Genomic DNA, 55,831 nt, shown 5'->3' with positions numbered 1-55,831 from the left:
TCCCCTTCGTCTAGTGGCCTAGGACACCGCCCTTTCACGGCGGTAACAGGGGTTCGAGTCCCCTAGGGGACGCCATTGCGGGAATAGCTCAGTTGGTAGAGCACGACCTTGCCAAGGTCGGGGTCGCGAGTTCGAGTCTCGTTTCCCGCTCCATATTCACAAAAACGCCGCTCAGTGATGAGCGGCGTTTTTGTTTGTGCGTTTTTTGTGTTTGCTGAGCTCTGTTACAACTTTCCTACGGTGAATCCGTGATTTGCGGAAGCGTCTGACAGCCAGCCATCGATCAATTCTGAGATAACGTCCGCCCCGTCAGCCCTGATGGTTGAATCGGGGTGATCGATTTCGAGGATCTCACCTTAATGTCACAAACGATCAGACCTCCCTGCCATCTGCACGAGATTCGAGCAACCGCATGGCTGTCGCTTCCGTTGGTCATAGGGCACCTGTGCGCAGGGCTGATTGCTTTCGTGGACAACCTCATCGCGGGCAATCACGGCACCGATACCTTGGCTGCCGTCACGCTCGGCACGGCGTTGTTGTGGCTGCCGATGCTGGTGCCGATCGGAACATTGATTGCGCTGACCGCTTCAGTCGCCCTTTTGCACGGCGCGAATCGAACAGGCGAGATCGCGCCGATCTTTCGTCAGGCGCTGTGGCTCGCGGTGTTCATGGGAGTGCTCATGTTCGGTTTTCTCAGCCTTGCGCCGTTTCTGCTCGCGCCTGCCGGGATTGCGCCGGAGATCATTCCCGGCGCGCAGGCCTTTCTGGAGGCGGTGCGTTGGGGAAGTCCGGCACTGACCCTGTTTTTCTGCATGCGCTATCTGTGCGAAGGGATGCACTGGATGCGTCCGACCATGGTCTTCGGTTTTGGCGGGCTCCTGCTGCTGGCGCCTTTGGGTTACGTGCTGACCAATGGCAAGCTGGGTTTTACCGAGCTGGGTGCACAGGGGCTGGGCATTGCTTCGGCAGTGATGATGTGGCTGCAAGCGCTGCTGTTCGCTGTGTACCTCTGGCGCGGCAAGTGTCTGGCGCATTTGCAGTTGTTCGCCCGCTTCGATCCGCCGCGTCTTGCCGGCATCGTTGATTTGTTGAGGGTTGGAATGCCGATCGGCATCGCGATTTTGACCCAGGGCAGTCTGTTCATTGTCACCTCGCTGCTGATTGGCCGCCTCGGTTCGACTTTTCTGGCTGCCCATCAGATCGCGGTGAATATGGCGCAATTGTGTTTCATGATCCCGGTTGCCGTGGCTGAAGCCACGACCGTTCGGGTCGGTCATGCGCTAGGGCGAGGTGATTCCAAAGGAGTCCGGCAGGCCGCCGGGGCAGGCTGCGTTATCGTCCTGGTCGTGCAAAGCCTTTCGGTAATGGTCATGCTGCTGGGCAATGAAACGATAGCGGGTTGGTACAGCGCAGATGTGGCGGTCACCGCACTCGCCTCGACGCTTTTGCTGTACGCCGCGGCTCTACAGTTTCCCGATGGTTTGCAGATGCTGTCCGCCGGTGCCTTGCGTGGTTTGCAAGACACTCGCGTGCCCATGTGGCTGGCGATTTTCTGTTACTGGGGTGTCGGCTTGCCGCTGGGTTGCCTGATGGCGTTCGGGTTGGGCTGGGGTCCGCAAGGTATCTGGTTGGGGCTGATCACGGCATTGACGTTGGCAATGCTGCTGATGGGGAGGCGGTTTTTCCTGCGCAGTCGAATGGACATGGCGGTCGCCGACTGAATTGAAAAGGCCCGTCGGTGGGAACCGGCGGGCCTTTTGTTCATTGTGGCATCGACGTACGGATCACAGTTTCGGCAGCTGCCCGATGCGTCCCATCATTTCGGTGACGATCTGCAGGTCCAGCAGGAACTGGTCAACGGTCTTGAACTCGCCATCGGTGTGACCGGTGTACTTGACCTCCGGTCGTGCCAGGCCGAATTGCACACCGTTCGGCAGTTCATGCACCGAGGTGGCGCCGGCCGAGGTGCCGAATTCGTGTTTCATGCCCAGATTCTCGGTGGCCACGGCCAGCAACGCCTTGACCCACTCGCCTTCAGGGTTGCGGTACATCGGTTCGGCGATCGAATAGTCGAAGTTCACCGCGACATGGTTTTTCTTGCTCCAGGCTGCCAGTTTGTCGGCGATTTCTGTCTTGAGCACTTCCGGCGACTTGCCCTTCGGCACGCGCAGGTTGACCGCGAGTTTGAAGGTTTTGTCGTCCATGCCGACGTAGGTCAGCGACGTGGTCAGCGGGCCCATGAAGTCATCGGCGAAACCGACGCCCAGTTTGCTGCCCTTGTAATCCAGACCCCAGTTGTCGGCGGCGTAGTGCGCAGCGTCGGTGATGTGGTTGTGCTTGAAGGCGATCTTGCCGTCCACGCTGTGAATGAAGTCGAGCATGCGGGCGACCGGGTTGACGCCGGACTCTGGTTCGGACGAATGCGCGGAAACACCGGTGACGGTGAGTTTGACGTCTTTGCCATCGACCTTGGCGGTCACTTCGAAATCGCCGCCATTGCGCTTGGCGTATTCAGCACCGGCCTTTTGCAGGCTGGCGGCAAGGTCGGCGGGTTTGTCGGTCACCAGCGTGACGACCGAAACCGATGGAATCTGGTTGGTCGCCAGGCCGCCGGTCATCGAGGTGATTTCCGCGCCTTTGCCCTCAGCCTTGCGCTTGGCGAACTTGGCCATGACCGTGCCGTAACCTTTCTCGGCAATCACCACCGGATAGCCGCCGTCCAGTGCCAGGTTGTACTCCGGCGTCGGGTTGCGTTCGAAGTAGTAAGGAATCGCGTCGCCGGTGGTTTCTTCGGTGGTGTCCACCAGCAGTTTGAAATTGCGCGCCAGCGGCAGCTTTTCTTCCTTGATGACTTTCATGGCATACAGCGTCACCACTATTCCGTTCTTGTCGTCCTCGGTGCCACGGCCGTACATGCGGTCGCCGATCAGCGTGACCTTGAACGGGTCGAGTTTGGTGCCGTCCTTCAGCACCCAGTTCTCCGGTGTTACCGGTACCACGTCGGCGTGAGCATGAATGCCGACGACGTCCTTGCCGCTGCCGTCGAGGGAGATTTCGTAAACGCGGTTGTCGATGTTGCGGTAGTTCAGGCCGAAAGACTCAGCCAGATCCTTGATCTTGGCGGCGATCTTGATGAATTCGGGGTTGTCGTGCTGATCGACACCGTCCTTGCGGAAGGTCGGGATTTCCACCAGTTCGCGCAGGGTGTCCAGGGCTGCTTTGCCGTACTTCACGCGGGTGTAGATACCGAGCAGGCGATGGATTTCGTTCTGTTGTTCGGCAGTCAGCGTCTTGTTGTCGATGAAGGCGCTGATGGCCGGACGCAGATCGTCAGTCTTGCTCAGGTCGTTCTTGGCCAGATCACCGAGAAACGCTCTGAAGTCGCTGACCTTTGCCTCATTGAAGGTCTTGAGGATGGTCGCGCTCTGCTGCTCGGTCAGGTTGGCGTGGGCTGGCAGTGTGACGGACGAAAGGCTGGCCAGAATCAAAGTCGACGCGGCCAGTTGCTTGAGTGAAAAGTCCATTGCTAAGGGCATTCCTTTGCAGGCAGTGAGTAGGAAGTGTCTGATCGAAGCGTCAGACGGTTTCGCAAACTAACACCACCAGCGAGTGATAGGGGAGCCCCCGAAGTGGGACGCGTCGCACAGAAATGCAAAAGCGGCGCAGAATCGAAAAAGCCCGCCCAATCTGTCTGGGTCGGGCCTCTCCGATCAGCATGTTTACATCGACAACACCAGACGCCCGGCAAACAGGATCAGAATCACCCCCATGCTGCGCTCGAACCAGTGGCCCATGCGCATGAACAGCACGCGCACTTTGCTGCTGGAAAAGAACAGCGCGACGATCACGAACCACAACGCATTCACCCCGCACATCCATAACCCGTACAGCGCCTGGATTTGCAGCGGTGTGCTGGCGCTGATGATCGTGGTGAAGATCGCCAGGAAAAACAGCGTGGCCTTGGGGTTGGTGGCGTTGGTCAGGAAGCCGGTGGTAAATGCCTTGAACAGCGATTGCTCAACCAGTGGTTCGTCGCTGGTCTTTTCGCCTTCCAGTGTCGTCTTGGGTTTGCTGCGGATCAGGCTGACGCCCAGGTAAAGGATGTAAGCACCGCCGACCACTTTGGCGACGGTCAGCAGCCAGGGCGTGGTGTGCATCAAGGCGCCGACGCCCAGCAGGGTGTACAGCACGTGCACGGAAATTCCCGCGCCGATGCCCAGTGCCGTGCAGATGCCGACCAAGCGGCCGAAACGCACACTCTGGCGGATGGTCACGGCGAAGTCCGGTCCGGGAGCGACCACGGCCAGAAAGTGGATGGTGGCCAGCGCCAGAAACTCGCCCAGGTAATTCGATGTCATTTCAGCTCCAGAAAGTCAGGGGTGAAGCATTGCCGCGATAACCGACAAAAAACGAAAGGCTCAAGCGCGGATCGGCCACACCCGGCGTTACCGAGTGCATGCGACGCGAATTGAACATGATGAAATCCCCCGGCTCCGGGCGTACTTCGAGTGCGGGCGGGCCGAGCAGTGCCGGGTCGATGCCGTAGCTGTCGCCGCGCATTTCGTCGAAGCGGTCCGGCGAGATGTCGTCTTCCCACATCTGCAACGCGCCGCCCTCGGTCGGCATGTTGAGGTAGACGTTGCAGGCGAACTGCGCCTCGAGACTGCGAGCCTGAAAACTCTCCGGAGCATCCTTGGCGAAGATGTCGTGATGGGCGAGGAAGCACACGCCCGGTTTCACCACCCGGGACAGGCCGACATACATCTTGCGACCGTAGAGGTTTTCCAGATGGGCGCCCGCCGGCCAGGATTCGTCGAGCATGCAGCGCAGGGTGTCGACCGGGGACGAGTAGGGCGCGCACCGGTTGCGCAGTTCGGCAATGTTGCTGGTGGCGCGCTCGAAGTAGTCTTCGATCAGCAGCGGCTGGTTTTCCGCCTCGTAGAACGCCATGCCGATGCGGCCGATGCTGGGGGCGTTGATGTAGCCCTCGAAGCCGGGGGCGAGAATCTTGTCGCCAATCTGGATCGCCTGCGCCTGGGGCAGAAAGCCCTTGACGCGGATGGCGAGGACTTCTTCGTTGGCCAGTTTTTTTATGCACGTCTCATCGAGACGCTCGACGTCAAGCATCATGGTTTCAGGTCCATCTATCGAATAGTCAACGGAACCGGCGAACGCGGTTCCCCCGGCGTCGGACGCTGCATCTGGCAGCGCCCGAAATCCTCAATCCACGCTGTAGTGGACGGACAACGTGCCTTTCTTCTGCGAAAGGGACGCGATCGTGACTGTGCCCAGATCCTTCAGGCTGCGTACATGGGTGCCACCGCAGCCATAGGCTGGCAGTTCACCGAAACCGATTTCCCGCGCGCCTTCGCGCAGGGACGTCAGGCGTGGCAGATCGTGTTCGATCCATTGCCCGATGCCGTATTGAACGATTTTTGCATCGACTTCCTGGGCCGAATCTCCGGGTTTGAACTGCACCCGGCCTTCGTCTGGCCAGTGGTGGGCCTTGATCGGCATCCAACCCATGGCCTGGACAAAGTGGCCGATCAAATGCCCGGCAGAGTGCATGCGGGTGTTGAAGCGGCGGCGTTCTTCGTCGACGCGAATCTGGGTCATGCCCAACGGCACCGACTGATCGACGAAATGAATGATCCGGTCTGGTTCCTGAACGACCCGCATAACCTGGCTGTCGCCAATCCAGCCGGTATCACAGGGTTGGCCACCGCCCTGAGGATGAAAAAGCGTGGCGCGCAACACAACGGCGAATTCGTTCTCGTGGGGCGTGCAGTCGAGGACTTCCACATTGGCCTTGAGGTCATCACTATGGAAAAAGAGGCGAAGCGTCATATTCCATGCCCTTATTAAAGTTTCTTTTTTAATTATATGAATCGTGCAATAACGTGATAATCCGTTCAAACATCAAAGGACTGTTGCGCTGTGAGCATAAATCTCCCGCTGCCGCTGCTCGGTGAAATGGCGATTTTCGTCAAGGTTGTCGAGACCGGCAGCTTCTCCGAAGCCGCTCGACAATTGGGCTCATCACCGTCGGCAGTCAGCCGCAGCATTTCCCGGCTGGAGAAGGCGCTGGCCACGCGTCTGCTGCAACGAACCACACGCAAACTGCGCTTGAGCGATGGCGGGGAAGAGGTGTTCAAGCGCTGCCAGGAAATGGTCAGCGCGGCGAAGTCGGTGATGGAGATCAGCGGCCAGTTCACCCACGAAGCCGAGGGGCTGGTGCGGGTCAGCGTGCCGAAAGCGGTGGGGCGTTTCGTGATCCATCCGCACATGCCGGAGTTTCTGCGGCGCTATCCGAAGGTCGATGTTGAGCTGTTGCTGGAAGATCGCCAGGTGGATCTGATCGACGATCATGTCGACCTGGCCATTCGCATCACGGATCGTCCACCGGCCGGATTGGTGGGACGACAACTGCTGACCATCGACCATTTGCTCTGCGCGACACCGCAATACCTGGCCGAACACGGGACGCCGACCCATCCCCACGACTTGCTCAACCACAGTTGCATCTATCTGGGCGAAACCCCGAGTGATGCGCGCTGGAAATTCAAGAAAGGCACCAAAGCCGTCACCGTCGGCGTGCGCGGGCGGTATGCCGCCAATCACACCGGCGTGCGCCTGGGCGCCGTGTTGCAGCACATCGGCATTGGCAGCCTGCCGTATTTCACCGCGCGTTATGCCCTGGAGCAGGGGCTGATCGTGCAGGTCCTGCCGGACTGGACGTTCCTGGCGTCTTACCACGGCGGGTTGTGGTTGCTGCACTCGCCGACGCGCTATCTGCCGCCGAAGCTGCGGGTGTTCATCGACTATCTGGTGGAGTGTCTGGAGAAAGAGCCGACCCTGAGCAAGCCGGGAAAGTCTGGCGGTTCAAAACCGTTGGCCGAGTACGAATTGCCCGAGAGTGAGGGGTTGCTTTGACCCGATAAAAAAGGCCCGCATGGATCACCATGCGGGCCTTTTTTAACGGGCGAAAATCAGTGCTTGCTGTCCTGGGCGGACATTGCCAGCAGCTGTTTTTCCTGGTTCCAGTCGAACGGTTCGTCGTTCTGTTCGGCTTCGTAGCGGCGTTCTTCCAGCGCCTGATACATGTCGATTTCTTCGTCGGACAGGTAGTGCAGGCAGTCGCCGGCGAAGAACCACAGCAGATCCCGCGGGATCAGGTGGGCAATTTGCGGGTAACGGGTAATCACTTGAGTCAGGATGTCCTGGCCCAGGTATTGGCTTTCGATCGGCTCGATCGGCAGTGACGCCAGCAGTTCGTCGAAACGCTCCAGGAACAGGGCATGGCTTTCTTCGGGAACCTGATCGGCCTCACCTACGGCGACCAGGATACTGCGCAGGTGGTCGAGCAAAACCAGATGATCGGCAACGACGTTGGACACGAGATAAGTCCTCAAGAGCAAAACGGGCGCGGGAGTATAAAGCCCCTGCGCCCGTTTTTCACTGATTGAAGGGATCAGCGGATTTTGCCGTCCGCCGGTTTCAGTTGCTCCTTGTCGAAATCATCGACATCGATCACCTTGCGCCGCGCCACTTCGGCATCTCGCAGGGTCAGGGCCTCCACGGCCTGCAACACCCCTGCCTCCAGCGCCGCATCGATGGCGTGTTCGCCGGCGACCGGTTTGACCTGACCGCTCTTGAGCGAAGTGTGCAGTTTTTTGTGCAGCGGTTGCGCAGCGTTCAGTTGATCGCAGGCGTGCTGCAGCGCGCCGACCGCATCGTCTGCCGATTGCGGGCGATAGCAGCCGGCAAGCAGTTCTTCCAGCGCCGGATCGCCCTTGGCGCGGCCGATGACGGCGGCCACTTCGGCACCAAGTCTGTCCGACGGGCCTTTGTGACGGCGACCGAACGGGAACACGATCGCTCGCAGCAGGCAGCCGAAGACCCGGTTCGGGAAGTTGGTCAGCAGTTCATCCAGCGCTTTTTCCGACTGGCCGAGGCTTTCTTCCATGGCCCATCGGAACAGCGGTTCCATGTACGCCGGGGAATCGAGGTCGTGATAACGCTTGAGCGCCGCCGACGCCAGATACAGGTTGCTCAGCACATCACCCAGACGTGCTGACAGACGCTCGCGGCGTTTCAGCTCGCCACCCAGCAGCATCATGCTCAGGTCGGCGAGCATGGCAAACGCGGCAGCCTGACGGTTGAGGGCGCGGAAATAACCCTGGCTGAGCTTGTCTCCCGGCGCATGTTCGAAATGGCCGAAACCGAGGTTCAGCACCAGCGTGCTGGCGGCGTTGCTCACGGCAAATCCGATGTGCTTGAGCAGCAGGCCATCGAATTCCTTGAGTGCCTGATCCTTGTCCTCGCGACCGGCGAGGGCCATTTCCTTGAGCACGAACGGATGGCAGCGGATCGCGCCCTGGCCGAAGATCATCAGGTTGCGCGAAAGAATGTTTGCGCCTTCCACGGTGATGAAGATCGGCGCGCCGTTCCAGCTGCGGCCCAGGTAGTTGTTCGGGCCCATGATGATCGCCTTGCCGCCGTGCACATCCATCGCGTGACTGATGCACTCGCGACCGCGTTCGGTGAGGTGATACTTGAGAATCGCCGACAGCACCGAAGGTTTTTCGCCCAGATCCACCGCATTGGCGGTCAGCATCCGCGCGGCGTCCATCATCCAGGCGTTGCCGCCGATGCGTGCCATGGCTTCCTGAATGCCTTCGAACGCTGACAGCGGCACGTTGAACTGCTCGCGAATCTGCGCGTACTGCCCGGTCACCAGACTGGTGAACTTGGCCGCGCCGGTGCCCACTGCCGGCAGCGAGATCGAACGCCCGACCGACAGGCAGTTCATCAGCATCATCCAGCCTTTGCCGAGCATGTCCTGGCCGCCGATGAGGAAGTCCAGCGGGATGAATACGTCCTTGCCGGAGTTCGGGCCGTTCATGAACGCAGCGCCCAGTGGCAGGTGGCGGCGACCGATTTCCACGCCGGGAGTGTCGGTCGGGATCAGCGCGAGGCTGATGCCGAGGTCTTCCTTGTCACCGAGCAGGTGATCCGGGTCATAGGCCTTGAAGGCCAGTCCGAGCAGGGTCGCGACCGGGCCGAGGGTGATGTAGCGTTTTTCCCAGTTCAGGCGCAGGCCGAGGGTTTCCTGACCTTCCCATTCGCCTTTGCAGATGATCCCGGTGTCGGGCATGGCGCCAGCATCGGAGCCGGCAAGCGGGCCGGTCAAGGCGAAGCACGGAATGTCGTCGCCCCGGGCCAGCCGTGGCAGGTAATGATTGCGTTGTTCGTCGGTGCCGTAATGCAGCAGCAGTTCGGCCGGGCCGAGGGAGTTCGGTACCATCACGGTGGAGGCCAGGTCGCCGCTGCGGGTCGCCAGTTTCATCGCCACCTGGGAGTGGGCGTAAGCGGAGAAACCCTTGCCGCCGAATTCCTTGGGAATGATCAGGGCGAAGAAACCGTGTTCCTTGATGTGGGTCCAGGCTTCGGGCGGCAGGTCCATCGACTGGCCGATCTGCCAGTCGGTGACCATGGCGCAGAGCTCTTCGGTCGGGCCGTCGATGAACGCCTGTTCCTCTTCGCTCAGTTGCACCTTGGGATAGGACAGCAGCTTGTCCCAATCCGGACGGCCGCTGAACAGTTCGCCGTCCCACCACACCGTGCCGGCGTCGATCGCGTCGCGTTCGGTCTGCGACATCGGTGGCAGGGTTTTCTGGAACCAGCTGAACAGCGGCGCGGTGAAGTGTTTGCGGCGCAGGTCAGGCAACAACAGCGGGGCGGCCACCAGCGCCAGCACCACCCAGAAAATCAGCAGCAACCAGCCCGGTGCGTGGCTGAAAATCCCCATCGCCAACAGGTAAGCGGCAACGATACCCAGTGCCGGCAGCGGGGCGATGCGCCGGTGGGCCAGATACGCCACGCCGACGATCAGAACCAGTATCCACAACAACAGCATATTTAATCCTCCGTGAACCAGGGCGAACCGACCCACCAGAGCTTAGACGGCATCTGCAAAACGGGGCGGTCAGAGCAAGGTGATTGAAATCGTGGGAAACCCCGGATGTCTTTTGTAGGTTCGGTGGGCAACACGCGTGGGAAATCGTTCGCCGCTTCCGCGTCTTTGCGTGCATGTTTGGCCGAAACGTCGTTATCTCTGTGCTGAACCTCTCGCTAGACTCGGGGCTCAACCAGGAGAATGTCGTCATGCACGAGTATCTGAGCCCCGGCCGCTTCATCGATAGTGACCACCCCTCGGTGGTGGAGTTCGCCGAGCAGCACCGTGGTGCCAGCCGCGATCCGCTCGCGCAGGCGATCAGTCTTTATTACGCTGTGCGCGAGGCGGTGCGTTACAACATGTATACCTTTAGCCGCGACCCGCAGACCTTGCGCGGCAGCTATGCGCTGGCGGCGGGTGAGAGTTATTGCGTGCCCAAGGCCACGTTGCTCGCCGGTTGCGCGCGCCATTGCGGGATCCCCGCACGCATCGGTCTGGCGGATGTGAAAAATCATCTGTCGACGCCGCGTCTGCTTGAACTGCTGAGAAGCGAAGTGTTCGCCATGCATGGTTATACCGAGCTGTTTCTCAATGATCGCTGGGTGAAAGCCACACCCGCGTTCAACCAGAAGCTCTGCGAAATGTTCAATGTTGCGCCGCTGGAATTCGACGGCATGAACGACAGCGTTTTCCACCCGTACAACAGCGATGGTGCGCTGCTGATGGAGTACCTGGTCGATCACGGCCAGTTCGCCGATGTACCGGAATCTTTTTTCTTCGACCATCTGCAGAAATGTTATCCGCACCTGTTCAACGATCAGCAGACGCCACTGGCCGGTGACATGCGCGGTGATGTCGGCCGCCTCTGATCCGGCGTATGCTGCCTGCCCATTTACTGGAAAAGAGGCGGTCATGCTGAAGATCTGGGGTCGCAAGAATTCGTCGAATGTCAGAAAGCCGTTGTGGGCTGCCGAAGAGCTCGGGCTGGCCTACGAGGCCATCGATGCCGGTGGCGCGTTTGGTGTGGTCGACACGCCGGAGTACCGGGCGATGAACCCGAACGGGCGGGTGCCGGTAATTCAGGACGACGGTTTTGTGTTGTGGGAATCGAATGCCATCGTGCGTTACCTGCTGGCAAAACATGCGGCCGATACCTCGTGGTATCCGGCGGATCCGCAGACCCGCGCCACCGCTGACAAATGGATGGACTGGACGACTTCCAGTTTTGCAGGACCGTTTCGCACAGTGTTCTGGGGTGTCCTGCGTACCCCGGCAGACAAGCAGGACTGGCCGGCAATCCACGCGGCGATCAAGGAATGTGACGGCTTGCTGGCGATGGCCGATCAGGCACTGAAGCACCAGCCGTATCTGTCCGGCAATGAAATCGGCATGGGCGATATCCCGCTCGGCAGTTTCATTTATGCCTGGTTCGAGATGCCGATCGAGCGCGCGCCACAGCCGAATCTTGAAGCCTGGTACGCGCGGTTGAAGCAGCGTCCGGCGTATCAGAAAGCTGTCATGACCGCGTTGACTTAATACCTACTATCGACACACTTGACTGTACTTGTGCGGCGACGGCAAGCACCATTGCGCTCGAGCGCTGCGGTTGTCTTCCTCGCCGCCGGCCGTTTATCAGTCCTTTTTTCTTCACTGGGTGCGTAAATCCGATATGAGTTCCGCTCTGTCCATCCGGCAGCTAACCAAAACCTACGGCAACGGGTTCCAGGCCTTGAGTGGTATCGATCTGGACGTCGCCGAAGGTGACTTCTTCGCCTTGCTCGGCCCCAACGGCGCCGGCAAATCCACGACCATCGGCATTCTCTCGACCTTGGTCAACAAGACCAGCGGCACGGTGAATATCTTTGGCCACGACCTGGACAAGAACCCGGCGGCGCTCAAGCGCTCCATCGGCGTGGTACCCCAGGAATTCAACTTCAACCAGTTCGAAAAGACGTTCGACATCGTCGTGACCCAGGCCGGTTACTACGGCATTCCGGCGAAGATCGCCAAGGAGCGCGCCGAGCAGTACCTGACCCAGCTCGGCCTGTGGGACAAGCGCGATGTGCCGTCGCGTTCGCTGTCCGGCGGCATGAAGCGTCGCTTGATGATCGCCCGAGCGCTGGTGCATGAGCCGCGTCTGCTGATCCTCGACGAACCGACGGCCGGCGTCGACATCGAACTGCGTCGCTCGATGTGGACGTTCCTCACCGAACTGAACCAGAAAGGCATCACCATCATCCTCACCACCCACTACCTGGAAGAGGCTGAGCAGTTGTGCCGCAACATCGGCATCATCGACCACGGCACCATCGTCGAGAACACCAGCATGCGCCAGTTGCTCGGCCAGTTGCATGTGGAAACCTTCCTGCTGGACCTGAAGAACGGCCTGAGCGCCGCACCGCAACTGGCGGGCTATCCGGCTCGCCTGCTGGACGGCCATACCCTGGAAGTCCAGGTCGACAAGTCCATGGGCATCACCGCGTTGTTCGGCCAACTGGCCCTGCAGAACATCGAAGTGCTGAGCCTGCGCAATAAAACCAATCGCCTCGAGGAGCTGTTCGTGTCCCTGGTGGAGAAAAATCTGTCGAAGGTGGCGGTATGAGTTCCGAGCTGCGCCCCAACCTCGTTGCCCTCAACACCATCGTGTACCGCGAAGTCAGACGCTTCACCCGGATCTGGCCGCAGACCCTGCTGCCACCGGCGATCACCATGGTCCTGTACTTCGTGATCTTCGGTAACCTGATCGGTCGACAGATCGGCGACATGGGTGGCTTCACCTACATGGAGTACATCGTGCCGGGTCTGATCATGATGTCGGTGATCACCAACTCCTACGGCAACGTGGTGTCGAGCTTCTTCGGCAGCAAGTTCCAGCGCTCCATCGAAGAACTGATGGTGTCGCCGGTTTCGCCGCACACCATTCTGATCGGTTACACGATCGGTGGCGTCTTGCGAGGCCTGATGGTGGGTGTGATCGTGACGATTCTGTCGTTGTTCTTCACCCATTTGCAGGTACACCATCTCGGTGTGACGGTGCTGGTGGTGGTGCTGACGGCGACGATCTTCTCGCTGCTGGGCTTCATCAACGCCGTGTTCGCACGTAACTTCGATGACATCTCGATCATCCCGACCTTCGTGCTGACCCCGCTGACTTACCTCGGTGGCGTGTTCTATTCGATCACCTTGCTGCCGCCGTTCTGGCAGACCGTGTCGCTGGCCAACCCGGTGCTGCACATGGTCAACGCCTTCCGTTACGGCATCCTCGGTGTGTCGGATATCCGTATCGGCATCGCGATCACCTTCATGCTGGTGGCGACCGTGGTGTTGTATATCGGTTGTTCGCGGTTGCTGGTAAGCGGGCGCGGCATGCGCACCTGATCCCTGCAATGCTGCAATGAAAAACGGCCTCCCACAGTGGAGGCCGTTTTGCATTCACGCCTGACGTCTTTTCTTGCGCCGCGCCCATTGCCGGGCCACCCACCAGCGCCAGTACATCATCACCAGACAATAGGCGAGGGCGCCCAGTGCCAGCCCGACCACCACCGAACCCAGCAGGAACGGTTGCCACAAGGTCGAGAGCTCACCGCTGATCCATTCCCAGGTCAATTCATCGGGGAGGGTGCGGGCGGGCACATCCATCAGCCAGGCCCCGGCCTGGTAGGTGCAGAAGAACACCGCCGGCATGGTGATCGGATTGGTCAGCCAGACCAGACTGACGGCAATCGGCATATTGCCGCGCACCATGATCGCGAGGACGGCGGCCACCAGCATTTGCGCGGGAATCGGCAGGAACGCGGCGAACAGGCCAACGGCCATGGCGCGGGCCACCGAGTGCCGGTTGAGGTGCCAGAGGTTCGGGTCATGCAGCAACGTGCCGAGAAAGCGTAAGGATTTATGTTCCCTGATGCTCGTCGGGTCGGGCATGTAACGTTTGAATAAGCGCCGGGGCATAAGGCTTCTCGGTCGGTTAAGGCGGCAAGTATGTCTGGATTCTACGAACCGCCCATTCAGACTTTGTGACAATTGATAACGACGCACGTGCCCCGCAACCGCTATGCCTGAGGGGGGACTCTCAAGGACGGGCTTATGCGCACAGGGATGATGGCGCTGGCGGTCGGTCTGCTGGCTCCGGTTTTTTTACCGGCCTTGCCGCCGGTCGGGTTATTGCTGGTGTTGCCGTGGGTGGCGCTGATGCTGCTGCCGTTTCGCAGCTATCCACTGGCGTTTTTACTGCTTGGATTCACATGGGCGGGTTTCAGCGCGCAGCTGGCGTTGAATGATCGACTGCCTTCCCGGCTGGATGGCGAAACGCGCTGGGTGGAAGGGCGGGTCGTCGGCTTGCCGCAGAATGCCGAGGGCGTCGTGCGCTTCGAACTGGCCGATGCGCGCTCGCGTCACGAGAAACTGCCATCGCTGATGCGTCTGGCGTGGTACGCCGGGCCTGAGGTCAAAAGTGGCGAACGGTGGCGACTGGCGGTCAAGCTCAAGCGCCCCGGTGGTCTGCTCAATCCGGATGCGTTCGATTACGAAGCCTGGCTGCTGGCGCAACGCATCGGCGCTACCGGGACGGTGAAGGATGGCGAGCGCCTGGCGCCGGCTCATTGGGCTTGGCGCGACAGCATCCGTCAGCGCCTGCTGGCGGTGGATGCTCAGGGACGCAACGGAGCCCTGGCCGCGTTGGTGCTCGGCGATGGCTCGGGACTCAGTCGCGAAGACTGGCAGATCTTGCAGGACACCGGCACTGTGCACCTGCTGGTGATTTCCGGTCAACACATCGGGCTGTTGGCGGCGTTGATGTATGCGCTGGTCGCCGGGCTGGCGCGGGTCGGGATCTGGCCGTTGCGTTGGCCCTGGCTGCCCTGGGCGTGCGGTCTGGCGTTCGCGGCGGCGCTGGGTTACGGCCTGCTGGCCGGATTCGACGTGCCAGTGCGGCGGGCCTGCGTGATGGTTGCGCTGGTGTTGTTGTGGCGTTTGCGTTTTCGCCACCTCGGTGCGTGGTGGCCGTTGCTGCTGGCCTTCAACGGCGTGTTGTTAATGGATCCGCTGGCCAGTCTGCGTCCGGGGTTGTGGCTGTCCTTTATCGCGGTCGCCGTGCTGATCTTTACCTTCGGCGGCCGTCTGGGGCCGTGGCGCTGGTGGCAGACCTGGACGCGCGCGCAGTGGCTGATCGCGATCGGCTTGTGCCCGGTGCTGGTGGCGCTGAGCCTGCCGATCAGTCTCAGTGGGCCACTGGCCAATCTGCTGGCGGTGCCGTGGGTCAGTTTCGCGGTACTGCCGCCGGCGTTGCTGGGGACATTGCTGCTGCCGATCCCCTATGTCGGCGAAGGGCTGCTGTGGCTGGCCGGTGGACTGATCGATGGATTGTTCCGGGCACTGGCCCTGATTGCCGGGCGTTGGCCAGCGTGGGTGCCGACGACGATGGAGTGGTGGGTCTGGGCGCTGGGAGGTCTTGGTGCTTTGTTGTTATTGCTCCCCCGAGGCGTTCCCTTGCGTCCCTTGGGCTGGCCGTTGCTGCTGGTGCTGGCATTTCCGCCCCGGGAACGTCTGGCCGAAGGCGTGGCCGATGTCTGGCAACTGGATGTCGGCCAGGGGTTGGCGATTCTGATCCGCACCCGGCATCACACCTTGCTGTACGACAGCGGCCCGCGTTTCGGCGATTTCGACCTCGGTGAGCGAGTGGTGCTGCCGGCGTTACGCAAGCTGGGCGTGGAACACCTCGATCTGATGCTGCTCAGCCATGCCGATGCCGATCACGCGGGTGGCGCACTCGCCGTGGCAAAAGGATTGCCGGTCCGCCGGGTCATCAGCGGCGATCCGCCGGGGCTGCCCGAAGCGCTGAACGCTGAGGCCTGTGAAAGTGGCCGGCAATGGCAGTGGGACGGCGTTGCCTTTCATCTATGGCAATGGGCCGACGCCCATGACAGCAACCAACGTTCCTGTGTGTTGCAGATCGAAGCCAACGGCGAGCGGTTGCTGCTGACCGGTGACATCGACAGCGCCGCCGAACGGGACCTGCTCAACAGCGCGCTGGCAGTTCAAACCCAATGGCTGCAAGCCCCCCATCACGGCAGCCGCAGTTCCTCATCGATGGCCTTGCTCAAGGCTTTGCAGCCTCAGGCCGTGCTGATTTCCCGAGGGCAGGGCAATTCGTTCGGCCATCCGCACCCGACGGTCATTGCCCGCTACCGCAAACAGGGCATACACATCCATGACAGCGCCGAGCAGGGCGCCATTCATCTGCAACTGGGGCGGTTTCAGCCGGCCCGGTCGATGCGTCAACAACGCCGCTTCTGGCGCGCCCCGCCGTTGCCGGGGGCGGAGTACCGTTGAGCACGGTCGTCGGGGCGACGGGTCTTTATCGCGAACCGGTATGGTAAAGTGGCGCACTTTTTCGAGGGGGCTGTCACTGTGTGGGAATTGGTCAAATCCGGCGGCTGGATGATGTTGCCGATCATTCTGAGTTCCATCGCCGCCATGGCGATCGTCGCCGAGCGCCTGTGGACCCTGCGCGCCAGTCGCGTCACCCCTGAGCATCTGCTGGGTCAGGTCTGGGTCTGGATCAAGGACAAGCAGCTCAACAAGGAAAAACTCAAGGAATTGCGCGCCAACTCGCCGCTGGGGGAAATCCTCGCCGCGGGCCTGGCCAACTCCAAGCATGGTCGCGAGATCATGAAGGAGTGCATCGAAGAGGCCGCCGCCCGGGTCATCCACGAGCTGGAACGGTACGTCAACGCGCTGGGCACCATCGCCGCCATGTCGCCGTTGCTCGGTCTGCTGGGTACGGTGCTGGGCATGATCGACATCTTCAGCGCCTTCACCGGCTCCGGCATGACCACCAACGCTTCGGTGCTGGCCGGCGGTATTTCCAAGGCATTGATCACCACTGCTGCGGGCCTGATGGTCGGTATTCCGGCGGTGTTCTTCCACCGTTTCCTGCAACGCCGCATCGATGAACTGGTGGTGGGCATGGAGCAGGAAGCGATCAAACTGGTGGAAGTGGTGCAGGGCGACCGTGACGTCGATCTGGCCGGGGAAAAAGCGTGAAATTCCGTCGCAAACCCCGGGAAACCATCGACATCAACCTCGCGTCGCTGATTGACGTGGTGTTCATCCTGTTGCTGTTTTTCGTCGTGACCACCACCTTCACCCGCGAAACCCAGCTGCGCGTCGATCTGCCGGAAGCGGTCAGCGGCTCGCCGGCCGAGGACCAGCAGGTCAAGCAACTGGACGTGGCCATCAGCGCCGAAGGCGTGTTCTCGGTGAACAACAAGATTCTGCCGAAGAACGACCTGGCGACCCTGATGGAAGCCATGCAGAAAGAAGCCAACGGCGACACCAATATGCCGTTGTCGATCAGTGCTGACGGCAAGACTCAGCATCAATCCGTGATCACCGCCATGGACGCGGCCGGCAAGCTCGGTTTCAGCCATCTGCGCATGACCACGGTCGAGGCGGCGCCCAAATCCTGATGGCCATGTCCGATCGTCTGCTCGCCGCGTGGTATCAGGGGCACCCGGCCCTGACGCTGTTGCGGCCGCTGGAGTGGCTGTACCGCCGCGTCGTGGCCGGCAAGCGTCAGCGTTTTCTCGACGGCGAGGGTGATATCTATCAGTCGCCGGTGCCGGTGATCGTGGTTGGCAACATCACCGTCGGTGGCACCGGCAAGACGCCGATGATCCTGTGGCTGATCGAGCACTGCCGACGCCACGGGCTGCGGGTCGGGGTGGTCAGCCGTGGCTATGGCGCCAAACCGGCGCAATTGCCGTGGCGGGTCGAAGCTGACCAGACTGCCGACATCGCCGGCGACGAACCTTTACTGATCGTGCAGCGCACCGGCGTACCGCTGATGATCGACCCCGATCGCAGCGCCGCCGTCAGAGCCCTGCTGGACAGCGAGCCGCTGGACCTGATCCTGTCCGATGACGGCATGCAGCATTACCGCCTCGCGCGGGATCTGGAACTGGTGCTGATCGACGCCGCCCGTGGCCTTGGCAACCAGCGTTGCCTGCCTGCTGGCCCCCTGCGCGAACCGGCCGAGCGCCTGCAAAGCGTTGACGGTGTGCTGTTCAACGGCGCCCTTGAGGATCGCGACGGCGGTTTCGCTTTCCGCCTCAAACCGTCGGCGCTGGTCAATCTGCGCAGCGGCGAACGCCGGCCGCTCGATCATTTTTCGCCCGGTCAGGCCGTGCACGCGGTGGCCGGGATCGGCAACCCGCAACGTTTCTTCAATACCCTCGAAGCGCTAGACTGGCGACCTGTGCCCCACGCGTTTGCCGACCACGCCGAATACAGCGTGCAGGCCTTGAGTTTCACGCCGTCATTGCCAGTGGTGATGACTGAGAAGGACGCGGTGAAGTGCCGCGACTTCGCCGCCGATGACTGGTGGTACCTGGCGGTCGATGCCGTGCCGTCGCCGGCCTTCGTGGCCTGGTTTGACACGCAGTTGATGCGCCTGTTGCCGGATCGTCTTTTGCCTTAATCCGTTTTTATCCAGGGAATGTTCATGGACACCAAATTGCTCGACATCCTCGCCTGCCCGATCTGCAAAGGCCCGCTCAAGCTCAGCGCCGACAAGACCGAACTGATCAGCAAGGGCGCCGGCCTGGCGTACCCGATCCGCGACGGCATCCCGGTCATGCTGGAAAGCGAAGCCCGCACCCTGACCACCGACGAGCGTCTGGATAAATGACCACCGCCTTCACCGTTGTCATCCCGTCGCGCTACGCCTCGACCCGTCTGCCGGGCAAGCCGCTGCTGGACATCGCCGGCAAGCCGATGATCCAGCACGTCTGGGAACAGGCGAGCAAAAGCAGCGCCAGCCGTGTGGTCGTGGCGACCGACGATGCGCGCATTGTCGAGGCCTGCAAGGCCTTCGGCGCCGAAGTGGTGCTGACCCGTGAAGATCACAACTCCGGCACTGACCGTCTGGCCGAAGTGGCTGCGAAGCTGGGTCTGGAGCCGGATGCCATCGTGGTCAACGTGCAGGGTGACGAGCCGCTGATCCCGCCGAGCGTGATCGATCAGGTCGCCGCCAACCTCGCGGCCCACACCGAAGCGCGCATGGCCACCTTGGCCGAGCCCATCGAAGACGTGGAAACCCTGTTCAACCCGAACGTGGTCAAGGTTGTCAGCGACCTCAACGGTCTGGCGCTGACCTTCAGTCGCGCGACCCTGCCATGGGCCCGCGATGCGTTCGCCAAGAGCCGCGATGTGCTGCCGGAAGGCGTGCCGTATCGTCGTCACATCGGCATTTATGCCTACCGCGCAGGCTTCCTTCAGGACTTCGTGAGCTGGGGGCCGTGCTGGCTGGAAAACACCGAATCCCTCGAGCAGCTGCGTGCCCTGTGGCACGGCGTGCGGATTCACGTGGCTGACGCGTTGATCGCGCCGCCGACCGGAGTCGACACCGCCGAAGACCTCGAGCGCGTCCGTCGCCTGCTGGAGGCCTGATGCGCGTTCTGTTTGTGTGCCTGGGCAACATCTGCCGTTCTCCCACCGCCGAAGGTGTGTTGCGCCACAAGTTGCGTGAAGCGGGGCTGGCGGATCAGGTCGAAGTGGCCTCCGCCGGCACCGGCGACTGGCACGTCGGCAATCCGCCGGACAAGCGCAGTCAGGCTGCGGCCAAATTGCGCGGTTATGACCTGTCGGCGCAACGCGCCCAGCAGGTCAGCCGCGCCGATTTCGCCAGCTACGACCTGATCCTCGCCATGGACAACAGCAACCTGCGCAACCTCAAGGCCTTGCAACCGTCCACCGGCAAGGCCGAACTGGATCTGTTCCTGCGCCGCTATGCAGGCGTGGTCGACGAGGTGCCGGATCCGTATAACGACGGCGATCAGGGCTTCGAGCAGGTGCTGGATCTGATCGAGCGTGCCTGCGATCAGCTGTTGATTGAAGTGAAGGGGCGGTTATGAGTTTGCAGGTACAGCCGCAGGTTTCCCTGAAACCCTTCAACACCTTCGGCGTCGACGTTCGCGCGCAGCTGTTTGCCGAAGCCCACAGTGACGCCGATGTGCGCGAAGCCCTGGCTTACGCGACTTCCCACGACGTGCCGTTGCTGGTGATCGGTGGCGGCAGCAATCTGTTGCTCACGGCGGACATCCCGGCGCTGGTGCTGCGCATGGCCACCCGTGGCATTCGCGTCCTTAGCGACGACGGCAATCGTGTGGTGATCGAAGCCGAAGCCGGCGAGCCGTGGCACCCGTTCGTGCAGCACACGCTGGCGCAGGGTTTTTCCGGGCTGGAGAATCTCAGTCTGATCCCCGGCACTGTCGGCGCGGCGCCGATGCAGAACATCGGAGCCTACGGGGTTGAGATCAAGGATGTGTTCGCCGGCCTGACGGCGCTGGATCGCCAGACCGGCGAGCTGCGCGACTTCAGCCTGGAAGAATGCAACTTCGCCTACCGCGACAGCGTGTTCAAGCAGCAGCCGGGTCGTTGGCTGATCCTGCGAGTGCGCTTCGCACTGGATCGAGTCGCGCATCTGCACCTTGAATACGGCCCGGTGCGGCAGCGCCTGACCGAACAGGGCATCGAGCAGCCGACGCCGACGGATGTCAGCCGCGCCATTTGCAGCATCCGCAGTGAAAAACTGCCGGATCCGGCGGTGCTCGGCAATGCCGGCAGTTTCTTCAAGAACCCGCTGGTGTCGGCGGACGTGGTCGCACAGATCAAGGCGCAACACCCGGATCTTGTGGCGTACGCGCAACCGGACGGGCAGATGAAGCTGGCGGCCGGCTGGTTGATCGAGCGCGCCGGCTGGAAAGGTTTCCGTGAGGCCGATGCCGGCGTGCATAAATTGCAGGCGCTGGTGCTGGTCAACTACGGCGCGGCGACCGGGCTGCAATTGCTCGATCTGGCCCAGCGCATCCAGAAAGACATTTCAGAACGTTTCAATGTCGAGCTGGAAATGGAGCCCAATCGCTATTGAGGCTACGCTTTCAAGGCTGAACCCAAAGCCCTGCACTATTTAAAAAGTGCAGGGCTTTTTTGTTAATCGCGGGTTAACGTAGCCAGCTAACGATACCAGTCATTTGCTCCACCAAAGGCCCGGTGCAGACGTTCCCGTCGGCACAAGAGAGCCTGATTAGCCTGAGCCGATCTGCGCGAACCACCACCGTCCCTGCGGTGGCAGATGGCTCGACCCCATAACCTCCATGAATATGCGGGCGTGCCCATGATTACCCTGAAACTCAACGGTCAAGACCATCCACTCGATGTCACCGAGGACATGCCGCTGTTGTGGGCGATCCGTGACGTCGCCGGTTACAACGGCACCAAATTCGGCTGCGGCATGGGCCTCTGCGGTGCGTGCACCATTCATATCGACGGCGCGCCGGCGCGCAGTTGCATCACCCCGATCGGTTCGGTGGTCGGGCAGAACGTGACCACCATCGACAACCTGCATGCCGACCCGGTCGGTCAGATCGTCCAGCAAGCCTGGCTCGACACGGCTGTGGCCCAATGCGGTTACTGCCAGGGTGGGCAGATCATGTCCGCCACCGCGTTGCTCAAGACCAACCCGAACCCGAGCGATGAGCAGATCGAAGAGGCGATGGTCGGCAACATCTGCCGCTGCGGCACCTACAACCGGATCAAGACCGCGATCCGTCAGGCATCCACTCACCTGAAGGAGGCCAAGGCATGAGCCGTCTACCGAACGATTTCGCCCTGAGCAACCTGAGTCGCCGGGGCTTCCTCAAGGGCGTCGGCGCCACCGGCGCGCTGGTGCTGGCGGCGAGCTGGGGCTGGCAGGATGCGCTGGCCGAAGACAAGCCGAAGCAGTTCGGCGCCGACGGCATGCCCAACGGCTGGATCGACGATCCGAAGGTCTACGTCAGTATTGCCGCTGACGGCACGGTGACCGTGGTCTGCAACCGTTCGGAAATGGGCCAGGGCGTGCGCACCAGCCTGACCATGGTGGTCGCCGATGAACTGGAAGCCGACTGGGCGCACGTCAAGGTTCAGCAGGCGCCGGGTGATGAAGTGCGCTTCGGCAACCAGGACACCGACGGCTCGCGCAGCATGCGTCACTGGTACGAACCGATGCGCCGTTGCGGCGCCGCCGCGCGGACCATGCTGGAGCAGGCCGCTGCTGCGCAGTGGAAGGTGCCGGTCGGCGAATGCCGCGCGCAACTGCATAAAGTCATTCACACACCGTCCGGGCGCGAGCTGGGTTACGGTGAGCTGGCCGCTGCGGCCAGTGCGTTGATGGCGCCGGCCCGTGACAGCCTGCGGCTCAAGCAGCCGTCGGAATTCCGCTACATCGGCAAGGAAGGCACCAAGGCCATCGACGGTGCCGACATCGTCAATGGTCGCGCGGTGTACGGCGCCGACGTGCATTTCGACGGCATGCTGTTCGCGGTCATTGCGCGTCCGGCGGTTTACGGCGGCAAGGTTAAATCAGTGGACGACAGCGCCGCGCTGAAAGTGCCGGGCGTACTCAAAGTCATCCAGATCGAACCCCGGCCATTGCCTTCGGAATTCCAGCCGTTGGGTGGCGTGGCCGTGGTGGCCAGCAACACCTGGGCGGCATTGAAGGGCCGCGAAGCGCTGAAAATCGAGTGGGACGATGGCCCGAACGCCACTTATGACTCGGTCGCCTATCGCAAGGAGATCGAAGCCGCTTCGCTGAAACCGGGCAAAGTCGTGCGCAATACCGGCGATATCGACAAGGCCATCGGCAGTGCAGCCAGCGCGCTGGAAGCCTCTTATTACTTGCCGCATCTGGCCCAGGCACCGATGGAGCCGATGGTCGCCATCGCCCGTTACAAGGATGGCACCTGCGAGGCGTGGGCACCGAGCCAGGCGCCGCAGGTTACCCGCGAGCGGATCGCCGAACGCCTGGGACTGCCGTTCGATAATGTGACCTTCAATGTCACGCTGTTGGGCGGTGGTTTCGGCCGCAAGTCCAAACCGGACTTCGTCGTTGAAGCTGCCGTTCTCGCCAAGGAATTTCCTGGCAAGGCAGTGCGCGTGCAGTGGACCCGGGAAGACGACATCCACAACTCGTATTTCCACACCGTGTCCGCCGAATACCTCAAGGCCGGCGTGGGCAAGGACGGCTTGCCGTCCGCCTGGTTGCACCGCACGGTGGCGCCGAGCATCACGGCGCTGTTTGCGCCGGGCATGAATCACGAAGCTGCGTTCGAGCTGGGCATGGGCTTTACCAACATGGCCTACGCGATTCCCAACGTGCGCCTGGAAAACCCTGAAGCCACGGTGCATACGCGGGTGGGCTGGTATCGCTCGGTGTCGAACATTCCCCATGGTTTTGCGATCCAGAGCTTCGTCGACGAACTGGCGCACAAGGCCAAGGAAGATCCGCTCAAGTACCAGATCAAGTTGCTCGGCCCTGATCGACAGATCGACCCGCGTACGCTCAGTGAAGAATGGAACTATGGCGAATCCCCCGAGCGTTATCCGATCGACACCGGGCGCATGCGCACCGTGCTGGAAACGGCAGCCAAGGCGGCGGGGTGGGGGCGTCAATTGCCCAAGGGCCGTGGTCTCGGATTGGCCGTGCATTACAGCTTCGTCACCTACGTGGCGGCGGTGATCGAAGTCGAGGTCAAGGACGACGGTACGCTGATCGTGCACAAGGCCGATATCGCTGTGGATTGCGGCCCGCAGATCAATCCCGAGCGGATCCGTTCGCAGTTCGAAGGCGCCTGTGTGATGGGCCTGGGCAACGCCGTGTGGGGTGAAATCAGCTTCAAGGACGGCAAGGTGCAGCAAGACAACTTCCATATGTATGAAGTGGCGCGCATGTCGCTGGCGCCGAAGGAAGTCGCGGTGCATCTGGTGACGCCGCCGGGCGAGGTGCCGCTGGGCGGTGTCGGTGAGCCTGGCGTGCCGCCGATTGCGCCGGCACTGTGCAACGCGATCTTCGCCGCCACCGGTCAGCGCATCCGTAACCTGCCGGTGCGTTACCAGTTGCAGGGCTGGCAAAAGGCGCAAGCGTGATGGACAGCGCCGATCTCAATGTCCTGCGCAGCGTGCTCGAATGGCGCCGCGCCGGGCAGCGGGTAGTGTTGTTTTCGGTGGTGCAGACCTGGGGCACCGCACCCCGGGCGCCCGGCGCGATGCTGGCGTTGCGCGAAGATGGCGTGGTGATCGGTTCGGTGTCCGGCGGTTGCGTCGAGGACGATCTGATCGCCCGGCTGCACGATGGGCGGATTTCCGCCAACGGGCCGCCGGTGCAGTTGATCACCTACGGCGTAACGCAGGAAGAAGCCGCGCGCTTCGGCCTGCCTTGCGGAGGCACCCTGCGCCTGACCGAGGAACGGGTCGGCGATCCGGCGTGGGTCGCCGAGTTGCTGGATCGCTGCGAGGCCCATGAAATCGTCGCGCGTGAGCTGAACATCGGCACTGGCGAGGTGGTGTTGCGACCCGCCAGCAAGACTGACACCTTGAGTTTCGACGGCCAGACCCTGCGTGCCATTTGCGGCCCGCGCTGGCGCCTGCTGTTGATCGGCGCCGGGCAGTTGTCGCGGTATGTGGCCGAGATGGCGCGGCTGCTGGATTTCGAAGTGCTGATCTGTGATCCGCGTACCGAGTTCGTCTATGGCTGGGAAGAGCAGCATGGTCGGTTTGTCCCCGGCATGCCCGACGAGGCGGTGCTGAATATCCAGACCGATGAGCGCACGGCGATTGTCGCGCTGACTCACGATCCACGGCTGGATGACATGGCGCTGCTCACGGCGCTCGATTCCAAAGCGTTCTATGTCGGTGCGCTCGGCTCGCGGGTCAACAGCATCAAGCGTCGGGAAAATCTCGCTGAGCTAGGCTTGTCAGAAGCGGCTATCGCCCGTTTGCACGGGCCGATCGGTTTGCATATCGGCAGCCATTCCCCGGCGGAAATCGCCTTGTCGCTGTTGGCGGAAATCGTCGCGATCAAGAATGGTGTCGAGCTCAAGCAGAAGAAAACAGTGGAGAGTGTATGAGCCGATCCATCGGAGTGATTGTGCTGGCGGCGGGCGAGGGCAGTCGCTTTCGCGAAGTGGCGGGTGCCGACAAGGACAAGTTGCTGGCCGATTGCACCGGGCGTGATGGCGCGGTGCGTTCGGTGATCGAGCAGGTGTTGGTCAACTTGCCGGCGAGTCTCGATCAGCGAGTGCTGGTGACGACCGAGGCGCGGCCGCAGGCGATGCGCATGGCGCAGGCTTACGGGTGTGACATTGTCTCGATCGAGACCACGGGAATGGGCGACAGCATCGCGGCCGGTGTCGCGGCTTGCCCGGATGTCGATGGCTGGCTGATTGTGCTTGGGGATATGCCGTTCATCCTGCCGTCGAGTATTGAGCGGGTCGTGGCGGCGATTGCCGAGGATGCGGTCAGCGTGCCGACGTTGAACGGTGACTATGGGCATCCGGTCGGGTTTGGTCGCTCGTTCGCAACCGGGCTGATGGCTTTGTCGGGTGACCGGGGCGCGCGACCGTTGTTTGCCCAAGCTCGGGTGATTGAAGTCGCGGTGGATGATCCGGGTGTGTCGTGGGATATCGACGTGCCGGATGCGCTGGTTTTCCCGCCATCCTGATGAAACCTTGAGGCATAAAAAAGCCCCGTCTGGATCACCAGGCGGGGCTTTTTATTGGCGTTTGTCTCGTCCTGAATAAGGTTTACACCTGTTTCAGGACTAGACAGTTTGGAATCAGACGAGGGGTTTAGGCTCGTGTTCTTTTTCCTGGGCCTCTTCGTGTTGCTCGACCGCTTCCTGAACGGAGCGTGGTGCTTCGGCAATCACGGCTTCAACGGCAACTTCTTCAGCGACCGGGGCAGGAGTTGCTTCGACCACTTCGGCAACCACTGGCTCGGCAGCGACTGGAGCCGCAGCGGCAGCCAGTTCGGCTTCCTTCTGCAGACGCTCTTCTTCACGCTTGCGGCGACGCACTTCACGCGGGTCGTTCGGTGCGCGGCCACTTGGGGTCAGGGCGCTGACCGGAGCAGCTTCAACCACTGGCGCTGGTGCTTCGGCTACTACTGGCGCTTCAACCACAGGGGCCTCAACAACCGGTGCCGGTTCAGCAACAACTACTGGCTCGGCAGCCTTGGCTTCTTCAACAACAGGCGCTTCAACCACTGGCGCTGGAGTTTCAGCGACAGCCGGCTCGGCGACCCAGTTGAATGCGGTCTGTTCTTCACGAACTTCACGCACGGTTTCGCTCACGGTTTCAGCGACGGTTTCGACAACCGACTCTTCAACAACGACTGGTGCTTCGAAGGTCACTGCTGGTTCGGCAGCCGCTTCAACCTGAGGCTGAGCTTCGCGAACCGGAGCCACTTCGACTTCAGGAGCAGCAACTGCTTCTACCGGAGTGGTTGCTTCAACAACCGGTGCTTCAACCGGAGCAGTTTCCAGAGTGGCAGCGGTAGCGCGTTCAGCTTGCTCGTGGGCCTGAGCTTCGGCTGGGGCGCTGATCACGGTGCTGGCAACAGCAGCGGTCACAGCCAGACCAGCGGCCAGATCGGCAGTGCTTGGCGCTTGAGCGTTTTCGCCGGACTCGGATTCTTCCGAACCTTCAATCACGTTGCCGTTGGCATCACGCTGACGCTCGCGACGGTTGCTGCGACGACGCTGACCACGGGAGCGGCGGCGTGGACGATCGCCTTCGGCGTTCTCCGAACCGTCTTCCGGCAGTTGCTCTTCGTTGGTGGTGATTTCTTCTTCAGCGACGGCAGCAGCGGCCTGTTCGGCGCGCGGTTGACGCTCTTCACGCGGAGGACGTGGCGCACGTTCTTCACGCGGCTGACGGGCCGGACGCTCTTCAGCGGTGGCGGCAGCAGCAACGGCCGGGGCGGCATCCAGAGGCTCGCGCAGTTCACGTACGCGTTCTTCACGCTCGCCACGTGGCTTGCGGTCTTCACGCGGAGCACGTGGTGCACGTTCTTCACGAGGAGCGCGCGGTGCGCGTTCTTCGCGGGCTACCGGTGCTTCGTCACGGGATTCGCGTGGCTCGCGGACCTCACGTGGTTCGCGCGGCTGACGCTCTTCACGCGGCTCGCGTGGGGCGCGCTCTTCACGCGGTGCACGTTCTTCGCGCGGTTTGCGTTCTTCATCGCGGCGACCGTTACGGTTGCGGCTCTGCTGACGACCGTTGCGACGCTCTTCGTTGCGGGCCGGACGCTCGGTGGCAGGTTTTTCAACCACAACCGGAGCAACTGGCTCTTCCTTGGTGGCGAACAGGCTGACCAGCGACTTCACCAGGCCTTTGAACAGGCTTGGCTCTGGCGCGGCAACCGGAGCAGGTGCCGGGGCTGGCGCGGCGACTTCGGTCGGCACCGGAGCGTTGGCGCGGGCCGGAGCAGTCTTGACCGCGGCTTCCTGGCGAACCAGGGTGCGGGTCGCGGCGGCTGGCTGGACGTCTTCGACATCGGCAGCAGCGGCAGCGATTTCGTAGCTGGACTGGTTGGTCGCGGCTTCCGGGCTGTCATCACGCAGACGCTGAACTTCGAAATGCGGGGTTTCGAGGTGATCGTTCGGCAGGATGACGATGCGGGCGCGAGTGCGCAGTTCGATCTTGGTGATCGAGTTGCGTTTTTCGTTGAGCAGGAACGCGGCCACCGGGATCGGCACTTGAGCGCGAACTTCGGCGGTGCGGTCTTTCAGGGCTTCTTCTTCGATCAGGCGCAGGATCGCCAAGGACAGCGATTCGACGTCACGAATGATGCCGGTGCCGCTGCAGCGCGGGCAGACGATGCCGCTGCTTTCGCCCAGCGAAGGACGCAGGCGCTGACGGGACATTTCCAGCAGGCCGAAGCGCGAGATGCGACCGATCTGCACGCGAGCGCGGTCGGCTTCCAGGCATTCGCGGACTTTCTCTTCCACGGCGCGCTGGTTCTTGGCAGGGGTCATGTCGATGAAGTCGATGACGATCAGGCCGCCGATGTCGCGCAGGCGCAACTGACGGGCGATTTCTTCGGCTGCTTCAAGGTTGGTCTGCAGGGCGGTTTCTTCGATGTCGCTGCCTTTGGTGGCGCGCGCCGAGTTGATGTCGATGGACACCAGGGCTTCGGTCGGATCGATGACGATGGAGCCGCCGGACGGCAGTTCGACGACGCGCTGGAAGGCGGTCTCGATCTGGCTTTCGATCTGGAAACGGTTGAACAGCGGAACGCTGTCTTCGTACAGCTTGATCTTGCTGGCGTACTGCGGCATCACCTGGCGGATGAAGGTCAGGGCTTCGTCCTGGGCTTCAACGCTGTCGATCAGCACTTCGCCGATGTCCTGGCGCAGGTAATCGCGGATGGCGCGGATGATCACGTTGCTTTCCTGGTAGATCAGGAACGGCGCGGAACGATCCAGCGAGGCTTCTTTGATGGCGGTCCAGAGTTGCAGCAGGTAATCGAGGTCCCACTGCATTTCTTCGCTGCTGCGGCCAAGGCCGGCAGTGCGCACGATCAGACCCATGTCGGCCGGAGCGACCAGACCGTTCAGCGCTTCACGCAGTTCGTTGCGCTCTTCGCCTTCGATGCGACGGGAGATGCCGCCGGCACGCGGGTTGTTCGGCATCAGAACGAGGTAACGACCGGCCAGGCTGATGAAGGTGGTCAGGGCTGCGCCCTTGTTGCCACGTTCTTCTTTTTCGACCTGAACGATGACTTCCTGGCCTTCGCTCAGGACGTCCTTGATGTTGACGCGGCCTTCAGGGGCTTTCTTGAAGTATTCGCGGGAGATTTCTTTGAGGGGCAGGAAGCCGTGGCGCTCGGAGCCGAAATCGACAAAGGCAGCCTCAAGGCTTGGTTCGATGCGAGTGATGCGGCCTTTATAGATGTTGGCCTTTTTCTGCTCGCGTGCACCGGATTCGATGTCCAGGTCGTAGAGGCGCTGGCCATCTACCAGTGCAACACGCAACTCTTCGGGTTGAGTTGCGTTAATCAGCATTCTTTTCATGTAGTACCGTCGGTTTCCGGGCTGCCGGAAACGGCGTTCGGCACACACGACTTCTCACGGTCGGTGTCAGGTGCGTCGGGAGTGGTTGGCCATTCCCGTGTCCAGCGATGTCCGGCCAATTGGGCCGTTATCGCGACGTACGCGTCCTGCTTGCTGTGGCTACTTAAGCACTCAGTCAGGAGGAGGAATCAACCGGTGGCTGTGGACGAGATGAAGCGTCTTGAGAAAGCCTGTTGCTACACAGTCCAGCGGTTGTGCATCTCCACCCTACACGTATCCCTGATAATTCGGGTGCTGCCGCGCGCAGAATCCGCAGCGGGTTGGCATTTACCGTGAGCTCCGAAAGGGGAGGTCACGCATCATGGCTAATTCAGGCGGTGTTTCCGGAGTCTTCGCTCGGGGTCATCCGCGGCTGACTGCACTTTGTGAACTGGCCGTGAATATGGCTCGCGTGGCGAGTCAAAACTCTGCTTTGCGGCGTGATTCAGGCCTCATGTCACCTGCGCTTGTTACAGCTGCAAACTCCACCGTTACGTAGCAAAAGCCCCGTAGGACGGCCTCGCGTCCTGGTGAATTGCGTTGGTCAGGGCCGGTTTTTGACCGTGGTTCCGCTGTCCAGGCCGCTTTTGGCGGCGTTCGCGACTATAGCAGCAATGATTAAGTGCTTCAATTCCATAAAAAATTGTTATCATCGGCGCCATGACGACTACTGCCCCTTCGACTCCAGGCGTTCAACTGCTTGAGGTCTCGCCGGAATATGCCGGCCAACGAATCGACAATTTCCTCCTCGCCCGGCTCAAAGGCGTGCCCAAGACCTTGATTTACCGCATTTTGCGCAAAGGCGAAGTGCGTGTGAACAAAGGTCGGATCAAGCCCGAATACAAGCTGCAGGCCGGCGACATCGTGCGCGTGCCACCCGTGCGCGTGCCTGAGCGTGACGAACCGGTGCCTTTGGCCCAAGGCCTGTTGCAGCGCCTGGAAGCCTCGATTGTCTACGAAGACAAGGCCCTGATCGTGATCAACAAGCCCGCCGGCATTGCGGTTCACGGTGGCAGCGGCCTGAATTACGGCGTTATCGAAGCCTTTCGTCAGTTGCGCCCCGATGCCAAGGAGCTCGAGCTGGTTCACCGTCTCGATCGCGACACCTCCGGCCTGCTGATGATCGCCAAGAAGCGCAGCATGTTGCGCCACTTGCATGCCGCGTTGCGCGGTGACGGTGTCGATAAACGCTACATGGCGCTGGTTCGCGGCAACTGGGCAACCTCGATCAAGCAGGTCCGTGCGGCGCTCGGCAAGAGCAATCTGCGCTCCGGTGAGCGGATGGTCGAGGTTGACGAGGAGGAGGGCAAGGAGTCTGTGACCGTGTTCAAGGTCCTGCGTCGCTTTGGCGATTTTGCCACTCTGATCGAAGCCAAACCGATCACCGGTCGTACGCACCAGATCCGCGTCCACACGTTGCACGCCGGGCATTGCATTGCGGGTGACACCAAATACGGCGATGACGATTTCAGTAAGGAAATCCGTGATCTGGGCGGCAAGCGCCTGTTCCTTCACGCCTACATGCTGACCGTGCCGCTGCCCGATGGCGGTGAACTCAAGTTGCAGGCACCGGTCGATGAGATGTGGGCCAAGACTGTGGAGCGATTGAGTGCGCCCATCTGATTACAAACTGCTGATTTTCGATTGGGACGGCACGCTCGCCGATTCCATTCATCGGATTGTCGAGGCGATGCACTCGGCATCCGGACGTTCAGGTTTTGAGTTGCGTGATGATTTTGCCGTCAAAGGCATCATCGGGCTGGGCTTGCCCGAGGCGATCCGCACCTTGTATCCGGAAATCAGCGATGCCGAAATGACCTTGTTCCGCGAGTATTACGCGGATCACTACATCGCTGCAGAAGCGGTGCCTTCGCCGTTGTTCGAAGGTGTAGTCGAGTCGATGGCGTCTTTTCGCGAGCAGGGCTATCACCTGGCTGTCGCGACCGGCAAGAATCGTCGCGGGCTGGATCGGGTGCTCAGGGCCAATGGTTGGGAAGATTATTTCGATATCACCCGCGCTGCCGATGAAACTGCAAGCAAGCCGCACCCTCTGATGCTGGAGCAGATCCTTGCGCATTGCGGTGTGCGTGCCGAACAGGCGCTGATGGTTGGTGACTCGTCCTTCGATCTGCTGATGGCGCGCAATGCGGGGATGGATTCGGTGGCGGTCAGTTATGGCGCGCAATCGATCGAATCACTGCAGCAGTTCGAGCCGCGACTGTCGATCGACCATTTTTCCGAATTGCACGCCTGGCTGGGGAAGCAGGCTTAATACGTTTTTGCTGGGGTGGATGGCATGACCGACGAATGGAAAGCACCGGCCAAGGCAACTGCCGACGACGGTGATGCGAAAAGCTGGAAGCTGCTGGAAAAGACCCTGCTGGCTGGCGTGCAGGAACAGCGTCGTTCGCGGCGCTGGGGCATCTTCTTCAAGTTGCTGACCTTTGTTTATCTGTTTGTTGCGCTGATCCTGTTCACGCCGTTGATGGATATGGAGAAAAGCGCAACTCGTGGCCCGAACTACACCGCGCTGATCGACGTCACCGGCATGATTGCCGACAAAGAACCGGCCAGTGCCGACAACATTGTCGGTAGTCTGCGGGCGGCGTTCGAAGACAAGAAGGTCAAAGGCGTAATCCTGCGCATCAACAGTCCGGGCGGCAGTCCGGTGCAGTCGGGTTACGTGTATGACGAAATCAAGCGCCTGCGCGGCCTGCATCCCGATACCAAGCTGTACGCGGTGATTTCCGATCTGGGCGCTTCCGGTGCCTATTACATCGCCAGCGCGGCGGATCAGATCTATGCCGACAAGGCCAGTCTCGTGGGTTCCATTGGTGTGACGGCGGCCGGTTACGGGTTTGTCGGCACCATGGAAAAGCTCGGTGTCGAGCGTCGCACTTACACCTCCGGCGAGCACAAGTCGTTCCTTGATCCGTTCCAGCCGCAGAAGCCGGAAGAAACCGCGTTCTGGCAGAGTGTGCTGGATACCACGCACAAGCAGTTCATCAACAGCGTCAAGCAGGGGCGTGGCGATCGCCTGAAAGACAAGGAGCATCCGGAGCTGTTCTCCGGGCTGGTCTGGTCTGGCGAGCAGGCGCTGCCACTGGGTTTGATCGATGGTCTGGGCAATGCCAGTTCGGTGGCGCGTGACGTGATTGGCGAAAAGGAACTGGTGGACTTCACCGTTCAGGAATCGCCGTTCGACCGCTTCTCGAAGAAGCTCGGTGCCAGCGTTGCCGAGAAACTGGCAATGTGGATGGGTTTCAACGGCCCGTCGTTGCGCTGATCGAATGCTGCAAGAAAAACCGGCCTGAGGGCCGGTTTTTTTGTGGGTCAGGGAATCTGTACGCCTTCCGTCAACAGCATGTCGATCAGGCGAATCAGTGGCAGGCCGATCAGGCTGGTGGCGTCGGGGCCTTCGGTGGATTGGAACAGGCTTACACCCAAGCCTTCGGCCTTGAAGCTGCCGGCGCAGTCGTAGGGTTGCTCGGCGTGCAGGTAGCGCTCGACGCGGGCCTGATCCAGTACGCGCATGTGCACGGTGAAAGGTACGCAATCGACCTGGCAGTGGCCTGTCTGGCTGTTGAACAGGGCCAGGCCGGTGAGGAAGGTCACGCTGGCGCCGCTGGCGGCCATCAGTTGTTCGCGGGCGTTTTCGAAGGTGTGCGGCTTGCCGATGATGCGCTCGCCGAGTACCGCAACCTGGTCGGAACCGATGATCAGGTGAGCAGGGTGGCTGTCGGCCAGGGCGCGGGCTTTCTGTTCGGCGAGGCGTTTGACCAGCTCGATTGCCGACTCGTTCGGGCGATGGCTTTCATCGATATCCGGCGAGCTGCAGACGAACGGCAGGCGCAGGCGGCTGAGCAATTCCCGACGATAGGTCGAGCTTGAAGCGAGTAATAAAGGCAGCATTCGCATCTCCAGAGGCAGGCGACAGATTCTAGCGGAGGCGCGCAAGTGACGGACAGGGCACAATTTCCTTTGACATGGGTGGGTGCATCCCTATAATGCTGCGCCTATGTTGAATGACCCGATTCCACCTCACGTTGACCCGCGCAAATTGGCTGACCGTGGCACCACCCTTCAAGGTGAACTGCTGCTGGCCGATTTGAAGAGACTCTGCGACCCGCTTTCCGACGATGTCGGTACGGTGCAGGCAAAATTCGTTTTTGAACGAGATGAACGTAAATCTGTGGTGATCCACAGCTTTATCGACACCGAAGTCAAAATGGTTTGCCAGCGTTGTCTTGAGCTGGTCACCCTGCCGATCCACAGCGAATGCAGTTACGCTGTAGTGAAGGAGGGTGCGAATACCCAGTCGTTACCGAAAGGTTATGACGTGCTGGAACTGGGCGAAGATCCATTGGATCTGCAGTCACTGATCGAGGAGGAGCTTCTGCTCGCCTTGCCCATTGTGCCTGCTCATCATCCGGAAGAATGCCAGCAGCCGGCGGGAGCAGATGAGCCCGAACCGAGCGAGGACGAGGTAACGCGGTCCAACCCGTTCAGTGTATTGGCGCAGTTAAAGCGTGACCCAAACGTTTAGGAGTTAATCAATTATGGCTGTTCAGCAGAACAAAAAATCCCGCTCTGCCCGTGACATGCGCCGTTCGCACGACGCTCTCGAGGCTAGCACCCTGTCTGTAGAAAAAACCACTGGTGAAGTTCACCTGCGTCACCACGTATCGCCAGAAGGCGTATACCGTGGCCGTAAAGTGATCGACAAGGGCGCTGACGAGTAATCACTTGTCCGCTCAAGTCATCGCGATTGACGCAATGGGCGGGGACTTCGGTCCCCGCAGCATTGTTCAGGCCAGCCTTGCTTGCCTTTCTGCTACACCCTCGCTGCACCTGACCCTCGTCGGTCAACCCTCCCTTCTTGAAGAACTGATCACCGGCCAATCGGCTGCCGATCGCGCGCGCCTGACGATTGTTCCGGCGTCCGAAGTCATCACCATGGACGAAAAACCTGCTCAGGCCCTGCGTGGCAAGCCGGACTCGTCGATGCGTGTCGCCCTCGAATTGCTGCGTGACGGCAAGGTTCAGGCCTGTGTCAGTGCCGGCAATACCGGTGCCTTGATGGCCCTGTCGCGATTTGTGCTCAAGACCCTGCCGGGGATTGATCGTCCGGCCATGGTCGCCGCGATCCCTACCCAGAAGGGCTATTGCCAGTTGCTCGATCTGGGCGCCAACGTCGATTGCAGTGCTGAGCATCTGTTGCAGTTTGCCGTGATGGGGTCGGTGGCGGCGCAAACCCTGGGCATTGCCCGTCCGCGTGTCGCGCTGCTGAATATCGGTACCGAAGACATCAAGGGCAATCAGCAGGTCAAGCTGGCTGCGACGTTGCTGCAGGCTGCCCGGGGCATCAATTACATCGGTTTCATCGAAGGTGATGGCTTGTATCGCGGCGAGGCGGATGTGGTGGTTTGCGACGGTTTTGTCGGCAACATCCTGCTCAAGTCCAGCGAAGGCCTGGCGACGATGATCGCCGCGCGCATCGAAGCCTTATTCAAGAAAAGCCTCGCCTCCCGCGCTGTCGGTGCACTGGCGCTGCCATTGATGAAGCGTCTGCAGGCTGATCTGGCGCCGGCGCGACACAACGGCGCAAGCTTCCTCGGTTTGCAGGGCATTGTCGTGAAAAGTCACGGTTCGGCCGGGGTTCAGGGGTTTCAGAGTGCCATTCAGCGAGCGCTGATCGAGATTCAGGAGAATCTTCCCGAACGCCTGCACGGCCGTCTGGAGGATTTGTTGTCTTAGGCGTTTTCGTCGGACAATGCTTAAATGTGACCGCCCGGTTCAAAGGGCCATCCAACTGTCAGTTTCTTGCGTCCCTCTAGCGGGATGCCATTTTTCCGACGACAAGATCATTAGGGGCTTGTTACATGTCTGCTTCCCTCGCATTCGTCTTTCCAGGACAGGGTTCGCAGTCCCTCGGCATGCTGGCCGAGCTGGGCGCGCAACATCCACTGATCCTCGAAACTTTCAAAGAAGCATCCGATGCTCTGGGCTATGACCTGTGGGCGCTGACCCAGCAGGGTCCGGAAGAGCTGCTCAATCAAACCGATAAAACCCAACCGGCCATTCTGACCGCTTCCATCGCCCTGTGGCGTCTGTGGCTGGCGGAAGGTGGTGCGCGTCCGGCCTTCGTTGCCGGTCACAGCCTGGGTGAGTACAGCGCGCTGGTCGCTGCCGGCAGCCTGAGCCTGGCGGATGCGGTAAAGCTCGTTGAGCGCCGTGGCCAACTGATGCAGGAAGCCGTTCCGGCCGGGCAGGGCGGCATGGCTGCCATCCTCGGTCTGGAAGATGCCGACGTGCTGGCGGCCTGTGCCGAAGCGGCGCAAGGCGAAGTGGTCAGCGCTGTGAACTTCAACTCCCCGGGCCAAGTGGTGATCGCTGGTGCCAAGGCTGCCGTTGAGCGTGCCATTGAAGGCTGCAAGGCCCGTGGCGCCAAGCGTGCCATGCCGCTGCCGGTCAGCGTGCCATCGCACTGCGAACTGATGCGCCCGGCTGCCGAGCGCTTCGCCGAGTCCATCGCTGCCATCGACTGGCAGGCGCCGCAGATCCCTGTGGTACAGAACGTCAGCGCCCAGGTGCCGGCGGATCTGGAAACCCTCAAGCGTGATCTGCTGGAGCAACTCTACAAGCCGGTTCGCTGGGTCGAATCCGTACAGACTCTGGCCGCCAAAGGCGCGACCAACCTGGTCGAGTGCGGTCCTGGCAAGGTGCTGGCCGGTCTGAACAAACGTTGCGCCGAAGGCGTTTCGACTTCCAACCTCAATACCCCAGACGCTTTCGCTGCCGCCCGTGCAGCGGCTGTCTGAATCAGGAGAAGCTTGCATGAGTCTGCAAGGTAAAGTTGCACTGGTCACCGGCGCAAGCCGTGGCATCGGCCAGGCTATCGCACTGGAACTGGGTCGTCAGGGCGCCATTGTTGTTGGCACCGCGACTTCCGCTTCGGGCGCCGAGCGTATTGCTGCGACCCTGAAGGAAAACGGCATTCAGGGCGCAGGTTTCGAACTGAACGTCACCAGCGACGAATCGGTTACCAAGGTGCTGGCGAGCATTCAGGAGCAGTTTGGTGCGCCGGTGGCGATTCTGGTCAACAATGCCGGCATCACCCGCGATAACCTGATGATGCGCATGAAAGACGACGAGTGGTACGACGTGATCGATACCAACCTGAACAGTCTGTATCGCCTGTCCAAGGGCGTTCTGCGCGGCATGACCAAGGCGCGTTGGGGCCGAATTATCAGTATTGGCTCGGTGGTGGGTGCCATGGGCAACGCTGGCCAAGTAAACTATGCAGCCGCCAAGGCCGGTCTGGAAGGTTTCAGCCGTGCCATGGCGCGTGAAGTCGGTTCGCGTTCGATTACGGTCAACTCGGTAACCCCAGGGTTCATCGACACCGATATGACTCGCGAGCTGCCTGAAGCACAGCGTGAAGCCTTGCAGACGCAGATTCCGCTGGGCCGTCTGGGACAAGCTCAAGAGATCGCGTCCGTGGTCGCTTTTCTTGCATCCGACGGTGCGGCATACGTGACCGGGGCTACAATCCCGGTTAACGGCGGGATGTACATGTAATTCAAATGTGACGGATTGCTTCAAAAAAATGTCATACGAGCTGTCTAAAATCCGTTATAAAGCTGAAATCTATTTATAGGCAGAGGGCCGCAGGGTTTGAGGAGTGAAGCTTTCAGTTGAAAAGCTGAAAAGTCTTTCTATACACTTACCCACTGGCCAGCTGCCTGAATTTGTCCATTAGGAGTGAAAACAAGGTATGAGCACCATCGAAGAGCGCGTCAAGAAAATCGTTGCCGAGCAACTGGGTGTTAAAGAAGAAGAAGTGGTCAACACCGCTTCCTTCGTAGAAGACCTGGGTGCCGACTCCCTTGACACCGTTGAGCTGGTGATGGCTCTGGAAGAGGAATTCGAGACCGAAATCCCTGACGAAGAAGCTGAGAAGATCACTACTGTACAAGCTGCAATCGACTACGTTACTAGCCACCAGGCGTAATAGTTTGTAATCGTTGCTTGCTGTCATGGAAAAACCGCACTGCCATCATGGCGTGCGGTTTTTTCTTTAGGCCTGATGCAAAGTCGTCATTTGAAAAAGGAGAGTGCTGTGTCGCGTAGACGCGTCGTAGTCACCGGTATGGGTATGTTGTCGCCACTGGGCACGGATGTGCCGAGCAGTTGGCAGGGCATTCTGGCTGGCCGCAGTGGCATTGGTCTGATCGAACACACCGACCTTTCTGCCTATTCCACCCGCTTTGGCGGCTCGGTAAAGGGCTTCAATGTCGAGGAATACCTGTCGGTCAAGGAAGCGCGCAAGCTCGACCTGTTCATTCAGTACGGTCTGGCGGCCGGCTTTCAAGCCGTGCGCAATGCCGGTCTGGAAGTCACCGATGCCAACCGTGAACGCATTGGCGTGGCCATGGGTTCGGGTATCGGCGGTCTGACCAACATCGAAGAAACCAGCCGCACCCTGCACGAGACTGGCCCGCGCCGGATTTCTCCGTTCTTTGTGCCTGGCTCGATCATCAATATGATTTCCGGTTTCCTGTCCATCCACCTGGGTGCACAGGGGCCTAACTACGCCATCGCCACAGCGTGTACCACCGGTACGCACTGCATCGGCATGGCGGCGCGCAACATCATGTACGACGAAGCCGACGTGATGATTGCCGGCGGTGCCGAGATGGCCGCGTGCGGTCTGGGCATGGGCGGCTTTGGTGCTTCCCGTGCGCTGTCGACCCGCAACGACGAGCCGACCCGTGCCAGCCGTCCGTGGGACAAGGGCCGTGACGGCTTCGTGCTGTCCGACGGCGCCGGTGCCTTGGTGCTCGAAGAGCTCGAGCACGCCAAGGCCCGTGGCGCGACCATCTACGCCGAGCTGATCGGTTTCGGCACCAGTGGCGACGCCTTCCACATGACTTCGCCACCCGCCGACGGCGCCGGTGCTGCACGCTGCATCACCAATGCGCTGCGCGATGCGAAGATCAACGTCGATCAAGTGCAATACATCAACGCCCACGGCACTTCGACGCCGGCCGGCGACCTCGCTGAAGCCAACGCGATCAAGTCGGTGTTCGGTGAGCACGCTTACAAGCTGGCGGTCAGCTCCACCAAGTCCATGACCGGTCACCTGCTGGGTGCGGCGGGCGCGGTCGAGGCGATCTTCAGCGTGCTGGCGATCAACAGCCAGGTGGCGCCGCCAACCATCAACCTCGATGAGCCGGACGAAGGCTGCGACCTCGATTTCGTGCCGCACACCGCGCGCAACATGGACATCGATGTCGTGCTGTCCAACTCGTTCGGGTTTGGCGGCACCAACGGCACGTTGGCGTTCCGTCGGTTCGCCGGCTGATGGACTGCTGGGTCGACGGTCTGCCGGCTGACGCTCTGTCGCTGAAAGATCGCGGCCTGGCTTACGGCGACGGTCTGTTCGAGACCATCGCCGTGCGTGGCGGCCAGCCGTTGCTGCTGGATCGGCATCTGACGCGTCTGGCCGATGGCTGTGCGCGTCTGGCCATTGCTGCCGACATCGAGCGGGTTCGTCATGAGCTGCAATCCTATGCTGCCGCGATGGGCGAGGGCGTGCTCAAGCTCATCCTTACCCGTGGCGACGGATTGCGCGGTTATGCGCCGGATCCTTCGGCGCAGGGCCGGCGCATTCTGCAAGGCAATCCACCCGCGGCTTATCCAGCGGCCCACGCCGAGCAGGGCGTTCGCCTGTTTCCGTGCAGCACGCGCCTGTCCAGGCAGCCGTTGCTCGCCGGGCTCAAACACCTCAATCGACTGGAACAGGTCATTGCCCGCGCCGAATGGCAGGACAGTGAGCATGCCGAAGGTTTAATGCTTGATCAGGCCGGTCGGGTGATCGAAGGTGTGTTCAGCAACCTGTTCCTTGTGCGTGACGGTGTGCTGATCACGGCGGACCTGAAACGCTGCGGTGTGGCCGGTGTGATGCGCGCAGAAATATTGTTTCAGGCCGAGTCCCTGGGCATTCCCGTGCAAATCACCGACATCCCCCTCGAACAGCTGCAATGGGCCGATGAAGTCTTTGTCTGCAACAGCGTGTATGGCGTCTGGCCGGTACGTGCCTGTGCTGCTCTGAGCTGGCCGGTTGGCCCGCTCACCCGTAAACTGCAAACCATTGCCCGCGCGCTACTGGATGCCTGATTCGTGAGACGTAAACTTTTGCTGCTGCTGGAAACCGGACTGGTTCTGGCAGGGCTGCTGTTGGGCGCCAGCGCCTGGAAGATTCATTCGGCACTGGAACAGCCCCTGAACATCACGCAGGAAGAACTGCTGGATGTTCCCAAGGGATCCACCCCGACCCGTACTTTTCTTGGACTCGAAGCCGATGGCGTCATCAAGGACGCCTTCTGGCTGCGGGTCTATTGGCGCTTCAACCTCGCCGGCACGCCGATTCACAGCGGTGAATACCGCATGCAGCCGGGCATGACCGTCAACGGCCTGATCGACCTGTGGAAGCGCGGCGATGTGGTTCAGTACAGCCTGACCCTGGTCGAGGGCTGGAACTTCCATCAAGTGCGTGCCGCGCTGGCCAAAGATGAAAAGATCGAGCAGACCCTCAACGGTCTGAGCGACAGTGATGTGATGGCCAAAATCGGTCACAAGGGCCTGTTCCCTGAAGGCCGCTTCTTCCCCGACACCTACCGCTTCGTGCGCGGTGTGACCGATACCGAACTGCTGAAAAAGGCCTTCGACCGCCTCGACGAAGTGCTGGCCAAGGAGTGGGAAAAACGCTCCGCCGACGTACCCTACACCGAACCCTATCAGGCGCTGATCATGGCGTCGCTGGTGGAGAAGGAAACCGGCGTGCCTCAGGAGCGTGGCCAGATTGCCGGCGTCTTCGTGCGGCGCATGGCGCTGGGCATGCAGCTGCAGACCGACCCGACGGTGATCTACGGCCTGGGTGATCGCTATAACGGCAAGCTGACCCGTGCTCATCTCAAGGAAGCCACACCGTACAACACGTACATGATTCCGGGTCTGCCGCCGACGCCGATCGCCATGGTCGGACGTGAAGCCATTCACGCCGCACTCAACCCGGTGGATGGCACCAGCCTCTACTTTGTTGCCCGTGGCGATGGCAGCCACGTGTTCTCCGATGATCTGGACGCTCACAACAACGCGGTGCGCGAGTACCAGCTCAAGCGGCGCGCGGATTACCGCTCGAGCCCGGCGCCGACGACCGCGCCCGAGGCCGCTCCGGCAGCCGAGGAGGCGATTCCTGCCGCCTCACCTGATACCGCACCGGAATCGTTGCCGCAGCCGCCTGCTCAAGAGCCTGCACCGACGCCGGAACCGGAAGCCTCCGCTCCCCAAAACACGCAATGACTTTGATTAAGGACTGCCTGTGACTGGCTTGTTTATTACCCTGGAAGGCCCGGAAGGCGCCGGCAAAAGCACCAACCGCGAATACCTCGCCGAGCGCCTGCGCGCCGCCGGTATTGAAGTGGTGCTGACCCGCGAGCCCGGCGGTACGCCGCTGGCCGAGCGTATTCGTGAGGTGTTGCTGGCCCCGGTCGACGAAGTGATGAATCCGGACACCGAGCTGTTGCTGGTGTTCGCCGCCCGTGCCCAGCATCTGGCTGGAGTCATTCGCCCGGCGCTGGCCCGTGGCGCGGTGGTGCTGTGCGATCGTTTCACCGATTCGACTTACGCCTATCAGGGCGGCGGTCGCGGCTTGTCGCTGGAGCGCATCGCGGCGCTGGAAACTTTCGTGCAGGGCGACCTGCGCCCTGACCTGACGCTGATTTTCGATCTTCCGGTGGAAATCGGCCTGGCCCGGGCCAGCGCCCGCGGTCGTCTGGATCGTTTCGAGCTGGAAGGCCGTGAGTTTTTCGAGGCCGTGCGCAGTGCGTTCCTCAAGCGTGCCGAAGCTGATCCGGCGCGTTACGTGCGGATCGACGCCGGTCAGCCGTTGGTCAAGGTTCAACAATCGCTGGATACCCTGATTCCGAACTTGCTGGAGCTGAGCCGTGGCTGAGGCCTATCCGTGGCAGGACAGCCTCTGGCAGCAACTGGCCGGTCGCACTCAGCACGCTCACGCGTATCTGCTGCACGGTCCGGCCGGGATCGGCAAGCGCGCGCTGGCCGAGCGGCTGATGGCCAGCCTGCTGTGCCAGCGTCCGACACCTGAAGCCTGCGGCGAGTGCAAATCCTGCCTGCTGCTCAGGGCCGGCAGCCACCCGGACAATTACATCCTCGAACCGGAGGAAGCGGACAAGGCGATCAAAGTCGATCAGGTGCGCGATCTGGTCAGTTTCGTGGTGCAGACCGCGCAACTGGGCGGGCGCAAGGTGGTGCTGATCGAGCCGGTGGAGTCGATGAACATCAACGCCGCCAACGCCTTGCTCAAGAGCCTTGAAGAGCCGTCCGGCGATACCGTGTTGTTGCTGGTCAGCCACCAGCCGAGCCGTTTGCTGCCGACCATCAAGAGCCGCTGCGTGCAGCAGGCCTGTCCGCTGCCGAGCGAATCCATGAGCCTGCAATGGCTGGCTCAGGCATTGCCGGAATGTTCCGAAGACGAACGGGTCGAACTGCTGACTCTGGCCGCCGGCTCGCCGTTGGCCGCCGTCACGTTGCAGGGGCAGGGCGTGCGTGACCAGCGCGCGCAGGTTGTCGAAGGCGTGAAGAAGCTGCTCAAGCAGCAGCAATCACCGACGCAACTGGCCGAGGAGTGGAAAAACATTCCGATGCTGCGGCTGTTCGACTGGTTCTGCGACTGGTCGAGCCTGATCCTGCGCTATCAATTGACCCAGGACGAAGCGGGTCTCGGCCTGACCGACATGCGCAAGGTCGTGCAGTACCTGGCGCAGAAAAGTGCCCAGGCTAAAGTGCTGGATATTCAGGACTGGATCCTCGCCCAGCGCCAGAAAGTCCTGAGCAAGGCCAACCTCAATGCGGCATTGCTGCTGGAAGCGTTGCTGGTGCAATGGGCGAGCTTGCCTGGCCAAAGATAAGAATGTGTACCTAGACTCTGAACATCAGTAGTGGAGGTCAACATGAATGAACCTGTGAGCCCGGGGCCGCGTAACGGCATCTTGTCTCTGACCATCAAGGACAAGTCGGTCCTTTACGCCGCCTACATGCCGTTCATCAAGAACGGTGGCCTGTTCATCCCGACCAACAAGAGCTACAAGTTGGGCGACGAGGTGTTCATGCTGCTGAACCTGATGGACGAGGCGGAGAAGATTCCGGTGGCCGGCAAAGTGGCCTGGATCACCCCCAAAGGCGCCCAAGGCAACCGCGCAGCCGGCGTCGGCGTGCAATTCAACGATGGCGACAACACCGCGCGCAGTCGCATCGAAACTCATCTGGCCGGAGCCCTGAAGTCCGACCGTCCCACTCATACGATGTAAGTTGCAGTCCTTTTTATGCTCGTAGATTCCCATTGTCACCTTGATCGCCTCGATCTCGCCGCTCACGACGGTTCCCTGGATGCCGCGCTGGATGCGGCCCGTCAGCGCGGGGTCGGACACTTCCTGTGCATCGGCGTCAGCGCCGACAACGCGGCCGACGTCAAAGCCCTGGCCGAGCGTTACGACGACGTCGATTGCTCGGTCGGCGTACATCCGCTGGATGTGCAGCCGGGCGCGGCGCCAGCGCTGGACTGGCTGCTGCACGAGCTCAATCACCCGAAAGTGGTGGCGATCGGCGAAACCGGTCTGGACTATCACTACGAACCAGAGGCGGCGGAGCTGCAGCAGGAATCGTTCCGTCTGCACCTGCAAGCCGCGCAACAGACCGGCAAACCGGTGATCATCCACACCCGTGGCGCCCGCGCCGACACGCTCGAATTGCTGCGCGAAGCCGCGTTGCCCCAGGCCGGTGTGTTGCATTGCTTCACCGAAGACTGGGACATGGCCAAGGCGGCGCTGGACATGGGTTATTACATTTCCCTGTCGGGCATCGTCACCTTCCGCAATGCTGATGCGCTGCGCGATGTGGCGAGCAAGGTTCCGGCCGATCGCCTGCTGGTGGAGACCGATTCGCCGTACCTGGCGCCGATCCCGTATCGCGGCAAACCGAACCTGCCGCAATACGTGCGGGAAGTGGCAGAGTTTCTGGCGATGCTGCGCGGGGAGAACTACGAGCGCTTTGCCGAGCAGACCACCGAGAACTTCCAGCGACTGTTTCCGCTGGCGAATGTAAAAGCCTGAATCGCAGGCAAAAAAAACCCGGGTTCTGGGGGGTGAATCCGGGTTAAGACCATTAGGAGTAAAACAAAGGCACGCGGTCCCTTGGTACCTTTACCGGCGCGACACTTGGGGGAGATGTCGCCCGACAGTTCAAGTATTGATCAGTCTGGCGCCGAGTCCAGTTGGCCAACCGGGGTTTTTAAACAAATTTGGAATACGTTCGCTTCGGTTATGTTCTCATTCCCCCCGAAACGTTCGTGAAATGAACAAGAAACACAGATATGGTCGGATGATCCGTGCATTTTTGCGCAAGTTAGGCATAATACGCGGCTTCGAATTTTGACCCCTACAGACCTTTTCTTATGCACAAAGAACCTCGTAAGGTCCGTGAGTTTCGTCGCCGCGAGCAAGAAATTCTCGATACCGCGCTCAAGCTGTTCCTCGAACAAGGTGAAGACAGTGTCACCGTCGAGATGATTGCTGATGCCGTGGGTATCGGCAAAGGCACGATCTACAAGCACTTCAAGTCCAAGGCCGAAATCTATCTGCGCCTGATGCTCGATTACGAGCGCGACTTGAACGAGCTGTTGCATTCGGCCGATGTCGACAAGGACAAGGAAGCGCTGTCCCGTGCCTACTTTGAATTCCGCATGCGCGACCCGCAGCGCTATCGCCTGTTCGATCGCCTGGAAGAGAAGGTGGTCAAGGGCAATCAGGTGCCCGAGATGGTCGAGGAGCTGCACAAGATCCGTGCCTCGAACTTCGAACGCCTGACGCTGCTCATCAAGGGCCGCATCAGCGAAGGCAAGCTCGAAGACGTGCCGCCGTACTTCCACTACTGCGCATCCTGGGCGCTGGTGCACGGCGCGGTGGCGCTGTATCACTCGCCGTTCTGGAGCAATGTGCTGGAAGATCAGGAAGGTTTCTTCCAGTTCCTGATGGACATCGGCGTGCGCATGGGCAACAAGCGCAAGCGCGACCCTGAAACACCGAGCAGCTGAATCATTCAGTCGCCTTATGCGCCGTGTTTTTCGCTACATGGCGCAGTACCGCAGGAATATACTCAGGCATAGGGCTTGCTAAAACTTGAATTGTGAGTCAAGTTTTAGTCGCTCGATTTTCCATCGCCGGAGTGCTTCATGATCGTTGACCGTCAAGGCAGGCGTTTTCGCAATTTGCGGATCAGTCTGACTTCAGCCTGCAATTACGCCTGTACCTACTGCGTGCCTAACGGCAAGCGGCTGGTGGCTGCGCAGGATGAACTGTCGGCCGAGGCCATGGCACGCGGCGTGGCTTATCTGATCGAAGCCGCCGGCATCGAGCGCCTGCGCATCACCGGTGGCGAGCCGCTGGTCAGCCCCAAGCTCGAATCTTTCATGAACGCCGTCGGCAAGATGGGCCTGGAAGACATCAGCCTGACCACCAACGGCCAGCTCCTGGCGAAAAAACTCCCGCTGCTGGTCGATGCCGGCCTGCGACGCATCAACGTTTCCCTCGATACCCTGGACGCCGGCGCGTTCCGCAGCATTGCCCGTGGCGGCGATCTGGCCACCGTGCTGGATGGCATGGATCAGGCGGCCGCGGCGGGGATGAAGATCAAGGTCAACATGGTGCCATTACGCGGACAGAACCTCGACCAGGTGATGCCGCTGCTCGATTACTGCCTCGAGCGCGGTTTTGAGCTGCGCTTCATCGAGCTGATGCGCATGGGCCACCTGGCCACCGATTCCAACGCCTTCCTGCAACAGTTCGTCAGCCTGCAACAGCTGCTGAGCCTGATCGGCGAGCACTACGAGTACGCGCAAACCGACGCGCCGGTGGACGCCACGGCGGTTCGCTATGCGATTCCCGGTCGGGGTAACTTCGGCGTGATCGCCAACGAAAGTGTGCCGTTCTGCCGAACCTGCTCGCGCCTGCGTCTGTCGTCCACCGGATGGCTGCATGGCTGCCTGTCGTCGAGCAACCGCCACTACGTCGGTGACCTGCTCGACAAGCCGCGTCATAAGGCGCTGCCAGCGTTGCAGCGACTGCTGGTCAAGGCGCTGGGCGACAAGCAGGAAGTCGCGTTCTCCGGCGGCGCGACCGTCATGAAGATCATCGGCGGCTGAAAATCCTCATCGCGAGCAGGCTCGCTCCCACAGGAATGCTGACTCCTGTGGGAGCGAGCCTGCTCGCGATTACGATCGAACAATCGACGAAGATCTGGAAATGGCGCAAAAGCTGCATCCTACGGCCATTCGCCGGTTTTCCGTCACCGGCTTCTGGAGGATTAGGATGCGTAGCCTGGTTTTGCTGCTGGCCGTTTTGGCGCTGGGCGGCTGTATGACTGTCAGTGACATGGCCGAAGGGACTCGCTACCAGATGAGCGACGCTGGGCTGCTGGATCACAGCGACAGCCGTCGCGTAAACAATTTCCGCATTCAGCCGGATTCGTTCATCTACATCGCGCAAGGCTCGTTCGCGCCGCCGGGTGGTTCTTACCCGCGTCCCAACGTCGTCGCTGAGGAGGCCTTCAAAGGCTTCGTCGAATACTTCCCGATGGTCCGCCGCGCCCGTGCGCCGGAAGGCCTCGACCAGGCGATGGGCGAAGCCCGCGACGCCGGTGCCCACTACCTGCTGTACACCCGTTTTGCCAAGGCCGACGACCGCATCGGCAACTCCGATGAGTGGCTGGATCAGGAAGCCGTGGATCGCCTCGGTATCGACGACGGGGTGATTCAGATCATGTTGATCGAGACCAGCACCCAGTATTTGATTGATACTGCACGGATCAAGAGTCGTGGCGGTTTACTGACGTTCCACGACAACAAGCCCGAAGACCTGATCGGCCCACCGCTTGCGCAGTACGCGCGCAGCCTGCTGGGCGTCGGGGACCAGTAATTCAAGGAGTACGCCATGAGTGGCCCGCAAAAAGCCAATGACCTGCTGGGGCAAATCCCCAAAACCAAAGGCTTGCCGCCGGTGCACTTGTGGAACCCGGATTTCTGCGGCGACATCGACATGCGCATCGCCCGGGACGGCACCTGGTACTACCTGGGCACGCCGATCGGGCGCAAGCCGATGGTCAAGCTGTTCTCCACCATCATCCGCCGCGACGGCGATGACTATTTCCTGATTACTCCGGTTGAGAAAGTCGGGATCAAGGTCGACGACGTGCCATTCGTGGCGATTGCCGTCGAGGTGGAAGGCGAGGGTGAGGCGCAGTTACTGCGCTTTACCACCAATGTCGATGAAACCACCGAGGCCGGCGCGGAACATCCGATCCGCGTCGAGATCGATCCGACCACGCAAGAACCTGCGCCCTACGTGCATGTGCGCACCAACCTCGAAGCGCTGATCCACCGCAACGTGTTCTACCAATTGGTCGAGCTGGCAGTCAGCCGTGAAATCGATGGTCAGCGCTGGCTTGGCGTCTGGAGCGGCGGCGAGTTCTTCCGCATCGGTCTCGAACCTTAAAAAAACCGCAGTCTGTAAAAACAGGCTGCGGTTTTTTGTCGTTGACTCTTAATCATATGATGATTAGCGTGGACACCCACAGCGAACGGCTTCGGGGTGTCCATGTCGAGCAGTTTTCACGCATCAACGGTTGACTGGCTGGGCGCCTGGATTGCCGCCGGCCAGGTCAAACCCGGACAGGCGATCAAGGTCGAGGCCGATCTGGGCGAGCAGCTCGGGGTCAGTCGCACGGTGATCCGCGAAGCCATCAAGACCCTCGTCGCCAAAGGCATGCTTGAAGTCGGGCCGAAAGTCGGCACGCGGGTGTTGCCGATCAAGCGCTGGAACCTGTTCGATCCGCAAGTCGTGGGCTGGCTGTCACGCAGCGGTCTGCCGGAAAACTTCGTCGATGACCTGCTCGACCTGCGCCGCACCATCGAACCGATGGCGGTGCGCTGGGCCTGCGAGCGGGCCACTGTCGAACAGGTGCAAGCCATTCAGCAAGCCTACAACGCCCTGGAGAGGGCCGCGCACAGCGGCATCGATTACAACCGCGCCGACCAGTTCTTCCACGAATGCATTCTCGCCGCCAGCCACAATCAATTCATCGAGCAAATGGTGCCGGCCCTCGGCGCCCTGCTTGCCGTGTCCTTCGAAGTCTCGGCGGCCGATCCCGACGAATTGCGCCGCACACTGCCCATCCACAAAGACATGGCCGACGCCATCGCCGCCCGGGATGCCGCGCGTGGCGTGTGGGCCTGCATGACCCTGATCGACAATGCCGACCTGGCCATCAAGCGGTTCTACCCGCAGGTGATGGCCGACAAAAAAGCCAGCTGACAAAAACAACAAGACAGGAGGTTGCATGACGTGGACTGCGGTGACAGAGCATCGGGCGCAACTGGGCGAAGGCCCGTTCTGGGACGCACCAACCCAGGCGCTGTACTGGGTGGACATCGCCGGCAAGCAGGCGCTACGCCTGATCGGGCAGAACGTACAGATCTGGCAGATGCCGGAGCACGTCTCGGCGTTCATTCCCTGCGCCAGCGGCGACGCGCTGGTGACTCTGAGCAGCGGCGTCTACCGGCTCGATCTGGATTCCCCCGGACTTGAGCCGCGACTGACACTGTTCTGCGTCGCCGATCCGCAACCGGGCAACCGCGCCAACGAAGCACGTTGCGATGGCCAGGGCCGCTTGTGGCTCGGGACGATGCAAAACAACATCGGCGAACAGGGTGAAGATCTGTCGATCACGCGTCGCTCCGGCGGGCTGTTCCGGGTTGATCCGGATAAACGCGTCACGCCATTGCTGCGCGGCCTGGGCATTCCCAACACGTTGCTCTGGAGCGACGACGGCACCACGCTGTTGTTCGGCGACAGCCTCGACAGCACTTTGTACCGCTATTTCATTCACACCGACGGCAACCTCGACACCGCCCAGCCTTGGTACAGCGCCGATCAGCACGGCGGCCCGGACGGCTCGGCGATGGACGCCGAGGGCTACATCTGGAACGCCCGCTGGGACGGCAGCTGCCTGCTGCGCCTGACACCGGATGGCCAGATTGACCGCAAGATCGACCTGCCGATCAGCCGTCCCACCAGTTGCGTGTTCGGCGGCGAAGACCTGAAAACCCTGTACATCACCAGCGCCAAAAGTCCGCTGAACCACCCGCTGGACGGGGCGGTGCTGTCGCTGCAGGTGGATGCTGCCGGAAAGCTCTGTACTCGATTCGCCGGTTGAATCCCAAAATATGGGATGCAAAATTATATATTGAGATTATTCGGCGGTCGGGTTTATAGTCGGCTCCAGCAGTAACACGCACTCACACTTAAAAAGAACAAAACAGGTGAAGTGATGCAGCGAATTTCCATCGCACTCCACAGCGGAGTCAGCACTTCGGGCCGTTTCGGTACTGATGCGTGCGCTCGCCTGTTTTGTTCCAGAAGCCTTCCAGACCGGACATCGTCAGATGCCCGGTTTTTTTATGCTTTCGAACAGGAGTCCTGATTCATGGCTGAACCTCTGTCCCTGCCACCGGTGCCCGAGCCACCGAAAGGTGAGCGCCTTAAAAACAAGGTCGTATTGCTGACCGGCGCCGCCCAAGGCATCGGCGAAGCAATCGTCGCGACCTTCGCCTCGCAGCAGGCCAAACTGGTGATCAGCGATATCCAGGCTGAAAAGGTCGAGAAAGTCGCCGCGCACTGGCGCGAGCAGGGCGCCGATGTGCAAGCGATCAAGGCCGACGTCTCGCGTCAGCAGGATCTGCATGCCATGGCCAAACTGGCCATCGAGCTGCACGGTCGCATCGACGTGCTGGTCAACTGCGCCGGGGTCAATGTGTTCCGTGATCCGCTGGAAATGACTGAAGAAGACTGGAAACGCTGCTTCGCCATCGACCTCGACGGCGCCTGGTACGGCTGCAAAGCCGTGTTGCCGCAGATGATCGAGCAAGGCATCGGTAGCATCATCAACATTGCCTCGACCCATTCCACCAACATTATTCCCGGCTGCTTCCCATACCCGGTGGCCAAGCACGGCTTGCTCGGGCTGACCCGCGCGCTGGGCATCGAGTACGCGCCGAAGGGCATTCGCGTCAACGCCATCGCCCCGGGCTACATCGAAACCCAGCTCAACGTCGATTACTGGAACGGCTTCGCCGATCCGCATGCAGAACGTCAGCGCGCCTTTGATCTGCATCCACCGAAACGCATTGGTCAGCCGATTGAAGTGGCGATGACCGCCGTGTTCCTGGCCAGTGATGAAGCGCCGTTCATCAACGCCTCGTGCATCACCATCGATGGTGGTCGCTCGGTGATGTACCACGACTGAAAATCCGGATTTCAGGTGGCAAGCTCCGCCTGAAATCCAATCATCATACGATATGACTATTGTCGTCATGATTCGCGGGAAACGCTTCGACCGCTGTAACGCTTTTCAAATAACGCTCAAGAAAAATAACAAGGAGTCTGCTTATGAAACGTCGTTTCGGGATTCGTACCCTGTGCAGTACCGCGCTGGCGGTCACTGCGTTCAGCCTGAGCAGTTCGCTGCTGGCCGCCGATCCGGTGAAGATCGGTTTTCTGGTCAAGCAGGCCGAAGAGCCGTGGTTCCAGACTGAATGGGCCTTCGCCGAGAAAGCTGCCAAGGACAAAGGCTTCGAGCTGATCAAGATCGCCGTGCCGGACGGCGAGAAAACCCTCTCGGCCATCGATAGCCTCGCGGCCAACGGCGCCAAGGGCTTCGTCATCTGCCCGCCGGACGTGTCCCTCGGCCCTGCGATCATGGCCAAGGCCAAACTCAATGACCTGAAAGTCATCGCCGTCGACGACCGCTTCGTCGACGCCAATGGCAAGTTCATGGAGGACGTGCCGTACCTCGGCATGGCCGCGTTCGAAGTCGGCCAGAAGCAGGGCGCCGCCATGGCCGCCGAGGCGAAAAAGCGAAACTGGGACTGGAAAGACACCTACGCGGTGGTCAACACCTACAACGAACTCGACACCGGCAAGAAGCGCACCGACGGTTCGATGAAGGCCCTCGAAGACGCGGGCATGCCAAAGGATCACATTCTGACCGCCGCCCTGAAAACCCTCGACGTACCGGGCAGCATGGACGCCACCAACTCGGCGCTGGTCAAGCTGCCGGGCGCGGCGAAGAACCTGATCATCGGCGGCATGAACGACAACACCGTGCTCGGCGGCGTGCGCGCCACCGAAGCCGCCGGGTTTGCCGCGGTCAACGTGATCGGTATCGGCATCAACGGCACCGATGCGATCGGCGAGCTGAAAAAGCCCAATAGCGGCTTCTACGGTTCGATGCTGCCGAGCCCGCACATCGAGGGCTACAACACCGCGAGCATGATGTACGAGTGGGTCACCACCGGCAAAGAACCGCCGAAGTACACCGCGATGGACGACGTCACCCTGATCACCCGCGACAACTTCAAGCAGGAGCTGGAGAAGATCGGCCTGTGGAACTGACGGCAGCGACGGCCCGGGCAGCCGGGCCGTTTGAACGGTGTGATGAGGTGGCTTAAATGCACGCGCAAGTACAGACACAAGAACACAGCGCCAGCGGCAGCCTGCGTTTCAACGGGATCGGCAAGACCTTCCCGGGCGTGAAGGCGCTGGACGGCATCAGTTTCGTCGCCCATCCCGGGCAGGTTCACGCCTTGATGGGCGAGAACGGCGCCGGCAAATCGACCCTGCTGAAAATCCTCGGCGGCGCCTACATTCCGAGCAGCGGCGAGCTGCAGATCGGCGAGCGGACGATGGCGTTCAAGTCGACCGCCGACAGCATCGGCAGCGGTGTGGCGGTGATTCACCAGGAGCTGCATCTGGTGCCGGAAATGACCGTGGCCGAGAACCTGTTTCTCGGTCACCTGCCGGCCAGTTTCGGCCTGATCAATCGCGGCGCGCTGCGCCAGCAAGCCTTGGCTTGCCTCAAAGGTCTGGCCGATGAAATCGACCCGCAGACCAAGGTCGGACGCCTGTCCCTCGGCCAGCGGCAACTGGTGGAAATCGCCAAGGCATTGTCCCGTGGCGCGCATGTGATCGCGTTCGACGAACCGACCAGCAGCCTCTCGGCGCGGGAAATCGACCGCTTGATGGCGATCATCGGCCGGCTGCGCGACGAAGGCAAAGTCGTGCTTTACGTCTCCCATCGCATGGAAGAAGTGTTCCGCATCTGCGACGCGGTGACGGTGTTCAAGGACGGTCGCTACGTGCGCACCTTCGACGACATGAGCCAGTTGACCCACGATCAACTGGTGACCTGCATGGTCGGGCGCGACATTCAGGACATCTACGATTATCGCGGTCGTCCGCGCGGTGCCGTGGCGTTAAGAGTTGATGGCTTGCTCGGCCCGGGCCTGCGCGAGCCGATCAGTTTCGATGCGCACAAAGGCGAGATTCTTGGCCTGTTCGGACTGGTCGGGGCAGGGCGTACCGAGCTGTTTCGATTGCTCAGCGGTCTGGAACGCAACACCGCCGGGCGCCTGGAATTGCGTGGCCATGAACTGAAGCTGCGTTCGCCCCGCGATGCGATTGCAGCCGGGATTCTGCTGTGCCCGGAGGATCGCAAGAAGGAAGGCATCATCCCGCTCGCCAGCGTCGCCGAGAACATCAACATCAGTGCGCGCGGCGCGAACTCAGGGCTCGGTTGCCTGCTGCGCGGGATCTGGGAAAAGGGCAACGCCGACAAACAGATCAAGGCCCTGAAAGTGAAAACGCCCCACGCCGGGCAACAGATCAAGTTCCTGTCCGGCGGCAATCAGCAGAAAGCCATTCTCGGTCGTTGGCTGTCGATGCCGATGAAAGTCCTGCTGCTCGACGAGCCGACCCGGGGCATCGACATCGGCGCCAAGGCCGAGATCTACCAGATCATCCATAACCTGGCCGCCGACGGCATTTCGGTGATCGTGGTGTCCAGCGATCTGATGGAAGTGATGGGCATTTCCGACCGCATTCTGGTGCTGTGCGAGGGCGCCCTGCGTGGCGAAGTCAGCCGCGACCAGGCCAACGAATCCAACCTGCTGCAACTGGCTTTGCCGCGCCACCGCGCTGACGGCGTGGCGAACTGAGAGGTGACTATGATGACAACCCAAAACGAAACCCTGCCGACCGCGCGCAAACCTCTGGATATGCGGCGCTTCCTCGATGACTGGGTGATGCTGCTGGCGGCAGTGGGCATTTTTGTCGCCTGCACCTTGCTGATCGACAACTTCCTCTCGCCGCTGAACATGCGTGGCTTGGGCCTGGCGATTTCCACCACCGGGATCGCCGCGTGCACCATGTTGTATTGCCTGGCGTCGGGGCATTTCGACCTGTCGGTGGGTTCGGTAATTGCCTGCGCCGGGGTGGTTGCGGCGGTGGTGATGCGAGACACCAACAGCGTGTTTCTCGGTGTCAGCGCGGCGCTGGTGATGGGCCTGATCGTCGGCCTGATCAACGGCATCGTGATCGCCAAGTTGCGGGTCAATGCGCTGATCACGACGCTGGCAACCATGCAGATCGTCCGTGGCCTGGCCTACATTTTTGCCAACGGCAAAGCGGTGGGCGTGTCCCAGGAATCGTTCTTCGTGTTCGGCAACGGCCAGCTGTTCGGCGTGCCGGTGCCGATCCTGATCACCATCGTCTGCTTCCTGTTTTTCGGCTGGTTGCTGAACTACACGACCTACGGGCGCAACACCATGGCCATCGGCGGCAACCAGGAAGCGGCGTTGCTGGCAGGGGTGAATGTTGATCGCACGAAGATCATCATCTTCGCGGTGCATGGCGTGATCGGTGCGCTGGCAGGGGTGATTCTGGCTTCGCGGATGACTTCGGGTCAGCCGATGATCGGCCAGGGTTTTGAGCTGACGGTGATTTCGGCTTGCGTGCTGGGCGGGGTGTCGCTGAGCGGCGGGATCGGGATGATCCGGCATGTGATTGCCGGGGTTTTGATTCTGGCGATTATCGAGAATGCGATGAACCTGAAGAATATCGACACGTTTTATCAGTATGTGATTCGTGGGTCGATTCTGCTGTTGGCTGTGGTGATCGACCGTCTGAAACAGCGCTGAGATCAAAGCTCTTCTGACCCTCTCCTTCGGGAGAGGGTGCTTTCAACGCCACGCCTTCTGTCTCCTTCCCCAAAATATCCCTTGCCCGCTCCAGCCCGTTTCGGTTATCACTTTGTACATGATTAGACAGGTACGATTTGACAAGAAACAACGGGTGGTCGACGAGCTCGTCCGACGCATCGAAAGCGGCCTCATGGAGGACGGCTTTCTGTTGCCCGGAGAGCACCAGTTGGCTCAGGAATTCAACGTCAGCCGTGGCACGTTGCGCGAAGCGCTGGCTGAACTGAAGCGGCGCAATTACATCGCCACGCAAAGCGGGGTCGGTTCCATCGTCACGTTTGACGGGGTGGTGCTCGACCAGCGCAGCGGATGGGCCCAGGCTCTGGCCGACAGTGGGGCGCTGATCAATACCGATGTGCTGCGCCTGGAGGCCGTGACCCGCGAGGATCTGCTTCCGCGTTTCGGCTCCGATCAGTTCATCCTTCTCGAACGTCGCCGACGCTCCAACGACGGCACGGCGGTGTCCCTTGAACGTTCTCTGATGCCCGCTAGCGGAGGCCTGGAAAGCCTGCCGCGGGTCGGCTTGATCGACAATTCCCTGACCATCACCCTGGCCGCCTACGGTTACGTCGGCGAGCGCGGCGATCAATGGATCGGCGCCGAACCGCTCAACGCCGTGGACGCCGAACTGCTCGGCCGTCCGGAAGGTACGGTGTTCCTCAAGGCATTGCGTACCACCTACGACCGGCAAAACCGTTTCATGGAGCAGGTCGAAAGCCTGCTCGACCCGGTGCATTTCCGTCTGCACCTGCAATTTGGAGAATCGAAATGACCGCCCTCGACCGTGCCCTGGGCGCGTTTTACGGCCTGGCCCTCGGCGACGCGCTGGGCATGCCGACCCAATCCCTCAACCGCGAAACCATCAAGCAGCGCTTCGGCCAGATCACCGATCTGCAAGACGCCGGCCCCTTGCAGCCGATTGCCGTGAACATGCCCAAAGGCTCGATCACCGATGACACTGAACAGGCGATTCTGGTCGGCGAGTTGCTGGTCGAAGGCAAGGGCCTGATCGAACCGGCAGTGCTCGCGCAACGGCTGATCGAATGGGAAGCCGAGATGCAGGCCAAGGGCTCGCAGGACTTGCTCGGCCCCTCGACCAAACGTGCGATCGAAATGATCCTCGCCGGCCACTCGCCGGAAGAGGCCGGGCGCTACGGCACCACTAACGGCGCAGCGATGCGCATCACCCCGGTGGGGATTGCGGCGGATGTCGCCGACCCCGAGCGCTTTATCGCGGCGGTGGTGCAGGCTTGTCAGGTCACTCACAACACCACGCTGGGGATTTCCAGCGCGGCGGCGGTGGCGGCGGTGGTTTCGGCCGGCATCAACGGTCTGGATCTGGGCGAGGCGCTGAACCTCGGCCAACAGATCGCCCAGCAAGCGGAAGCGCACGGGCACTGGGTGGCCGGCGGGCGCATCGCCTCGCGGATCAGTTGGGCGCGCAGCATCAGTGTCGAGAGCGACCCGGTGTTGCTCGCGGATCTGCTGTACGACGTGATCGGCACCTCGGTGGCGTCGCAGGAATCGGTGGTGCTGTCGTTCGCCCTCGCGCAGCAAGTCGCGGTCGGTGAAATGACGCCGTTCGACGCGCTGTGCATGGCCGCGAGCCTGGGTGGCGACACCGACACCATCGCCGCGATTCTCGGCGCCATGCTCGGGGCCTGCCTGGGCCTGCAGAGCTGGCCGGCGCCGATGATCGAGACGGTGAAGGCCGTCAATGGTCTGGTGCTGGAACCGTTGGTGCAGGGGCTGTTGGCCTTGCGCTGATTGAACTGACGCCATCGCTGGCAAGCCAGCTCCCACAGGGACCGTGCAGACCTCAAGGTTCACTTTGAACCTGTGGGAGCTTCCACAGGGACGGTGCAAATCTCAAGGTTCACTTCGAACCTGTGGGAGCTGGCTTGCCAGCGATGGGCGCACCACAAGTCTTGAATATTCACCCGCAATGGATCGCGCAGACAGGCCCAGGAAGGGCGGGATGTCTTTTCGTTCTGCGTCATTGCCACAACCACAATAAAGGCAAACAGGAGCATTTTTCATGAGTTCATCGAACGCCGGGCAAAGCGCCGGGCAACTGGAAACCCGGGGCATCGAGCCGGTGCCGGAAGGCGAGTGCAACGGCCATCCGCTGCAACTGTTCTGGGTCTGGTTCGCTGCCAATATTTCCATTCTCGGCCTGCCACTGGGCGCCACGCTGGTTGCGTTTCGCGGCCTGGCGATCTGGCAGGCGATCATCGTCGCGATCCTCGGCGCTGCCGGTTCGTTCGCGGTGGTGGGGATCATCTCGATTGCCGGCCGTCGCGGTCGTGCGCCGAGCCTGACGCTGTCGCGGGCGATCTTCGGTGTGCGTGGCAATATCGGCCCGACGCTGGTCTCGCTGATGTCGCGCCTGGGCTGGGAAACCGTCAACACCACCACGGCCGCATTCGTGCTGTTGTCGTTGTGCTCGATCCTGTTCGGCTCGCCGGTGGAAGCCAAAAGCGCGCCAGTGCTGACCCTGATCTTCATCGCGATTTTCGTGCTGCTGACCCTGTCGGTGTCCGGCCTCGGCCACGCCACCTTGCTGGTGATCCAGAAGTGGGCGACCTACGTGTTTGGCGCCCTGAACATTCTGGTCGGCGGCTTCCTTTGCGCGACCATCGACTGGAGCGCAGTGTTCAACGCCACGCCGGCGCCGATGAGCGCGATGATCATCGGCATCGGCACCATGGCC

Annotated in this window: 56 protein-coding genes and 1 tRNA gene (1 of these 57 running past the window's edge); 48 read left to right on the top strand and 9 right to left on the bottom strand. The window is 61.1% G+C overall.

Translation table 11 applies throughout. The features are described 5' to 3' along the window. Positions 1-77: 77 nt before the first annotated feature. Both AC1Q9F_RS26210 and AC1Q9F_RS26205 read left to right on the top strand, forming a co-directional pair. Positions 78-153: transfer RNA gene (locus tag AC1Q9F_RS26210), tRNA-Gly, on the top strand. 179 nt (positions 154-332) lie between these two features. Next, the gene (locus AC1Q9F_RS26205) at positions 333-1,721 is read left to right on the top strand and encodes an MATE family efflux transporter (RefSeq protein WP_492621258.1); all 1,389 of its coding nucleotides are present in this window, start codon (positions 333-335) and stop codon (positions 1,719-1,721) included. Positions 1,722-1,784: 63 nt separating this feature from the next. On the opposite strand, the gene AC1Q9F_RS26200 is transcribed toward AC1Q9F_RS26205, so the two are convergent. The 4 genes from AC1Q9F_RS26200 to AC1Q9F_RS26185 form a co-directional block, all read right to left on the bottom strand. Beyond that, positions 1,785-3,524, bottom strand: coding sequence for a dipeptidase (locus tag AC1Q9F_RS26200; protein ID WP_492621257.1), 1,740 nt, complete (start codon positions 3,522-3,524; stop codon positions 1,785-1,787). A 195-nt stretch (positions 3,525-3,719) separates the two neighbouring features. After that, positions 3,720-4,358: a LysE family translocator gene (locus AC1Q9F_RS26195; protein ID WP_492621256.1), complete on the bottom strand. Its 639-nt coding sequence runs from the start codon at positions 4,356-4,358 to the stop codon at positions 3,720-3,722. A gap of 1 nt (position 4,359) precedes the next feature. Continuing rightward, entirely contained in the window at positions 4,360-5,130 is a 771-nt protein-coding gene (locus tag AC1Q9F_RS26190; RefSeq protein WP_007952184.1) for a 2OG-Fe(II) oxygenase, read from the bottom strand. A gap of 90 nt (positions 5,131-5,220) precedes the next feature. After that, positions 5,221-5,847, bottom strand: coding sequence for an alanyl-tRNA editing protein (locus tag AC1Q9F_RS26185; RefSeq protein WP_492621255.1), 627 nt, complete (start codon positions 5,845-5,847; stop codon positions 5,221-5,223). 90 nt (positions 5,848-5,937) lie between these two features. Here AC1Q9F_RS26185 and AC1Q9F_RS26180 point away from each other — a divergent pair, with 90 nt between their 5' ends. After that, on the top strand, positions 5,938-6,933 hold the full coding sequence (locus tag AC1Q9F_RS26180; protein WP_064598590.1) for a LysR family transcriptional regulator: 996 nt from the start codon (positions 5,938-5,940) through the stop codon (positions 6,931-6,933). A 56-nt stretch (positions 6,934-6,989) separates the two neighbouring features. Here the strand turns inward: AC1Q9F_RS26180 and AC1Q9F_RS26175 are convergent, their stop codons facing one another. Next, entirely contained in the window at positions 6,990-7,397 is a 408-nt protein-coding gene (locus AC1Q9F_RS26175) for a PA2817 family protein (RefSeq protein WP_007950758.1), read from the bottom strand. A 74-nt stretch (positions 7,398-7,471) separates the two neighbouring features. Then, entirely contained in the window at positions 7,472-9,919 is a 2,448-nt protein-coding gene (locus AC1Q9F_RS26170; RefSeq protein ID WP_492621254.1) for an acyl-CoA dehydrogenase, read from the bottom strand. 248 nt (positions 9,920-10,167) lie between these two features. Here AC1Q9F_RS26170 and AC1Q9F_RS26165 point away from each other — a divergent pair, with 248 nt between their 5' ends. The 4 genes from AC1Q9F_RS26165 to AC1Q9F_RS26150 all read left to right on the top strand — a co-directional run bounded on the left by AC1Q9F_RS26165 (position 10,168) and on the right by AC1Q9F_RS26150 (position 13,336). Further along, entirely contained in the window at positions 10,168-10,827 is a 660-nt protein-coding gene (locus tag AC1Q9F_RS26165) for a transglutaminase-like domain-containing protein (RefSeq protein ID WP_492621253.1), read from the top strand. 43 nt (positions 10,828-10,870) lie between these two features. After that, complete coding sequence (locus tag AC1Q9F_RS26160) at positions 10,871-11,494, top strand: glutathione S-transferase family protein (protein WP_179694093.1); 624 nt, start codon at positions 10,871-10,873, stop codon at positions 11,492-11,494. 133 nt (positions 11,495-11,627) lie between these two features. Continuing rightward, entirely contained in the window at positions 11,628-12,560 is a 933-nt protein-coding gene (locus AC1Q9F_RS26155) for an ABC transporter ATP-binding protein (protein WP_007950762.1), read from the top strand. Continuing rightward, positions 12,557-13,336: an ABC transporter permease gene (locus tag AC1Q9F_RS26150; protein ID WP_007950763.1), complete on the top strand. Its 780-nt coding sequence runs from the start codon at positions 12,557-12,559 to the stop codon at positions 13,334-13,336. The genes AC1Q9F_RS26155 and AC1Q9F_RS26150 overlap by 4 nt, the downstream gene beginning before the upstream one ends. A gap of 54 nt (positions 13,337-13,390) precedes the next feature. Here the strand turns inward: AC1Q9F_RS26150 and AC1Q9F_RS26145 are convergent, their stop codons facing one another. Then, complete coding sequence (locus AC1Q9F_RS26145) at positions 13,391-13,909, bottom strand: DUF2062 domain-containing protein (RefSeq protein ID WP_007950764.1); 519 nt, start codon at positions 13,907-13,909, stop codon at positions 13,391-13,393. 135 nt (positions 13,910-14,044) lie between these two features. Between AC1Q9F_RS26145 and AC1Q9F_RS26140 the strand changes: the two genes are divergently transcribed. The 12 genes from AC1Q9F_RS26140 to AC1Q9F_RS26085 all read left to right on the top strand — a co-directional run bounded on the left by AC1Q9F_RS26140 (position 14,045) and on the right by AC1Q9F_RS26085 (position 25,496). Continuing rightward, positions 14,045-16,288 (top strand): DNA internalization-related competence protein ComEC/Rec2, encoded by a 2,244-nt coding sequence (locus AC1Q9F_RS26140; RefSeq protein ID WP_492621252.1) that lies wholly within the window; start codon positions 14,045-14,047, stop codon positions 16,286-16,288. 78 nt (positions 16,289-16,366) lie between these two features. Continuing rightward, on the top strand, positions 16,367-17,002 hold the full coding sequence (locus tag AC1Q9F_RS26135) for a MotA/TolQ/ExbB proton channel family protein (protein ID WP_007950766.1): 636 nt from the start codon (positions 16,367-16,369) through the stop codon (positions 17,000-17,002). Further along, entirely contained in the window at positions 16,999-17,427 is a 429-nt protein-coding gene (locus AC1Q9F_RS26130) for an ExbD/TolR family protein (RefSeq protein WP_007950767.1), read from the top strand. Before AC1Q9F_RS26135 ends, AC1Q9F_RS26130 begins: the two co-directional genes overlap by 4 nt. Beyond that, on the top strand, positions 17,427-18,437 hold the full coding sequence (gene lpxK, locus AC1Q9F_RS26125) for a tetraacyldisaccharide 4'-kinase (protein WP_492621251.1): 1,011 nt from the start codon (positions 17,427-17,429) through the stop codon (positions 18,435-18,437). The genes AC1Q9F_RS26130 and lpxK overlap by 1 nt, the downstream gene beginning before the upstream one ends. Positions 18,438-18,461: 24 nt before the next feature. Beyond that, a complete protein-coding gene (locus AC1Q9F_RS26120) occupies positions 18,462-18,647 on the top strand; it encodes a Trm112 family protein (RefSeq protein WP_003174668.1) in 186 nt (61 codons plus the stop codon). After that, on the top strand, positions 18,644-19,408 hold the full coding sequence (gene kdsB, locus AC1Q9F_RS26115; protein ID WP_064383500.1) for a 3-deoxy-manno-octulosonate cytidylyltransferase: 765 nt from the start codon (positions 18,644-18,646) through the stop codon (positions 19,406-19,408). The genes AC1Q9F_RS26120 and kdsB overlap by 4 nt, the downstream gene beginning before the upstream one ends. Beyond that, positions 19,408-19,872 (top strand): low molecular weight protein-tyrosine-phosphatase, encoded by a 465-nt coding sequence (locus AC1Q9F_RS26110; protein WP_492621250.1) that lies wholly within the window; start codon positions 19,408-19,410, stop codon positions 19,870-19,872. Before kdsB ends, AC1Q9F_RS26110 begins: the two co-directional genes overlap by 1 nt. Continuing rightward, positions 19,869-20,888 (top strand): UDP-N-acetylmuramate dehydrogenase, encoded by a 1,020-nt coding sequence (gene murB / locus AC1Q9F_RS26105; RefSeq protein WP_492621249.1) that lies wholly within the window; start codon positions 19,869-19,871, stop codon positions 20,886-20,888. The genes AC1Q9F_RS26110 and murB overlap by 4 nt, the downstream gene beginning before the upstream one ends. A 246-nt stretch (positions 20,889-21,134) precedes the next feature. Further along, on the top strand, positions 21,135-21,605 hold the full coding sequence (locus AC1Q9F_RS26100; RefSeq protein ID WP_039770687.1) for a (2Fe-2S)-binding protein: 471 nt from the start codon (positions 21,135-21,137) through the stop codon (positions 21,603-21,605). Continuing rightward, complete coding sequence (locus AC1Q9F_RS26095; RefSeq protein WP_492621248.1) at positions 21,602-23,923, top strand: xanthine dehydrogenase family protein molybdopterin-binding subunit; 2,322 nt, start codon at positions 21,602-21,604, stop codon at positions 23,921-23,923. The genes AC1Q9F_RS26100 and AC1Q9F_RS26095 overlap by 4 nt, the downstream gene beginning before the upstream one ends. Beyond that, a complete protein-coding gene (locus tag AC1Q9F_RS26090) occupies positions 23,923-24,903 on the top strand; it encodes an XdhC family protein (protein WP_492621247.1) in 981 nt (326 codons plus the stop codon). The genes AC1Q9F_RS26095 and AC1Q9F_RS26090 overlap by 1 nt, the downstream gene beginning before the upstream one ends. Further along, the gene (locus tag AC1Q9F_RS26085; protein WP_492621246.1) at positions 24,900-25,496 is read left to right on the top strand and encodes a nucleotidyltransferase family protein; all 597 of its coding nucleotides are present in this window, start codon (positions 24,900-24,902) and stop codon (positions 25,494-25,496) included. The genes AC1Q9F_RS26090 and AC1Q9F_RS26085 overlap by 4 nt, the downstream gene beginning before the upstream one ends. A gap of 114 nt (positions 25,497-25,610) precedes the next feature. On the opposite strand, the gene rne is transcribed toward AC1Q9F_RS26085, so the two are convergent. Next, the gene (rne, locus tag AC1Q9F_RS26080) at positions 25,611-28,850 is read right to left on the bottom strand and encodes a ribonuclease E (RefSeq protein WP_492621245.1); all 3,240 of its coding nucleotides are present in this window, start codon (positions 28,848-28,850) and stop codon (positions 25,611-25,613) included. Between the two features lie 699 nt (positions 28,851-29,549). On the opposite strand from rne, the gene rluC reads away from it, so the two are divergent. The 3 genes from rluC to sppA are packed head-to-tail and all read left to right on the top strand — an operon-like array spanning position 29,550 to position 32,175. After that, positions 29,550-30,512 carry a 23S rRNA pseudouridine(955/2504/2580) synthase RluC gene (gene rluC / locus AC1Q9F_RS26075; RefSeq protein WP_492621244.1) on the top strand — a complete coding sequence of 321 codons (963 nt, stop codon included), beginning with the start codon at positions 29,550-29,552 and terminating at the stop codon, positions 30,510-30,512. Next, positions 30,499-31,161, top strand: a complete 663-nt coding sequence (locus tag AC1Q9F_RS26070; protein ID WP_492621243.1) for an HAD-IA family hydrolase — start codon at positions 30,499-30,501, stop codon at positions 31,159-31,161. The genes rluC and AC1Q9F_RS26070 overlap by 14 nt, the downstream gene beginning before the upstream one ends. A 24-nt stretch (positions 31,162-31,185) precedes the next feature. Further along, the gene (gene sppA / locus AC1Q9F_RS26065) at positions 31,186-32,175 is read left to right on the top strand and encodes a signal peptide peptidase SppA (RefSeq protein WP_207983643.1); all 990 of its coding nucleotides are present in this window, start codon (positions 31,186-31,188) and stop codon (positions 32,173-32,175) included. Positions 32,176-32,222: 47 nt separating this feature from the next. On the opposite strand, the gene AC1Q9F_RS26060 is transcribed toward sppA, so the two are convergent. Beyond that, positions 32,223-32,801: a Maf family protein gene (locus tag AC1Q9F_RS26060; RefSeq protein ID WP_492621242.1), complete on the bottom strand. Its 579-nt coding sequence runs from the start codon at positions 32,799-32,801 to the stop codon at positions 32,223-32,225. A 106-nt stretch (positions 32,802-32,907) separates the two neighbouring features. Here AC1Q9F_RS26060 and AC1Q9F_RS26055 point away from each other — a divergent pair, with 106 nt between their 5' ends. The 26 genes from AC1Q9F_RS26055 to AC1Q9F_RS25930 form a co-directional block, all read left to right on the top strand. Next, the gene (locus AC1Q9F_RS26055) at positions 32,908-33,435 is read left to right on the top strand and encodes a YceD family protein (RefSeq protein ID WP_003204262.1); all 528 of its coding nucleotides are present in this window, start codon (positions 32,908-32,910) and stop codon (positions 33,433-33,435) included. A gap of 13 nt (positions 33,436-33,448) precedes the next feature. Further along, a complete protein-coding gene (gene rpmF, locus AC1Q9F_RS26050) occupies positions 33,449-33,631 on the top strand; it encodes a 50S ribosomal protein L32 (RefSeq protein ID WP_003179396.1) in 183 nt (60 codons plus the stop codon). A gap of 4 nt (positions 33,632-33,635) precedes the next feature. Beyond that, positions 33,636-34,646 (top strand): phosphate acyltransferase PlsX, encoded by a 1,011-nt coding sequence (gene plsX, locus AC1Q9F_RS26045; protein ID WP_207983641.1) that lies wholly within the window; start codon positions 33,636-33,638, stop codon positions 34,644-34,646. 125 nt (positions 34,647-34,771) lie between these two features. After that, positions 34,772-35,710, top strand: coding sequence for an ACP S-malonyltransferase (gene fabD, locus AC1Q9F_RS26040; protein ID WP_007950787.1), 939 nt, complete (start codon positions 34,772-34,774; stop codon positions 35,708-35,710). 16 nt (positions 35,711-35,726) lie between these two features. Continuing rightward, complete coding sequence (gene fabG, locus AC1Q9F_RS26035; protein WP_007950790.1) at positions 35,727-36,470, top strand: 3-oxoacyl-ACP reductase FabG; 744 nt, start codon at positions 35,727-35,729, stop codon at positions 36,468-36,470. A gap of 196 nt (positions 36,471-36,666) precedes the next feature. After that, positions 36,667-36,903, top strand: coding sequence for an acyl carrier protein (gene acpP, locus AC1Q9F_RS26030; protein ID WP_003175607.1), 237 nt, complete (start codon positions 36,667-36,669; stop codon positions 36,901-36,903). A 108-nt stretch (positions 36,904-37,011) separates the two neighbouring features. Further along, entirely contained in the window at positions 37,012-38,256 is a 1,245-nt protein-coding gene (fabF, locus tag AC1Q9F_RS26025) for a beta-ketoacyl-ACP synthase II (RefSeq protein ID WP_064120373.1), read from the top strand. Further along, entirely contained in the window at positions 38,256-39,071 is an 816-nt protein-coding gene (gene pabC, locus AC1Q9F_RS26020) for an aminodeoxychorismate lyase (RefSeq protein ID WP_064383485.1), read from the top strand. The genes fabF and pabC overlap by 1 nt, the downstream gene beginning before the upstream one ends. Before the next feature lie 3 nt (positions 39,072-39,074). Further along, positions 39,075-40,256, top strand: a complete 1,182-nt coding sequence (gene mltG / locus AC1Q9F_RS26015; RefSeq protein WP_207983639.1) for an endolytic transglycosylase MltG — start codon at positions 39,075-39,077, stop codon at positions 40,254-40,256. A 19-nt stretch (positions 40,257-40,275) separates the two neighbouring features. Continuing rightward, on the top strand, positions 40,276-40,908 hold the full coding sequence (gene tmk / locus AC1Q9F_RS26010) for a dTMP kinase (protein ID WP_492621241.1): 633 nt from the start codon (positions 40,276-40,278) through the stop codon (positions 40,906-40,908). Beyond that, complete coding sequence (locus tag AC1Q9F_RS26005) at positions 40,901-41,884, top strand: DNA polymerase III subunit delta' (RefSeq protein ID WP_207983638.1); 984 nt, start codon at positions 40,901-40,903, stop codon at positions 41,882-41,884. Before tmk ends, AC1Q9F_RS26005 begins: the two co-directional genes overlap by 8 nt. Positions 41,885-41,926: 42 nt before the next feature. Then, positions 41,927-42,283: a PilZ domain-containing protein gene (locus AC1Q9F_RS26000; RefSeq protein ID WP_007950801.1), complete on the top strand. Its 357-nt coding sequence runs from the start codon at positions 41,927-41,929 to the stop codon at positions 42,281-42,283. Positions 42,284-42,298: 15 nt separating this feature from the next. Next, on the top strand, positions 42,299-43,084 hold the full coding sequence (locus AC1Q9F_RS25995) for a TatD family hydrolase (protein WP_492621240.1): 786 nt from the start codon (positions 42,299-42,301) through the stop codon (positions 43,082-43,084). Positions 43,085-43,425: 341 nt separating this feature from the next. After that, positions 43,426-44,064 carry a TetR/AcrR family transcriptional regulator gene (locus tag AC1Q9F_RS25990; RefSeq protein ID WP_007950805.1) on the top strand — a complete coding sequence of 213 codons (639 nt, stop codon included), beginning with the start codon at positions 43,426-43,428 and terminating at the stop codon, positions 44,062-44,064. A 138-nt stretch (positions 44,065-44,202) separates the two neighbouring features. After that, positions 44,203-45,171 (top strand): GTP 3',8-cyclase MoaA, encoded by a 969-nt coding sequence (locus AC1Q9F_RS25985; protein WP_492621239.1) that lies wholly within the window; start codon positions 44,203-44,205, stop codon positions 45,169-45,171. A gap of 166 nt (positions 45,172-45,337) precedes the next feature. Next, the gene (locus AC1Q9F_RS25980) at positions 45,338-45,943 is read left to right on the top strand and encodes a DUF4823 domain-containing protein (protein ID WP_207983637.1); all 606 of its coding nucleotides are present in this window, start codon (positions 45,338-45,340) and stop codon (positions 45,941-45,943) included. 15 nt (positions 45,944-45,958) lie between these two features. Next, positions 45,959-46,519 (top strand): DUF1285 domain-containing protein, encoded by a 561-nt coding sequence (locus AC1Q9F_RS25975; RefSeq protein WP_207983636.1) that lies wholly within the window; start codon positions 45,959-45,961, stop codon positions 46,517-46,519. 102 nt (positions 46,520-46,621) lie between these two features. Next, positions 46,622-47,338, top strand: a complete 717-nt coding sequence (locus AC1Q9F_RS25970; RefSeq protein ID WP_115078840.1) for a FadR/GntR family transcriptional regulator — start codon at positions 46,622-46,624, stop codon at positions 47,336-47,338. Positions 47,339-47,363: 25 nt separating this feature from the next. After that, positions 47,364-48,239, top strand: a complete 876-nt coding sequence (locus AC1Q9F_RS25965; RefSeq protein WP_492621238.1) for an SMP-30/gluconolactonase/LRE family protein — start codon at positions 47,364-47,366, stop codon at positions 48,237-48,239. Between the two features lie 270 nt (positions 48,240-48,509). After that, positions 48,510-49,328 carry an SDR family oxidoreductase gene (locus AC1Q9F_RS25960; RefSeq protein ID WP_011335425.1) on the top strand — a complete coding sequence of 273 codons (819 nt, stop codon included), beginning with the start codon at positions 48,510-48,512 and terminating at the stop codon, positions 49,326-49,328. Between the two features lie 143 nt (positions 49,329-49,471). Next, positions 49,472-50,476, top strand: a complete 1,005-nt coding sequence (locus tag AC1Q9F_RS25955; protein ID WP_492621237.1) for a substrate-binding domain-containing protein — start codon at positions 49,472-49,474, stop codon at positions 50,474-50,476. Positions 50,477-50,532: 56 nt separating this feature from the next. Further along, a complete protein-coding gene (gene araG / locus AC1Q9F_RS25950) occupies positions 50,533-52,077 on the top strand; it encodes an L-arabinose ABC transporter ATP-binding protein AraG (RefSeq protein WP_007950823.1) in 1,545 nt (514 codons plus the stop codon). A 12-nt stretch (positions 52,078-52,089) separates the two neighbouring features. Beyond that, positions 52,090-53,058, top strand: a complete 969-nt coding sequence (gene araH, locus AC1Q9F_RS25945) for an L-arabinose ABC transporter permease AraH (RefSeq protein ID WP_230732760.1) — start codon at positions 52,090-52,092, stop codon at positions 53,056-53,058. 118 nt (positions 53,059-53,176) lie between these two features. Further along, the gene (locus AC1Q9F_RS25940) at positions 53,177-53,890 is read left to right on the top strand and encodes a GntR family transcriptional regulator (RefSeq protein WP_492621236.1); all 714 of its coding nucleotides are present in this window, start codon (positions 53,177-53,179) and stop codon (positions 53,888-53,890) included. Then, positions 53,887-54,885: an ADP-ribosylglycohydrolase family protein gene (locus AC1Q9F_RS25935; RefSeq protein WP_492621235.1), complete on the top strand. Its 999-nt coding sequence runs from the start codon at positions 53,887-53,889 to the stop codon at positions 54,883-54,885. The genes AC1Q9F_RS25940 and AC1Q9F_RS25935 overlap by 4 nt, the downstream gene beginning before the upstream one ends. A 271-nt stretch (positions 54,886-55,156) precedes the next feature. Then, on the top strand, positions 55,157-55,831 hold the 5' portion of the coding sequence (locus AC1Q9F_RS25930; protein WP_085683520.1) for a purine-cytosine permease family protein. Its footprint extends 792 nt past the window's final position; the window shows 675 of its 1,467 coding nt (coding positions 1-675); the start codon lies at positions 55,157-55,159; its stop codon lies beyond the right edge, outside the window.

This window comes from Pseudomonas sp. GW823-FHT04A03 (assembly GCF_058796615.1).
Note: the sequence above shows the minus strand (reverse complement) of the source record. Positions and strands in the feature narration are given on the sequence as shown.

Bases quoted from the DNA above. Each gene is read 5' to 3' on its own strand.
- AC1Q9F_RS26200 (WP_492621257.1), bottom strand. From the start codon at position 3,524: ATGGACTTTTCACTCAAGCAACTGGCCGCGTCGACTTTGATTCTGGCC.
- AC1Q9F_RS26195 (WP_492621256.1), bottom strand. From the start codon at position 4,358: ATGACATCGAATTACCTGGGCGAGTTTCTGGCGCTGGCCACCATCCAC.
- AC1Q9F_RS26190 (WP_007952184.1), bottom strand. From the start codon at position 5,130: ATGATGCTTGACGTCGAGCGTCTCGATGAGACGTGCATAAAAAAACTG.
- AC1Q9F_RS26185 (WP_492621255.1), bottom strand. From the start codon at position 5,847: ATGACGCTTCGCCTCTTTTTCCATAGTGATGACCTCAAGGCCAATGTG.
- AC1Q9F_RS26170 (WP_492621254.1), bottom strand. From the start codon at position 9,919: ATGCTGTTGTTGTGGATACTGGTTCTGATCGTCGGCGTGGCGTATCTG.
- AC1Q9F_RS26165 (WP_492621253.1), top strand. From the start codon at position 10,168: ATGCACGAGTATCTGAGCCCCGGCCGCTTCATCGATAGTGACCACCCC.
- AC1Q9F_RS26160 (WP_179694093.1), top strand. From the start codon at position 10,871: ATGCTGAAGATCTGGGGTCGCAAGAATTCGTCGAATGTCAGAAAGCCG.
- AC1Q9F_RS26155 (WP_007950762.1), top strand. From the start codon at position 11,628: ATGAGTTCCGCTCTGTCCATCCGGCAGCTAACCAAAACCTACGGCAAC.
- AC1Q9F_RS26150 (WP_007950763.1), top strand. From the start codon at position 12,557: ATGAGTTCCGAGCTGCGCCCCAACCTCGTTGCCCTCAACACCATCGTG.
- AC1Q9F_RS26145 (WP_007950764.1), bottom strand. From the start codon at position 13,909: ATGCCCCGGCGCTTATTCAAACGTTACATGCCCGACCCGACGAGCATC.
- AC1Q9F_RS26140 (WP_492621252.1), top strand. From the start codon at position 14,045: ATGCGCACAGGGATGATGGCGCTGGCGGTCGGTCTGCTGGCTCCGGTT.
- lpxK (WP_492621251.1), top strand. From the start codon at position 17,427: ATGGCCATGTCCGATCGTCTGCTCGCCGCGTGGTATCAGGGGCACCCG.
- AC1Q9F_RS26120 (WP_003174668.1), top strand. From the start codon at position 18,462: ATGGACACCAAATTGCTCGACATCCTCGCCTGCCCGATCTGCAAAGGC.
- kdsB (WP_064383500.1), top strand. From the start codon at position 18,644: ATGACCACCGCCTTCACCGTTGTCATCCCGTCGCGCTACGCCTCGACC.
- AC1Q9F_RS26110 (WP_492621250.1), top strand. From the start codon at position 19,408: ATGCGCGTTCTGTTTGTGTGCCTGGGCAACATCTGCCGTTCTCCCACC.
- murB (WP_492621249.1), top strand. From the start codon at position 19,869: ATGAGTTTGCAGGTACAGCCGCAGGTTTCCCTGAAACCCTTCAACACC.
- AC1Q9F_RS26100 (WP_039770687.1), top strand. From the start codon at position 21,135: ATGATTACCCTGAAACTCAACGGTCAAGACCATCCACTCGATGTCACC.
- AC1Q9F_RS26095 (WP_492621248.1), top strand. From the start codon at position 21,602: ATGAGCCGTCTACCGAACGATTTCGCCCTGAGCAACCTGAGTCGCCGG.
- AC1Q9F_RS26090 (WP_492621247.1), top strand. From the start codon at position 23,923: ATGGACAGCGCCGATCTCAATGTCCTGCGCAGCGTGCTCGAATGGCGC.
- AC1Q9F_RS26085 (WP_492621246.1), top strand. From the start codon at position 24,900: ATGAGCCGATCCATCGGAGTGATTGTGCTGGCGGCGGGCGAGGGCAGT.
- rne (WP_492621245.1), bottom strand. From the start codon at position 28,850: ATGAAAAGAATGCTGATTAACGCAACTCAACCCGAAGAGTTGCGTGTT.
- rluC (WP_492621244.1), top strand. From the start codon at position 29,550: ATGACGACTACTGCCCCTTCGACTCCAGGCGTTCAACTGCTTGAGGTC.
- sppA (WP_207983643.1), top strand. From the start codon at position 31,186: ATGACCGACGAATGGAAAGCACCGGCCAAGGCAACTGCCGACGACGGT.
- AC1Q9F_RS26060 (WP_492621242.1), bottom strand. From the start codon at position 32,801: ATGCTGCCTTTATTACTCGCTTCAAGCTCGACCTATCGTCGGGAATTG.
- AC1Q9F_RS26055 (WP_003204262.1), top strand. From the start codon at position 32,908: ATGTTGAATGACCCGATTCCACCTCACGTTGACCCGCGCAAATTGGCT.
- rpmF (WP_003179396.1), top strand. From the start codon at position 33,449: ATGGCTGTTCAGCAGAACAAAAAATCCCGCTCTGCCCGTGACATGCGC.
- fabD (WP_007950787.1), top strand. From the start codon at position 34,772: ATGTCTGCTTCCCTCGCATTCGTCTTTCCAGGACAGGGTTCGCAGTCC.
- fabG (WP_007950790.1), top strand. From the start codon at position 35,727: ATGAGTCTGCAAGGTAAAGTTGCACTGGTCACCGGCGCAAGCCGTGGC.
- acpP (WP_003175607.1), top strand. From the start codon at position 36,667: ATGAGCACCATCGAAGAGCGCGTCAAGAAAATCGTTGCCGAGCAACTG.
- pabC (WP_064383485.1), top strand. From the start codon at position 38,256: ATGGACTGCTGGGTCGACGGTCTGCCGGCTGACGCTCTGTCGCTGAAA.
- AC1Q9F_RS26000 (WP_007950801.1), top strand. From the start codon at position 41,927: ATGAATGAACCTGTGAGCCCGGGGCCGCGTAACGGCATCTTGTCTCTG.
- AC1Q9F_RS25995 (WP_492621240.1), top strand. From the start codon at position 42,299: ATGCTCGTAGATTCCCATTGTCACCTTGATCGCCTCGATCTCGCCGCT.
- AC1Q9F_RS25990 (WP_007950805.1), top strand. From the start codon at position 43,426: ATGCACAAAGAACCTCGTAAGGTCCGTGAGTTTCGTCGCCGCGAGCAA.
- AC1Q9F_RS25985 (WP_492621239.1), top strand. From the start codon at position 44,203: ATGATCGTTGACCGTCAAGGCAGGCGTTTTCGCAATTTGCGGATCAGT.
- AC1Q9F_RS25980 (WP_207983637.1), top strand. From the start codon at position 45,338: ATGCGTAGCCTGGTTTTGCTGCTGGCCGTTTTGGCGCTGGGCGGCTGT.
- AC1Q9F_RS25975 (WP_207983636.1), top strand. From the start codon at position 45,959: ATGAGTGGCCCGCAAAAAGCCAATGACCTGCTGGGGCAAATCCCCAAA.
- AC1Q9F_RS25970 (WP_115078840.1), top strand. From the start codon at position 46,622: ATGTCGAGCAGTTTTCACGCATCAACGGTTGACTGGCTGGGCGCCTGG.
- AC1Q9F_RS25965 (WP_492621238.1), top strand. From the start codon at position 47,364: ATGACGTGGACTGCGGTGACAGAGCATCGGGCGCAACTGGGCGAAGGC.
- AC1Q9F_RS25960 (WP_011335425.1), top strand. From the start codon at position 48,510: ATGGCTGAACCTCTGTCCCTGCCACCGGTGCCCGAGCCACCGAAAGGT.
- AC1Q9F_RS25955 (WP_492621237.1), top strand. From the start codon at position 49,472: ATGAAACGTCGTTTCGGGATTCGTACCCTGTGCAGTACCGCGCTGGCG.
- araG (WP_007950823.1), top strand. From the start codon at position 50,533: ATGCACGCGCAAGTACAGACACAAGAACACAGCGCCAGCGGCAGCCTG.
- araH (WP_230732760.1), top strand. From the start codon at position 52,090: ATGACAACCCAAAACGAAACCCTGCCGACCGCGCGCAAACCTCTGGAT.
- AC1Q9F_RS25940 (WP_492621236.1), top strand. From the start codon at position 53,177: ATGATTAGACAGGTACGATTTGACAAGAAACAACGGGTGGTCGACGAG.
- AC1Q9F_RS25935 (WP_492621235.1), top strand. From the start codon at position 53,887: ATGACCGCCCTCGACCGTGCCCTGGGCGCGTTTTACGGCCTGGCCCTC.